Raw genomic sequence first — 56,169 nt, 5'->3', positions numbered from 1 at the left:
GCTCTCCCGCGTCCGCGCCGATCACGGCCTGGATTGCGAGAGGTTGCGGCTGGTCCCGGCAGCGGTCCGGCGGCGCGTGCTGCGGGACTGGCTCCGATCCGAGGGGGTGCCCGAAATGACTGATGCGCACCTGCGCTCCGCCGACGCGCTCATCGCCGAGTGGCGGGGTCAAGGCGGCCCTGCGCTGCCGGGCGACTTTGTGCTGCGCCGGGCGCATGGCAGGCTGCGGGTGGAGACGGCGGACCGCAAGCCGCCGAATGGCTGAGGGTGCACCGGCACGATCGTCGGGGCGGGTCTCCGGCTTGGGGAATTGTTGATCCGACAAGAGGGGAAGCCGAGCCGTGTACGACGGCGATATCGCTTCTGTGCTCATCACCGAGCAGCAGATCAAGGACAAGGTCGCGGAGCTGGCCAAGCAGGTCGACGAGGACTACCAGCGTGGCGGTGATCTGCTGCTGGTCGGAGTGCTCAAGGGCGCGGTGATGTTCATGACCGACTTCGCCCGCGCGCTGCCGCAGCCCGCGCAGCTGGAGTTCATGGCGGTCAGCTCGTACGGCTCGTCGACTTCCTCGTCCGGCGTGGTGCGCATTCTCAAGGACCTCGACCGCGACATCGCGGGCAAGAACGTGCTGATCGTCGAGGACATCATCGACTCCGGCCTGACCCTGTCCTGGCTGCTCAAGAACCTGCGGTCGCGCAACCCCGCGTCGCTGGAGGTCTGCACGCTGCTGCGCAAGCCCGACGCCGTGCAGGTGGACGTGCCCGTGCGCTACGTCGGTTTCGACATCCCGAACGAGTTCGTCGTGGGCTACGGTCTCGACTACGCAGAGCGCTATCGTGATCTGCCTTATATCGGAACGCTCGACCCCAAGGTCTACACCTCAGGCGTGTGAGGCGGGGATTTCGATCGTCCCGCCCGCTTCGGGCGGGGCGATCCTAGTAGGCTGGGCGCCCTGTGCTGGGCGCGGCATGGTCGTGCCCGCGCATCGGCCGGTACGCTGGTCTGAAGGGGTTGACGGCGGGGTGTCCGCATCGGGGCCGTCACCCGAAGTAACAGTCAGGGAGGGTCGAGGCCGCCCGTCGGCCGCAAGTGAATGGACCGAAAGCGCCTGCTCCGCAACCCGCTGCTGTGGATCCTGACAGCGTTTCTGTTGATCTACGCGTTCAGCGTGCTCTTCGACGAGACTCGTGCCTACCGCGAAGTCTCCACCTCGCAGGCCCTGGAACAGATCGCCCAGGGCAAGGTCAAAGAAGCGACCATCGAGGACAAGGAGCAGCGGGTCCGGCTGACCCTCAACGACGGCCAGAACTTCCAGGGCAGCAACCAGCTGATCGCGAACTACCCCGCCGGCGCCACCGAGCAGGTGGTCGGCGAGATTCGCAACTCCCAGGTGCCCACCTGGAACACCAAGGTCACCCAGGATTCGTTCTGGGTGCAGATGCTCTTCTACCTCGTCCCCATCGGCCTGCTCGTGCTGCTGCTGATGTGGATGATGAACAACGTGCAGGGCGGCGGGAACCGCGTCCTGAACTTCGGCAAGTCCAAGGCCAAGCAACTCACCAAGGACATGCCCAAGACGCTGTTCGGCGACGTCGCCGGCGCCGATGAGGCCGTCGAAGAACTGCACGAGATCAAGGACTTCCTGCAGAACCCGGGCCGCTACCAGGCCCTGGGGGCGAAGATCCCCAAGGGCGTGCTGCTCTACGGCCCGCCCGGTACCGGTAAGACGCTGCTGGCCCGCGCGGTCGCAGGTGAGGCCGGGGTGCCGTTCTACTCGATCTCCGGTTCGGACTTCGTCGAGATGTTCGTCGGTGTCGGTGCCTCCCGCGTCCGCGACCTGTTCGAGCAGGCCAAGCAGAACGCGCCGTGCATCATCTTCGTCGACGAGATCGACGCGGTCGGCCGCCAGCGCGGCGCCGGCCTCGGCGGGGGTCACGACGAGCGCGAGCAGACGCTGAACCAGCTCCTCGTCGAGATGGACGGCTTCGACTCGCGCGGCGGCATCATCCTGATCGCCGCCACCAACCGCCCGGACATCCTGGACCCGGCGCTGCTGCGTCCCGGCCGCTTCGACCGGCAGATCCCGGTCTCGGCACCGGACCTGCGGGGCCGCAAGGCCATCCTGGGCGTGCACTCCAAGGGCAAGCCGCTGGCCCAGGACGTCGACATGGACGGACTCGCCAAGCGCACGGTCGGCTTCTCCGGTGCGGACCTGGAGAACGTGGTCAACGAGGCCGCGCTGCTCACCGCCCGCGAGAACGGCCAGCTGATCAACGCCGCCGCGATGGAAGAGGCGGTGGACCGCGTCGTCGGCGGTCCGCGCCGCAAGAGCAAGATCATCTCGGAGCGGGACAAGAAGATCACCGCCTACCACGAGGGCGGACACGCCCTGGCCGCGTGGGCGATGCCCGACCTGGAGCCGGTCTACAAGCTCACGATCCTGCCGCGCGGCCGCACCGGTGGTCACGCGCTCGTCGTCCCCGAGGACGACAAGGACATGATGACCCGCTCGGAGATGATCGGTCGCCTGGTGTTCGCGCTCGGTGGCCGCTCGGCCGAGGAGCTGATCTTCCACGAGCCGACCACCGGCGCCTCCAGCGACATCGAGCAGGCGACCAAGATCGCCCGCGCGATGGTCACCGAGTACGGCATGACCGCCCGGCTGGGCGCGGTCAAGTACGGCAAGGAGGAGGGCGACCCGTTCCTGGGTCGCACCGCCGGCCAGCAGCCGAACTACTCGCTGGAGGTCGCGCACGAGATCGACGAGGAGGTGCGCCGGCTGATCGAGGCCGCGCACACCGAGGCGTGGGAGGTGCTCAGCACCTACCGCGACGTGCTCGACGAACTCGTGCTGGAGCTCATCGACAAGGAGACGCTCAACCGCAAGGATCTGGAGCGGATCTTCTCCCGGGTCGAGAAGCGGCCGCGGATCACCGCGTTCAACGACTTCGGCGGGCGCACCCCGTCGGAGAAGCCGCCGATCAAGACCCCCGGTGAGCTGGCCAAGGAGCGCGGCGAGCCGTGGCCCCCGGTCGTGGAGGAGCCGACCCCGGCACCCTCGCAGAACGCCCAGAACGGGACCCCCGCTCCGGCTCAGGAGCAGACCCCGGCGGGCGCGGGCGCCAACCAGGGCACGGTGCAGATCCAGCAGCCGCAGTCGGGTCAGCAGGTTCCCTCCGCGGTGCCGCCGAACTACGGTGCACCACCTGGATGGACCCCGGCGACCAACCCGTCCGGTTCGAACTACAACTGGACGCCCTCCTGGGAGCGCGGCGGTCAGCAGTCGTCCGAGCAGCAGGGTGAATCGCAGTCCGAGCGGCCCGAGGGCCAGGACTCGGGCAGGGAGAACGGCAGCGGCAACAACGGCCGCTGATACTGGCGGGCGCAGCGCCCGCCAGGGCGCTGCCAAAGCCAGTGGAGGAAAGCAACAGTGACCAGTGCGGTCGACGAGCCGATCGGGGCGGGGGACTCCCGCCCCGACGGCTCTTCCCACCTTCCACAGTTCGACCAGGCGCGCGCCGAGGCCGCGATCCGGGAACTGCTCATCGCAGCCGGTGAGGACCCCGAGCGCGACGGCCTGAGGGAGACGCCGCAGCGCGTCGCCCGCGCCTACCAGGAACTGTTCGCGGGGCTCTACACCGATCCGGACGAGGTCTTGGACAAGACCTTCGACGAGGCCCACGAAGAGCTCGTCCTGGTGCGCGACATCCCGGTGTACTCGCAGTGCGAGCACCACCTGCTGCCGTTCCACGGCACCGCGCACATCGGCTACATCCCCAACTCGCAGGGCCGGGTGACCGGGCTGTCCAAGCTGGCCCGCCTGGTCGACCTCTACGCCAAGCGCCCGCAGGTGCAGGAGCGGCTGACCTCGCAGGTCGCCGACGCCCTGGTGCGCAGGCTGGAGCCGCGCGGCGTGATCGTGGTGATCGACGCCGAGCACCTGTGCATGGGCATGCGCGGGGTGCGCAAGGCCGGTTCTACGACCACGACGTCGGCGGTGCGCGGCATCTTCCGCAGTTCGGCTTCGTCTCGCTCCGAGGCGTTGTCGCTGATCAGGGGGCGTTGATGCACCCGAAGCTGCCGAACCCGGCGCGCTGCGCGGTGATGGGCATCCTCAACGTCACGCCCGACTCGTTCTCCGACGGCGGGCGCTACCTGGACCGCGCGGCGGCGGTGGCGCACGGCGTGGAGATGCACCGGCTGGGCGCGGACATCATCGACGTGGGCGGTGAGTCCACCCGGCCCGGTTCGGAGCGCGTGGACGCCGCCACCGAGATCGAGCGGGTGCTGCCCGTCGTGCGCGAGCTGGTCGCGGCGGGCGTGCCGGTCAGCGTGGACACCACGCGCGCCAAGGTCGCCGAGGCGACCGCGGGAGCGGGTGCCGCGGTGATCAATGACGTCTCCGGCGGCCTCGCCGATCCGGAGATGGCCCACGTCGCAGCCGACACCGGGCTGCCGTGGGTGCTGATGCACTGGCGGGGTCACAGCAAGAACATGAACGCCCTCGCCGAGTACGGCGACGTGGTCGCCGACGTGCGCGAGGAGCTGCTGCGCCAGGTCGACGTGGCGGTGCGCGCGGGTGTCGCCGAGGAGGCGATCGTGCTGGACCCGGGCTTGGGCTTCGCCAAGACCGGCAGGCACGACTGGCAGCTGCTGCAGAACCTCGAAGGCCTCGTCGACGTGGGCTTCCCGGTCCTGGTGGGCGCTTCCCGCAAGCGGTTCCTGGGCGCGCTGCTGGCCGATGACGACGGCACGCCGCGCCCGCCGGAAGGCCGCGAGACGGCCACGGCCGTGGTCTCGGCGCTGTCCGCCGACAGGGGAGCGTGGGGTGTGCGGGTGCACGACGTGCGGCGCTCGCTGGACGCGGTGGCGGTGACCGCCGCTTGGCGGAGCGGAGGCGAGTGCGTTGGCTGACCGGATCGCGTTGACGGGCCTGCAGGTCCGCGGCAACCACGGCGTGTTCGACCACGAGAAGCGGGACGGCCAGGACTTCCTGGTCGACATCACCGTCTGGCTCGACCTGGGCGACGCCGCGGCGACCGACGACCTCACCAAGACGCTGCACTACGGCGAGCTCGCCGAGATGGCCGCCGGGATCGTCGGCGGCGAGCCGCGCGACCTGATCGAGACGGTGGCCGCCGAGATCGCCGACGAGGTGATGAAGGACGAGCGCACCTACGCCGTCGAGGTCACGCTGCACAAACCGCACGCGCCGATCCCGCTGTCCTTCGCCGACGTCGCGGTCACGATCCGCCGCTCGCGCCGCGGCGGCCGCGGCACCGTGGTGCCGGCGTGAGCCGAGCGGTCCTGTCCCTCGGGTCGAACCTCGGTGACCGGCTGCGCTACCTGCGGCTGGCCGTCGAGGGCTTCGCCGACGAGCTGGTCGCGGCCTCGCCGGTCTACGAGACCGCGCCGTGGGGCGTCACCGATCAGCCGGACTTCCTCAACGCGGTCCTCATCGTCGAGTCCCCGGACGTCGACGAGTGGGGCTGGCTCCGCCGGGCCCAGGCCCTGGAGCAGCAGGCCGAACGCATCCGGGAGCAGCGCTGGGGCCCGCGCACCCTCGACGTCGACGTGGTCGTGGTCGACGAGGTCCGCAGCGACCACCCGGACCTCCTGCTCCCGCACCCGGGAACCCCCGCCCGAGCCACGGTCCTCATCCCTTGGCTCGCGCTGGACCCGGAAGCCCACCTCCCAGGCCACGGCCCCGTGTCCGACCTCCTCGCCGCCCTCCCGGACTCGGACCGCAACGACGTCCACCTGAGAGAGGACCTCACCCTCCACTAGGGACGCCCCTCCCGCAGCACCACGCCCGCTCCACAGAGGCCCGACCACAGCCCACCGTCCTGCCCCCACGTGCAGTCCCAGATTTCAATGGAAATCCGGTCCCCGATTTCAGTGGAAGTCCGGTCGCCGGTCTCCGTGGGCGTCCGACCCCCGATTTCAGTGGAAGTTCGGTCCCCGGCTTCAGCGGAAGTTCGGTCCCTGGTTTCAGTGGAAATCGGGTTCCGACTTCCACTGAATCCGGGTCCTGGGGAGGCGAACGCCGGGTTGGGGGAGGTGGGATGCTGGTGGGGTGTCTCCGCGAAGCACTGAGCAGATGACGTTCACCAAGCCCGGGCAGTTGGTGGCCGCGGGGTTGGTGGCGGCCGTGGTGATCTTCCTGCTCTGCCAGCTGATGTACGGGGAGCTGCCGCCGCTGCCGCTGCTGGCGGGGGCGACGCTGTTGCTGATCGCCGCGGTGGACGTGGTGCTGGCGGCGGTGTTGCGGCCTCGCGTGCAGCGCAAGCCCGGGGTCGAGCCGGTCGAGGCGCTGACCGCGGCGCGGGCCGTGGCGCTGGCGAAGGCGTCGTCGCTGGCCGGGGCGATCATGGCCGGTGTCTGGATCGGACTCCTGGCGCACCTGCTGCCGATGATGAGCTCGGTGGACGCCGCGCGGTCGGACACCTTCGCCGCCGTCGTCGGGTTGGTCAGCGCCGGGGCGCTGATCGGCGCGGGACTGTGGCTGGAGCACTGCCTGCGCAATCCCGATGAGCCGGATGATCCTCACGAGGACGAGTGAAACTGCCCACCCGATGGGCTGTTCGGAGCAGTCACCGTTCCGCTGCTGCGAGCAATGTGCGAACGGTTCGGCACACCTTCAGATCTCGAACTGATAACCGCCTTGTACGGTGGGCGCCATGTCCGAGCGCGGCACTACCGAGACCGACCCCGGCAACGGGCGATCCACCCTCCTGTGGGGCGGTGCGCTCGTGCTCGCGGCGGCTGCCACGTCGCTGCTGGTCCTCAGCAACGACGCCCGGATGCTCCGCCTCGGGTTGATCGCCGCGCTGTGGGCCGCGCTGCTGGGCGCGTTCGCGGTGGCGCGGTTGCGGCACCGGGTCCTGGAGAGCGAGCAGGCCGCCGCCGATCGGCAGCGGATCTACGAGCTGGAGCTGGAGCGCGAGATCGCCGCGCGGCGCGAGTACGAGCTGGAAGCCCAGGCGGAGGCCCGGCGCCAGGCGTCGGAGGAGTCCGACGGTCAGATCCGCGCGTTGCAGGCCGAACTGGCGAGGTTGCGGACGACGTTGGAGCAGGTGATCGGCGGTGACGTGCTCTTCGAGCGGGTCGCGCTGCGCGCCGAGTCCACTCGGGTGCGCTCGCTGGGCGAGCGCCCCCAGGGCGAGACGCAGCTCGTCCAGCACCGCCCGCAGCGGCCGAAGCCGATCCAGCAGCCGGTCCAGCAGCAGCCCGCGCCGGCTCCGGCCGCGGCCAAGACGGACGTGATGGCCCGGCTGTCCGGCGAGGTCCCGCTCGAGCAGCCGAAGCCGCAGGCCCCGAAACCGCAGATGTCCCAGGCCTTCCCGAGCCGCCCGGGGCCGCAGCGCCCGGATCGCACGGCCTACGAGAAGCCGAGCCCCGATCCGGCGGGCGCGCACACCGCGGGCACGTCGGTCAACGACCTCCTCGCCGCGTACGGCGGCAGCGCCGACGGCCAGCCCCGCCGCCGTCGCCGCTCGTGAGTTCCCCGGCGGACAACGGTCAGGGGAACAAAAGCAGAACCATTCGGTCAGTCGCGGATCGGGTTCTCTAGGGTCTGGGGCGTGTCGAGTCATGATCACGCGGAGCCGGTCGCTGACGTCTCCCGCGCGCGCCGGTTGCAGAGCCGCAAGCACCACGCCGTCGGCTGGCCGATCGCCGGCTTGATCCTGCTCGGGATGATCGGGCTGATCATGCTGGGGATCACGACGTCCAAGGTCGGTGCGCTGCCCGCCGTGTTCGGCGCCGTCGCCGCGTTGCTGCCGGTCGGTGTCGTGGTGGCCGCGACGGTCTGGATCGACCGCTGGGAGCCCGAGCCGCCGATGCTGATGGTCGGCGCGTTCCTGTGGGGCGCGGGTGGTGCGACGGCCTGCTCGCTGCTGCTCAACAACACCTCGCAGTCGGTGGCGAACCTGTTGCTGGGCCAGGCCGATCACAAGTTCTTCCTGACCGCGGTGATCGGGCCGCTGGTGGAGGAGGCCGCCAAGGCCGTGTTCGTGGTGGGCCTGTGGATGCGCCGCCGCGCCGAGTTCAACGGTCTGGTCGACGGCATCGTCTACGCGTCGCTGACCGCCGCCGGTTTCGCCTTCACCGAGAACATCCTGTACTTCGGCAAGGCCTTCGCCGACGGCGGCGTGACCGGGGGAGCGGTCGTGGCGCTGTTCGTGCTGCGCGGGGTGCTGGCGCCGTTCTCGCACCCGCTGTTCACCGCGATGTTCGGCATCGCCGTCGGTTTCGCGTGGGGCGCTCGCACCCGGTTCAAGCAGCTGGGCTGGCTGATCGCCGGCTACCTGGTGGCGGTGCTGCTGCACGCGGTGTGGAACTCGGCGACGTTCCTCGGCGGGGCCGGTTTCATCAACGTCTACTTCTTGATCATGGTGCCGGTCTTCCTCGGCACGTTCGCGCTGATCGTGTGGCAGCGCAAGCGGGAGCAGCGCATCGTCATCGCGCAGCTGCCGAAGCTGGAGCGGGCAGGGCTCGTCGCGCGCAGTGAGATCGACCTGCTGGCGAGCCTGACCGGCAGGCAGGGCTGGCTGCGCAAGGTCAAGCGGCACGCGGGGAGCCAGGCCGCGAAGTCGGTGCGCGACTACCAGATCGCGGTCACCGAGCTGGCGTTCCTGCAGCACCGCTCGGAGGCGGGCCGCACCACCAGCGCCGCCCGCCGCGCCCGCCGGGAGAAGCTGATCGCCGACCTCAAGCAGGCCCGCCGCTCGGCCGCAGGGCGCCAGGAAGCCATCCAGACCGCGAGGATCAACATCGACGAGCTGACCCGCCGAGTCCCGAAGCCGCGCGGGTGAGCGGGCTCGTTCGCGTGGTTCTCGCCACCTTTGACGGTCGTGGAGTAGCCCGGGCCCCGGGTGTTGGGGCTACTCTCGCGGCGCTGTCTGGTACCCGGTAGCGGGACTGGAACGGTATTGGAGGGAACACGTGGCGATGTCTGCTGAACCCACGGGCCCACGGCTGCGCGTTGGAGTGATCTCCGCTGGTCGGGTGGGTGCCGTGCTGGGCGCCGCACTGCAGCGGGTCGGGCACGAGGTCGTCGCGGTCTCCGCCGTCTCGGACGCCTCGCTGCGTCGCGCGGAGGAGCTGCTGCCCGGTGTGCCGGTCGAGCCGCCGGACGCGGTCGCGGGCAAGGCCGAGCTGCTGGTCCTGGCGATCCCGGACGACGCGATCCCGGGCATGGTGCAGGGCCTGGTCACCGCCGACGCGCTGCACGGCTCGCAGCTGATCATGCACACCTCGGGCTCGCAGGGCGTGACCGCGCTGGAGCCGGCCGCCGCCATCGGCGCGTTGCCGATGGCCATGCACCCCGCGATGACCTTCACCGGCCGCGCCGAGGACGTCCAGCGCCTGTCCGACGCCTGCATGGTCATCACCGCCAACGAGCTCACCGGCTGGAGCGTCGCGGAGAGCATCGCGATCGAGCTGGGCATGGAGCCGGTGCGCCTGCCCGAAGAGGCCCGCCCGCTGTACCACGCGGCCCTCACCCACGGCGCGAACCACCTGATCACGCTGGTCAACGAGTGCCAGCAGCTGCTTCGCGACGCCGGGGTGGAGGTCCCGGGCCGGGTGATGGCGCCGCTGCTGTCGGCGTCGCTGGACAACGCGCTGCGCCTCGGCGACCGGGCCTACACGGGTCCGGTGGTGCGCGGCGATTCGGGAACCGTGCGCGGGCACCTGCGCGCGCTGTCCGACGCCGACCCGGACGTCGTTCCCGGCTACCGGGAACTGGCCCGCCGCACGGCGGTCCGGGCCGAGCGGAGCGGCCTGCTGCGCGGGGACGTCGCCGCGCGCGTGCACGAGGCTCTCGACGAGGAACAGGCTTGATCCGCGATCTTCGCGGCGGAGACATGGAGTCGACGATGACCAACAACCCCGGCTACCAGCGCGGTGAGCTGACCGTGCACGCCGACCCGGCGGAGCTCGCGCGCGTCACCCGCGCCCTGCGGGCGACCGGCCGCAGGGTGCACCTGGTGCCCACGATGGGCGCGCTGCACCGCGGTCACCTGGAGCTGATCAAGCGGGCGAAGCAGGACATCAACGCCGTCGTGGTGGTGTCGATCTTCGTCAACCCGCTCCAGTTCGGCCCGAACGAGGACTTCGACCGCTACCCGCGCACCTTCGACGCCGACGTCGAGGCGTGCCGCGAGGCCGGCGTGGGCCTGGTCTTCGCGCCGACCGTGGACGCGATGTACGGCGGCGGACGCGAGCTGTCGGTGCACGCCGGGCCGCTGGGCGAGGAGCTGGAGGGCGCGACCCGCAAGGGGCACTTCGACGGGATGCTGACCGTGGTGCTCAAGCTGCTCAACATCGTGCGCCCTGACCTGGCGTTCTTCGGCGAGAAGGACTACCAGCAGCTGGTCCTGATCCGGAAGATGGCGCGGCAGTTCGACCTGGACTCCCAGATCCAGGGCATCCCCACCGTCCGCGAGTCCGACGGCCTGGCCCTGTCCAGCCGCAACGTCTACCTGGACTCCGACCAGCGGCGTGCCGCCCTGGCGATCTCGGCGTCGCTGACCGCGGGTGCGCACGCTGCCGTCGGCGGCCCGGAAGCGGTGCTCAAGGCCGCGCACGAGGTGCTGGCCACCGAGCCCCTGGTGCAGCCGGACTACCTGGAGCTGCGGGATCCCGAGCTGGGCCCGGCTCCGGCCTCGGGTGAAGCACGACTGCTGGTGGCGGCGAAGGTCGGCGCCACCAGGCTGATCGACAACGCGATGGTCCTGCTCGGCGAGTGAACCGGCCCCTAGGAGGTCAGCGATGTTCCGCACGATGTTGAAGTCCAAGATCCACCGGGCCACCGTCACCCAGGCAGACCTGCACTACGTCGGCTCGGTGACTGTCGACAAGGACCTGATGGAGGCCGCGGACCTGCTCGAGGGGGAGCAGGTCGCGATCGTCGACGTCACCAACGGCGCCCGGCTGGAGACCTACGTGATCACCGGCGAGCGGGGTTCCGGGGTGATCGGGATCAACGGTGCCGCCGCGCACCTGATCGAGCCCGGTGACATCGTCATCCTCATCGCCTACGGCGTGATGGACGAGCTCGAAGCCCGCAACTTCAAGCCCAAGGTGATCTTCGTCGACGCCGACAACAAGCCGGTTGAGCTCGGGGTCAATCCCGGTCATGCGCCGGAGGGGTCCGGTCTTCTTTCTTCCCAAGCCGACGCGGAGACCGATGACGCCGCCAAGCTCGACGCCCTGCTCCAGCAGCCGGAGAACTGATCAAGAGTCCGTGGTTGTTCTGCTCAGCGGTGCGGGTGGCGGAACCTCAGACGCCGTCTGGCTCCGGGATCCGAGACTTGAGTATGAACGGATACGCGGCGCTACGGCTGTCCTCACCAGACGACGTCGGAGAACCCGCCGCGGTGCCGGTTGCTCAGGTGGGGTGAGGAGAAAGCACCTCCGGCGCTTGCCTGACGTGTGTTGTTGTGAAGGGATCGCTCGTGCTGCTGGCCATTGACGTCGGGAACACCAACATCGTCCTCGGGCTCTACGACGACGTCGATGACCCGCCGGATCTCGCCGCGACGCTGGTCCGGGACTGGCGGATGCGCACCGAGCCCCGGATGACGGCCGACGAGATGGCGCTGACCATGCGGGGCCTCATCGGGGACTACGCCGAGCGGATCACCGGCATCGCCGCGCTGTCCACGGTTCCGGCGCTGCTGCGCGAGCTGCGGGTGATGCTGGAGCGCTACTGGACCGACGTGCCGCGCGTGGTGGTCGAGCCGGGCGTGCGCACGGGCGTTCCGCTGCTCGTGGACAACCCGAAGGAGGTCGGCGCGGACCGGGTGATCAACACCTTGGCCGCGCACCACCTGCACGCCACGAACTGCGTGGTCGTGGACTTCGGCACCTCGACGAACATCGACGTCATCTCCGCCAAGGGCGAATTCCTCGGTGGCGCCTTCGCACCCGGCGTGGAGATCTCGCTCGACGCCTTGGCCTCGCGGGCGGCGCAGCTGCGCAAGGTGGAGTTGGTCCGGCCGCGCTCGGTCATCGGAAAGAACACCGTTGAATGCCTTCAATCCGGAATTCTTTTCGGATTCGCGGGGCAAGTCGACGGACTCGTCCGCCGAATCGTGGATGAACTCGAAGCCACCCACGGAGGCCCCACCACGGTGCTGGCCACCGGGGGCCTGGCCCCGCTGGTCTTCTCCGAATCCACGACGATCACCCACCACGTCCCGGACCTCACCCTCCTGGGCCTGCGCCTCGTCTACGACCGCAACTTCCGCTGACCCCACCGTCAGGCAAGCGACGAAGTCGCTTTCTCCTTGCCCCACCTGAGCAGCCTGCACCGCCGGGGGTTCTGGGCGGCTTCGTGGCGAGCACGCCGCGACGCCGCGTATTCGAATACTCAAGGAGTGGCGCGCGGAGTCCACGGAGCCGCCCAGGTACCCCCACCCGCACCGCTAAGCAGGCCGCCGGAAACAGAAAGCACACCACTACGTACCCTGTTTCGCGTGACTGACCAGGACACTTCCAATCCCCCGGCAAGCGCTGACGGCGTCGAAGACCTGCCGGAACAGATGCGGATCCGGCGGGAGAAGCGGGAGCGCCTGCTCGACGCCGGAGTCGACCCGTACCCGGTGACGCTGCCCATCACGCACGGGCTGGCCGAAATCCGCTCCGCCCACGAGGGCCTGGAGCCGGACACCGCGACCGGCGAGCAGGTCGGCGTGGCAGGCCGCGTGATGTTCCTGCGCAACACCGGCAAGCTCTGCTTCGCCACGCTGCGCGCCGGCGACGGGACCGAACTGCAGGCGATGCTGAGCCTCAAGCAGGTCGGTGAGGAGTCGCTGACGTCCTGGAAGGGCGAAGTGGACCTCGGCGACCACGTCTTCGTGCACGGTGAGGTCATCACCTCCCGGCGCGGTGAACTTTCGGTGATGGCCGATGAATGGCGGATGGCGGCGAAGTCGCTTCGTCCGCTTCCGGTCATGCACAAGGAACTCGGCGAGGAAATGCGAGTCCGCCAGCGCTACGTCGACCTGATCGTGCGCAAGCAGGCCGCGGAAACCGTGCGCACCCGGGCCGCGGTGCAGCGCTCGCTGCGTGATTCCTTCGAACAGCGCGGATACATCGAGGTGGAAACCCCGATGCTGCAGACGTTGCAGGGCGGTGCCGCCGCTCGCCCGTTCACCACGCATTCCAACGCCTTCGACATCGACCTGTTCCTGCGCATCGCGCCGGAGTTGTATCTGAAGCGCTGCGTTGTCGGTGGGATCGAGAAGGTTTTCGAGATCAACCGAAACTTCCGGAACGAAGGCAGTGATTCTTCCCACTCGCCCGAGTTCGCAATGCTGGAGTTCTACCAGGCCTACGCCGATTACAACGACATGGCCGATCTGACCAGGTCGCTCATCCAGGAAGCGGCGGAACGGGTCTCCGGTTCTCAGGTCGTCACGTGGTTCGACGGAACCGAGTACGACCTCTCCGGTGAGTGGGCGACGCTGACGATGTACGAGTCGTTGTCGGAAGCGCTGGAATCCGAGGTGACCCCGGAAACTCCGGTGGAAGCGCTGCGCAAGCACGCGGACGCGCTCGGTGTGCTGGTCGATCCGAAGATGGGTCACGGCAAGCTGGTGGAAGAGCTGTGGGAGCACACCGTCGGTGACCATTTGACGGCTCCCACCTTCGTCCGCGACTTCCCGGTGGAGACCTCCCCGTTGACCCGTCAGCACCGCGAGAAGGCGGGTGTTGCGGAAAAGTGGGATCTCTACGTTCGCGGGTTCGAGCTGGCGACCGGTTACTCGGAACTCGTGGATCCGGTTGTGGAACGGCAGCGGCTGGAGGAGCAGGCCCTGCTCGCGGCGGCCGGAGATGACGAGGCCATGCCGGTCGACGAGGACTTTTTGCGCGCCCTGGAGTACGGAATGCCTCCCAGCGGTGGCGTGGGAATGGGTATCGACAGGTTGTTGATGGCGTTGACCGGTCTCGGTATCCGGGAGACGATCCTGTTCCCGTTGGTCCGCCCGGAATGACCCGATCAGGGTGGCTCAACAGAATTTTGTGGACCGGATGAGTGCATTATCGGAGTCCCTGCGCTAACCTGACCCCAGAATGTGTCGGCGACGGCTTTTGGCGTACTTGCCCAAGTGCGGCTGGCGTTCTGGCGAGGGGGTTTCCGCTCCCGGCAGATGGTTGCTGTCCCGCTAAAGCACAATTTTTTGCTCGGGGAGGACTTCGAAGATGGCGCAGAAGGTCACTGTCACCCTTGTCGACGATCTGGATGGTGGGCAGGCCGACGAAACCGTTGAGTTCGGATTGGACGGCGTGTCGTACCAGATCGACCTTTCCGCCGACAATGCCGGAGATCTGCGGGAGGCGCTGGCCAACTACGTCTCCAACGCGCGGCGTGCCGGTGGACGCAAGAAGCCGGGTCCGCGTCCGGGTGCGGCCGCGCGTTCCACTGGTGGTTCCACCAGTGCGGACCGCGAGCAGAACCAGGCCATTCGGGAATGGGCGCGCAAGCGCGGCCTGAAGGTGTCGGACCGCGGTCGTATCCCGGCCGACATCGTGGAGCAGTACCACCAGGCGAACTGAAACTCGCGTTCAAGAGGCGTTTGCCGGGTCGTCGGGGCCCGGTGAACGCCTTTTGTTGCGTTCGGATAACTCATTTACGCGGTTTCCCCGCGATTGATCAACTCTCCCCGGAAAACCGCTGGCATAACGGCCCGGGTGGCACGTCCGCAACAGCTCTTCAACTATCCGTCCGAGGCGTCGAACAACTCCCGCCGCTCGCGGCTGTGATGGCGAACATCCGAACCCGCTCTGTCGGTGCGGCTTAGGTTGTCCTAACCTGGGCAACGTCCGGGTGAACACCGAAGGGGAGTGGGACGTGGCTCGAACGGAGGCTCTCACCGAGCCGCCCACGTCGGAAACCGCGTCCGTCGCACCTGGTGAGCGCCTGAAGCGCAGACGCTCCCGCCGCCTCACCGGCATCGGGATCCTGCTGCTCGTGCTGCTGGCCAGCGTCGTGCTGAGCATCGCGGTCGGCGCCAAGACGATTCCGCTCTCCGAGGTCTGGAGCGGCCTGGTCGCGCCCGGCGCCACCGAGAACGACCTGATCATCCAGGAGCTGCGGATCCCGCGCACCGTCGCCGGCGTGCTGGCCGGTGCCGCGCTCGGTCTGGCCGGTGCGCTGATGCAGGGCCACACGCGCAACCCGCTCGCCGACCCCGGCATCCTCGGCATCACCCAGGGCGCGGGGCTCGGCGTCGTGCTGGCCGTCTACACCTTCGGCATCACCACGCTGTTCGGCTTCATCTGGTTCGGCTTCGCAGGCTCGCTGATCGGCGCGCTGGCGGTGTTCGCGATCGGCTCGATGGGCCGCGGCGGCGCCACTCCGGTGACGCTGGCGCTGGCGGGCATGGCGATCAGCTCGCTGCTGCACGCGATCACCTCTGCCCTGGTGCTCACCGACCAGCAGACGATGGACACCTACCGCTTCTGGAAGGTCGGCTCGATCGCGATCACCGATCCTTCGGTGTTGCCGCAGGTCGCGCCCTTCCTGGTGGTCGGGCTCGTGCTGGGCCTGGCCAACGCGACCAGCCTCAACGCGCTGTCGCTGGGCGAGGACGTGGCCAGCTCGCTGGGCCACCGGGTGGTCTGGGCGCGCCGCGCCGGGATCGCCGCGGTGAGCGTGCTGGTCGGCGGGGCCGTCGCGATCTGCGGGCCGATCGGCTTCGTCGGCCTGGTCGTGCCGCACGTCGCCCGCTACTTCACCGGTGCCGACTACCGCTGGCTGCTGCCCTTCGCCGCGCTGCTCGGCTCCTCGCTGGTGCTGCTGGCCGACGTGCTCGGCCGCATCGTCGCCCGGCCGGCCGAGGTGCAGGTGGGCGTGATGCTGGCGATGGTCGGCGCCCCGTTCTTCATCGCTCTCGTGCGACGCCGGAAGTTGGTGCGGCTATGACGGCGACCGTTCAGGACCGGCCGGTCGAGGAGGTCACCGGGCGGCGGCCGCTGCGCGCGGGCCCGTTCTCCGGCGTGTTCCGGCTCCGTCCGCTGCTGGCGCTGGTCGGCGGGCTCGTGGTGCTGCTGGCGGTGTTCGTCCTCGACGTCGGGATCGGCGAGTACCAGATCAGCCCGGCCGAGGTGCTCAGCACGCTGTTCGGCGGCGGCGACCGCGCGCAGTCGATCATCATCTGGGAGCTGCGGATGCCGCGCGGCCTGACCGCGCTGCTCGTGGGTGCCGCGCTGGGTCTGGCAGGCGCGATCATGCAGGCGCTGGCGCGCAACCCGCTGGCCAGCCCGGACATGCTCGGCATCACCTGGGGCGCCGGGTGCGCGGCCGTCGGGGTGATCGTCTTCGCCGGGACGGCGGGCAGCCTGTCCGGTGCGCTGTCCGACTACGGGCTGCCGGTGGTGGCGCTGGTCGGCGGCCTGGTCACCGGCGTCGCCGTGTACTTGCTGGCCTATCGGCGAGGGGTGGACTCCTACCGGTTGGTGCTGGTCGGCGTGGGTGTCAGCGCGCTGGCGGGCAACGCCGTCTACTGGCTGCTGACCGTCGGCGACGTCAACGACGCCGGTCGCGCCATGGTGTGGCTGACCGGCAGCCTCAACGCGCGCGGCTGGGAGCACGTGGTGCCGACCGCCATCGCGCTGGCCGTGCTGGTCCCGCTCGCCCTCGTCGGCGCGCACGTGCTGGGCGCGCTGCAGTTCGACGACGACACGGTGCGCGGCCTCGGCGTGCGGATGGACCTCGCGCGCGGCTTCCTGCTGTTCGCCTCGGTGGTGCTGGCCTCCATCGCCACCGCGGCGGCCGGCCCGATCCAGTTCGTCGCGCTGGCCACCCCGCAGATCGCGCTGCGGGTCTCGCGCACCTCGCGCCCGCCGCTGCTGACCTCGGCCGTGCTCGGCGCGGCGCTGGTGGTCGGTTCGGACGTGATCGCCCGGACCGCGTTCGGCACCCTGGAGCTGCCGGTCGGCATCGTGACCGCGATCTTGGGCGCCCCGTACCTGATCTACCTGCTCATCCGTCGGTACCGGGAGGTCCGAGCATGACCGCGTCCGCCTCTACCCGCCCCGAGCAGGACCAGGCCCGGGCGGTCACCGACCGCCTCCGGGCCCGGGACCTGAAGCTGGCCTACGGCGAGCGCGTCGTCGTCGACGGCCTCGACTTCGAGGTCGCCAGCGGCACGATCACGGCGGTGATCGGACCCAACGGCTGCGGCAAGTCGACGCTGCTGCGCGCCCTGGGCCGCCTGCTGGCGCCGCAGCGCGGCGAGGTGCTGCTGGACGGCAAGAAGATCCACAAGATGTCGACCAAGGAGGTCGCCCGGGTCCTCGGCGTGCTGCCGCAGTCGCCCGCGGCTCCCGAGGGCCTGACGGTCGCCGACCTGGTCGCGCGCGGACGGCACCCGCACCAGTCCTGGTACCGGCAGTGGTCCAGCGACGACGAGTCGGCGGTGGCCGAGGCGCTGGCCATGACGGGCATCGGTGACCTGGCCGAACGCACCCTCGACGAGCTCTCCGGCGGTCAGCGGCAGCGCGCCTGGCTGTCCATGGCGCTGGCGCAGGGCACCGACCTGCTGCTGCTCGACGAGCCCACGACCTACCTCGACCTCTCGCACCAGGTGGACGTGCTGGAGCTGGTCGGCAGGCTGCACGACGAGAGCGGCCGGACCGTGGTGATGGTGCTGCACGACCTCAACCTGGCCGCCCGCTACGCCGACCGGCTGGTCGCGATGAAGGACGGCGCCGTGGTCGCGTCGGGCGAGCCGGGCGAGGTGCTCACCGAGGAGCTCCTGGCCGACGTCTTCGACCTCCGGGCCCGTGTGATTCCCGATCCCGTTGCGGGTACTCCCATGGTGGTCCCGATCGGGGGACGGCGGGCCGGAGAAGGGTCCGGCGCTCAGGCGTGAACACGGTGCGTCACGATCCGACGCGCGCTGTTCGCGCTCAGCGGAACGGCGCCGAGATCAGGAATCCTGCAGGCCAACGCGCCGTTGGGCACAGTGCCGGGCAAGAATGTGGCGTAGCGGGCACGGACCGCGACCGGGGTTGGCTACTACAGTGGTCCCCAAGAGTGCTGAACCCGTCGTGGATCGCGGCGTAGCGCTAAAGCCGTGTCCCGGAACTAGACCGCCGGCGCAGCAGTCAGGGAGTGCGAATGTTCGAGAGGTTCACCGACCGCGCGAGGCGGGTGGTTGTCCTGGCCCAAGAAGAGGCCCGGATGCTCAACCACAACTACATCGGCACCGAGCACATTCTCCTGGGCTTGATCCACGAGGGTGAGGGTGTCGCCGCCAAGGCGCTGGAGTCGCTGGGTATCGCGCTTGAGGGCGTGCGCCAGCAGGTCGAGGAGATCATCGGCCAGGGGCAGCAGGCCCCCAGCGGACACATCCCGTTCACCCCACGGGCCAAGAAGGTGCTGGAGCTGTCGCTGCGGGAGGCGCTGCAGCTCGGCCACAACTACATCGGCACCGAGCACATCCTGCTCGGGCTGATCCGCGAGGGCGAGGGCGTCGCCGCCCAGGTGCTCGTCAAGCTCGGTGCGGACCTCAACCGGGTGCGCCAGCAGGTGCTGCAGCTGCTGTCCGGTTACCAGGGCAAGGAGCCGGCGGAGGCCGGCGGCCGCGGCGAGGGAACGCCGTCGTCGTCGCTGGTGCTGGACCAGTTCGGCCGCAACCTCACCCAGGCAGCGCGCGAGGGCAAGCTCGACCCGGTCATCGGCCGGGACAAGGAGATCGAGCGGATCATGCAGGTCCTCTCGCGCCGCACCAAGAACAACCCGGTGCTCATCGGCGAAGCCGGTGTCGGCAAGACCGCGGTCGTGGAGGGCCTCGCTTCGCAGGTCGTCAAGGGCGAGGTGCCCGAGACGCTCAAGGACAAGCAGCTCTACACCCTCGACCTGGGTTCGCTGGTCGCCGGTTCCCGCTACCGCGGTGACTTCGAGGAGCGCCTGAAGAAGGTGCTCAAGGAGATCAAGACCCGCGGCGACATCATCCTGTTCATCGACGAGATCCACACGCTGGTCGGTGCCGGTGCCGCCGAGGGCGCGATCGACGCCGCCAGCATCCTCAAGCCGATGCTGGCCCGTGGTGAGCTGCAGACCATCGGTGCCACCACGCTGGAGGAGTACCGCAAGTACGTCGAGAAGGACCCGGCTCTGGAGCGCCGCTTCCAGCCGATCCAGGTCGGCGAGCCGTCGCTGGAGCACACCGTCGAGATCCTCAAGGGTCTGCGGGACCGCTACGAGGCGCACCACCGCGTGTCGATCACCGATGGCGCCCTGGTGTCGGCGGCGAACCTGGCCGACCGCTACATCAACGACCGGTACCTGCCGGACAAGGCGATCGACCTGATCGACGAGGCCGGCGCGCGGATGCGCATCCGCCGCATGACCGCTCCGCCGGACCTGCGCGAGTTCGACGAGAAGATCGCCGAGGTCCGTCGCGAGAAGGAGTCCGCGATCGACGCGCAGGACTTCGAGCGGGCCGCTCGCCTGCGGGACGAGGAGAAGCAGCTCCTCGGCCAGAAGGAGGAGCGCGAGAAGCAGTGGAAGGCCGGTGACCTGGACGTCGTCGCGGAGGTCGACGACGAGCAGATCGCCGAGGTGCTGGCCAACTGGACCGGCATCCCCGTCTTCAAGCTCACCGAGGAGGAGACCACCCGTCTGCTCCGCATGGAGGACGAGCTGCACAAGCGGATCATCGGCCAGAACGACGCGGTCAAGGCCGTGTCCCAGGCGATCCGCCGCACTCGCGCCGGTCTGAAGGACCCGAAGCGCCCGTCCGGTTCGTTCATCTTCGCCGGTCCGTCCGGTGTCGGTAAGACCGAGCTGTCCAAGGCGCTCGCGGAGTTCCTCTTCGGCGACGACGACGCGCTCGTGCAGATCGACATGGGTGAGTTCCACGACCGCTACACCGCCTCGCGGCTGTTCGGCGCCCCGCCCGGGTACGTCGGCTACGAGGAGGGCGGCCAGCTCACCGAGAAGGTCCGCCGCAAGCCGTTCTCCGTGGTCCTGTTCGACGAGATCGAGAAGGCCCACCAGGAGATCTACAACACCCTGCTGCAGGTGTTGGAGGACGGTCGTCTCACCGACGGCCAGGGCCGCACGGTGGACTTCAAGAACACGGTGCTGATCTTCACCTCCAACCTCGGAACGCAGGACATCTCCAAGGCCGTCGGCCTGGGCTTCTCCAGTGGTCAGGGCGCTGAGTCCAACTACGAGCGGATGAAGTCCAAGGTCAACGAGGAGATGAAGAAGCACTTCCGGCCGGAGTTCCTCAACCGGATCGACGACGTGATCGTCTTCCACCAGCTCACGGAGACCGAGATCGTCCAGATGGTCGACCTGCTCTCTAACCGCGTGGAGAAGGCGCTCAAGGGCAAGGACATGGCCCTGGAGCTCACGGACACGGCGAAGAAGCTGCTGGCCAAGCGCGGGTTCGACCCGGTGCTGGGTGCGCGGCCGCTGCGCCGGACGATCCAGCGGGAGATCGAGGACAAGCTGTCCGAGAAGATCCTGTTCGGCGAGGTCGAGCCGGGTCAGATCGTCATCGTCGACGTCGAGGGCTGGGAAGGCGAGGGGCCGGACGACAAGGCCACCTTCACCTTCCGCGGTGAGCCCAAGCCGTCCGCGGTGCCGGACGCCCCGCCGGTCGGCGTCTCCGCCCACGGCGAGGACAAGCAGGACAACGGCAACACCGAGTCCTGATCCACCGACGCGAAACGGCCCCCGCACCCACTCGGTGCGGGGGCCGTTCGCCGTTCTGGCCCGGGGCCTCGGCAGCGGGCGGTTCTGAGCCGAACTGCCCGGGCACGAGGGACATCGATCACGGGCGGTTCGGGCCAAGAACCGCCCCCGCGCAGATCAGCGGATCCGGTGGATCTCCTCGGTGGGGTGGTCGGCCTGGACGCGGGCGAACTGGACCGTGGGCGCCTCCGCGATCGCCTGGTCCCGGCGGTTGTTGCGGATCCGCAGGGCCACGAACACCACGACGGTCAGCACCGAGGTGATCACCACGGCCCGGGACAGCAGTCCCGCGTACTGCTCGACGAGGTACCAGTGCTGGCCGAGCAGGTAGCCGGCGAGCACGAAGATCGTGTTCCAGACCAGGCTGCCCAGCGTCGTGAACAGCGCGAACGTGCTCAGCCGCATCTGCTCGACCCCGGCGGGCAGCGAGATGAAGCTGCGGAACAGCGGGATCATCCGGCCGAAGAACACGGCCTTCACGCCGTGCTTGGCGAACCACGCCTCGGTCTTGTCGACGTCGGAGAGCTTCACCAGCGGCAGCTTCGCCGCGATCGCGCGCGTCCGCTCCCGGCCCAGCTTCGCGCCGAGCCAGTAGAGCGCGAGGGCGCCGACCAGCGAGCCCAGCGTGGTCCACAGGATCGCCCCGAGCAGCGACATGTCGCCGCGGCTCGCGGTGAACCCGGCCAGCGGCAGGATCAGCTCGGACGGGATCGGCGGGAAGAGGTTCTCCAGGGCGATGATCATGCCCGCGCCGGGACCGCCGAGGGTTTCCATCACCCCGATCACCCAGGCCGTGAAGCCGGTGGGCTGGGCGGACGTGGCGGCTGTCGTCGTCAGATCCATGCGGGGCGAACTCCGGGGGTCGTTTGTCCGTTTATTCCATGATTCCAGCGGATTTCGATGTTTCGCCCCGAGCGCGTGTGACCTGTGGCACTCCTCGGCGTGTCCGGTGATCTTTGGCAGGCTGGGACGCAACCATTCGGGGGCGCCGAACGTCCGGATGGCCGGGGGCTGGGGAGCAGACGGAGGCAGGGATGACGCGCACGGCGCACGAGGTGGCCGACGAGCCGGTGGACGACGACATCGCCCGCAAACCCGGCGGTGGCTGCATGACGGCTCTGCTGTCGCTGCTCACGCTGGGCTTCCTGGGCTGGGCGGCGCTGCCGATCGTCGAGCTCGACGTCGAGCGCTACGCCGTGGCGCTGACCGCGCTGACGCCGTACGCGGTGGTCGCCGGGGCGGTCCTCGTGCTGCTGGGGCTGATGCTGAGGCGCTGGCTGAACGTGCTCTTCGCGCTGCTGGCGACGGCCGCGCTGATCTACACCGTCGTCCCGCGCGTGCTGCCGGACCAGGTGGCCGCTGAGGGCGAGCCGCTGCGGGTGCTGTCGGTCAACACCTACTTCGGCGCCGCCGACGCCGCCAAGATCGTCGAGGAGGTCCGGGGCAGGCGGGTGGACGTGCTCAGCCTCCAGGAGCTCACCCCGGAGATGGTCGCCGAGCTCGATCGGGCGGGCCTGTTCGCGGAGCTGCCGAACCGGGTCGTGCAGCCGGGACCGAAGGCCGACGGCACCGGGATCGTCTCCCGCTATCCGCTGCGCGAGCTCGCGCTGGTGCCTCCGACGACGCTGGCGCAACCGTCAGCGCTGGTGGACATGCCGGTGGGTCGGGACGTGGAGTTCGTGGCGGTCCACCCGCTCTACCCGATGGGGGCCGACACCGCGACGGTCTGGGCGCGCGACCTGGTCGCGCTGCCCGAGCCCTCGCTGACCGGGCAGCCGCGGGTGATGGCGGGCGACTTCAACGCCACCCTCGACCACACCCGGCTCAAGGACCTCATCGGCCGCGGTTACCTCGACGCCGCAGCCGCGGTGGGCGCGGGTCTGACGCCGACGTGGCCCGCGGACTGGACCGCGCCACCGGTGACCATCGACCACGTGCTGTCCTCGGGTGGCGTTCGCGCGGAGGACTACGAGGTCATCGACATCCCAGGCAGCGACCACAGGGCCGTGTTCACGACCCTGCGCGTCGCCGGCTGATTCACTTCTCCGGGTGCGAGCCGAGCACGACCTCGAACTCCAGCAGGCTGGAGCCGGAGGCGACGGGGTTCTTCCGCTCGCCCGCGTGGGCTTCCTTGGCCGGGCCGTTGGCCCAGTTCTGGAAGTCCTCCTCGGTCTCCCACTTCGTGTAGACGAAGTACCGGTCGTCGCCCTTGACCGGGCGCAGCAGCTCGAATCCCAGGAAGCCGGGTGCGTCGTCGACCGAGCCGTGGCGGGAGGCGAAGCGCTTCTCCAGCTCCGGGCCGGCACCTTCGGGGACCTCGATCGCATTGATCTTCACAACAGCCATGGTTCAACCCTACGAGCGTTTCCCGCCGAGCACCGTGTCTGGTCGATCTCACTCCCGCTGCGCCGTCACAGCTCGATCTGCGGGTGCAGGCGCCCCAGCGTCCACGTGCGCTGCCGGTGCACCACGAGCGTCGTCAGCAGCACCACCACCAGCAGCACGCCGCCCAGCACCGCGACGTCGCGGTACAGGTGCATCGCCAGGCCGCCCGAGATCGTCACCCGCAACCCGTCGACCAGGTAGGTCATCGGCAGGAACGGGTGGATCGCCTGGAACGGGCCCGGTGCCGTCTCCATCGGGTACAGGCCGCCGCAGGCGGTGAGCTGCACGATCAGCAGCACCAGCGACAGCAGGTCGCCGATCGCGCCGAGCGCGGTGCGCAGCAGGTGGTCGATGGCCACGAACGTCACCGCCGCCAGCGACAGGATCCCGAGCGTCCAGGGCACGTGCACCGGGTCGAGGCCGAGCCCGAAGTTGACCACCGCGAACAGCACCAGACCGCCGATCACGCCGAGCGCCGCGGCGGGCAGCAACCCGGCGACGGCGATCGAGAACGGGTTGATCCTGTCCGCCAGCGCCCGCAGGTTCACCGGCTTGAGCAGCAGGTACGCGAACAGCCCGAACACCCACAGCGCGATCGCGAAGAAGAACGGCGCCAGACCGCGTCCGTAGACGTGCGCGGGGTTGAGGTTGGCGGTGCGGATCTCGGTCGGCGAGCCCAGGACCTCGGCGGCGCGCGCGACCTGGGTCGGGTTGGTCGGCGGGATCCGGTGCAGCGTGTCGTTGATCATCTTCTGCAGGTCCCTCGAGCCGTCGTTGAGCTGACCCGCGCCCGTCTGCAGCACGTTGCTGCCCGCCACCAGCGAGTTCAGACCGCCGGTGATGCCCTGCGAGCCTGCCGCCACCTGCGTCGTCCCGGAGTGCAGGGTGTCCACCGGCGCGGTGATCGACCGAACCCGCTCCTGCAGCGGCCCCATGCTGGCCTGCAGCGCCCGCGCCCTGCGGCTGGCCTCCTCCGCGGTCCGCAGCGACTCCCGCGCCCGGGAATCGGCCGCCGCCGCGCCACCGGCGAGTCGGCGGGAGGTGTCCAGGGCCTGCTGGTAGGCCGGATCACCGCGCAGCTCGGGATGCGCGGAACCGAGCCGCTCCACCGCGGAGAGCCCGTCGGCCGCCTGCTGCTCCAGCATCCCCGTCGCGGTGGAGATCGACGTCAGCCCGCTGACCGCGACACCGCTGGCGTGGACCAGCGAGTTGACCGCGCCGGGAAGCTGATCGGCGGTGAAGTCGGCGATGCTGTTGAGCTGCCCGTCCAGCTGGCCCGTCGCCTGCGAGATGTCCCGCACGCCGTTGGAGACCAGGCTCGTGCCGTCCCGCACCCCGCCGAGCCCCCGGGTCAGCGCGGCCGTGCCCTGCTGGCTCAGCGCGGTTCCATCGACGAGCCGCTTCGACGCCTCCGACGCGGCTTGCAGCTTCTCCCGCATGTGGCCGAGCTCGCCGTAGAGGGCGCGGGCGTAGCTGGCGTGCGCGGCGGCGTTGATCTGGTTCTGCAGCTCGGTCTTGACGGTGTCGGCCATGATCCCGGCGATGTAGCCGTTGGCGTCGTTCTTCGTCAGCCGCACCGCCGCCCGCCTCGGGTCGCCGTCGGCGGCCGCCGCCAGCTTGGCGCTGAAATCGGACGGGACCTCGATGACGAAGTAGTAGTGCCCCTCGGCGAGCCCGCGCCGAGCCTCGGTGCCGCGCACGAAGCGCCAGTCGAAGACGTCGTTGACCTTGAGCTGCCTGATGAACTGCACGCCCGCGTCGAGGTGCTCGCCGTTGCGGTCCACCGCCCGGTCGTTGTTGACCACCGCCACCGGAACCCGGTTGAGCTTGCCGTAGGGGTCCCAGTTCGACCACAGGTACAGCGCCCCGTACAGCAGCGGCACCAGGATCAGGACCAGCGGGACCAGCCGGAGCAGCGGACCGCGGAAGCGCCGCAACTCCAGCCAGGCGAGCCGGACGGCCCTCACCTGCCGGCCTTTCCCGCCAGCTCGATCTCCGCGGTCGGCTCGTAGAAACGGCCCGCGGGCAGGCGCACCACGTTGACGTCCCCGGGCGGGCGGTCGGTGGAGCTGGCGATCACCGTCATCCCGATCCGGGTGACCTCGTGCAGCGCCGCCCACACCCGCGCCCGGCCGGACTGGGTGAGGCCCGCGTCGACGTCGTCCACCACGATCCCGGCGGGCGCCGGGGCGGCGGCGAGGGCGACGGCGAGCAGCAGCTGCTCCTCCGCGGGCAGCTCGCTGATCAGCAGCGATCGGTCCACGTCGAGCCCGACGAGCTCCAGGCCCAGTTCGATGGAGGCCTTGTTGGTGCCGCTGATGAGCCTGCGCTCGGTGAGCGCCTCCCGAACCCGGTGCCGAGGCTCCAGCTCGCAGCCCGGCCGCAGCCGGGCCGGCCGGATCAGCTTGCGCACCTTGCGGGCCTTGCGCGGCAGCGGGAACCCGTCGACGTCCAGCTCGCCGGTGATGATCCGCAGCCGCCCGCACAGCACCAGCAGCAGCGACGTGCGCCCGGAACCGCTCGGCCCGGTCACCACGGTCAGCGAACCGGGCTCGACGCGAAGATCCAGGTTGGCGAACACGACGCCTTCCGGCCCCTTCGCGGCGATCCCGTGCGCGAGGATTCCCGCGCCGAGGACGTACATGACCCCTCCTCCTGCGGTAGTGGAGGTCGTGCACGTCCAAAGTGGCCGTTCAACCCAAGGTCGGCAACTTCAGCGGAAAGATCGTGATCGGCTTGCGTGGCGGTGCGGGTTGCTCAGGTGGTGAAGGCAAAGCGATTTCGTCGATTGCCCGACGGCTACCCGGTCGTCAGAAGGGTTTCCGCGTCTCCGGTGCCGGTGTCGACCACGCTGATCTCGCGCACTGCCGCTCGCACCGGCTCGGGTGGGAGCAGGGTGCTGAAGGCGGCGGCCAGCTGATCGGTGTCGAGGCCCTTGGCGAGCACGCAGCAGGGGATCCAGGCGCCCGGGAAGTAGTAGGCCGACGGGTTCTTCACCTTGCCCGCGAGCACGTCGTGCACGGCCGAGTGCACCGCCAGCAGCTCGGTGTCGACGACCGCGCCCAGCAGCATCATCCGCTCGTCACCGGGCAGCGTGCCCAGCGTGTGCAGCCACAGATCGGGGATCGACAGCAGCTCCAGCTCGCCGCGCAGCGCCTTGCGCGCCGGGGGAGGGATGCTGCCCGCGACGGCGAGCGTCACCCTCGGGCGGTCGCCGGCGCCGGGGATTCCGGCTTCGCCGAGGCGTTTCCAGAGGTCGCGGATCCGCGCCTCGGTCTCGTCGTCGAAGTGGAACACCAGCGCGTCGGCCATCAGCGCTCTCCGGGGAGGGCGAAGCGGCCGTCGTCGGTCTGCTCGACGAGCCCGTCCACCAGCAGGGAGTCCAGGCAGCGATCGCGCTGACCGGCCTCGTTCCACGCCGCGTCGAGCTGATCGCGGGTGACCGGGCCGGTCGCACCGCGCAGCACGTCCAGCAGCCTGCCGCGCACCTGCCGGTCGGTGCCCGCGAACTTCTGCACCTTCTTCGGCGGGCCCGCGTAGGCCGGTCGGCCGTTGTGCTGCCAGGCGCAGTCGGCGGCGATCGGGCACCGCTCGCAGCTCGGCGAGCGGACCGTGCACACGACCTGCCCGAGCTCCATCAACGCCGCCGACAGCGTCGCCGCGGGCGCGTCCTCGGCGGGCAGCAGGGCGTCCACGTCGGCGAGGTCGCGGTTGGTCGACGGCGGTCCCGCGTCGCCGGCGCCGTGCACCGCGCGGGCCACGACCCGGCGGACGTTGGTGTCGACGACCGGAGCGCGCCTGCCGTAGGCGAAGGCCGCGACGGCGCGGGCCGTGTAGGCGCCGATGCCGGGCAGCGCGAGCAGGGTGTCCACATCGGAGGGCACCACGTCGTCGTGCTCGGCGGCGATCCGTCCGGCGGCCTCGTGCAGGCGCAGCGCGCGACGCGGGTAGCCGAGCTTGCCCCACGCGCGCAGCACCTCGCCCTGCGATTCGGCGGCGAGGTCGGAGGGACGCGGCCAGCGGCGCATCCACTCATCCCAGATCGGCTGCACGCGGTTGACCGGCGTCTGCTGCAGCATCGTCTCGCTGACCAGCACGCCCCAACCCGTCACGCCCGCGGCGCGCCAGGGCAGCGGGCGGGCGGTGGCGGTGAACCAGTCGGCCAGGGCGTCGAGGTCGAGCCGGGTGTCGGCTCCGGTGGTGGGAGTGTTCATGGCGTCTTCAGATACTGCCAGGCGGTCGGTGATCGCCCGAAAGAAGCCCGTTGATCACGTTCCGCAGCAGCGGATACGCCCCATCGGGCGATCACCGAGAGGCCCATTCAGCGTAGTCGGCGGGTTACGGTCGGTTCGTGCTTGATCCGAACGGTCCGTTGCCTCCCGCGGTGTACTGGCGTCGCCGCGCCGTGGCGATCTCCGTCTCCGCATTGGTCGTGGCACTGCTCGGATGGGGCGTCGTCGCCCTGATCACCGGTACCGGTGAACCGTCCGCCACCACCCAGCAGCACGTGGCCAGACCGCCGGAGCAGCCCGTGGCGGTGGCCGCCGATCACGGGCCGGAAGCGTGCCCGGACCAGATCCTGCGGGTGGCCTCCGAAGTCGGGCAGCCGGCGTTCCGGGCGGGCGAGCGCATCGGGCTCGCCGTCGTCGTCACCAACACCGGTCCTCGCCCCTGCGTGCGCGACCTCAACCGGATGCTCCGCGAGATCGAGGTGACCACCCCGGCCGGACGCCACGTGTGGTCCAGCAACGACTGCTACGCGGAATCGACCAACGAGCGGCCGGTGCTCGAACCCGGCGAACCCGTTCGCAACGACGTGCTGTGGCAGGGCCTGACCTCGGCTCCGGGCTGCGCCGCCCGCCAGGAACGGGTGCCGCCCGGCGACTACCTGGCGGTCGCCCGGCTCACCTCGATCGCCAGCGCGCCCACGCCGTTCCGGGTGGTTCCCTAGTCCGAGTCCTGCTTGCGGCGGCGGACCAGCTTCAGGGCGTCCTTGATGGTCGCGACCTCGGTGACCTTGATGCCCTTGGGCAGCGGACCCGGATCCGGCGGCACCAGCGCGCGGTCGAACCCGAGCCGCGCGGCCTCCGCCAAGCGCCGTCCCACGCCGTTGACCCGGCGGATCTCACCCGCGAGCCCGACCTCGCCGATCACCACCAGGTTCGGCGGCAGCGGCCGTCCCGTCTGGGAGGACGCGACGGCCATCGCGATCGCCAGATCGGCGGCCGGCTCACCGATCTTGGTGCCGCCGACCGTCGCGGCGAACACGTCGTGCGAGCCGGTCGGGATGTGCCCGTGCTTGCCCAGCACCGCCAGCATCATCGACACCCGCGCCGAGTCCAGCCCGCTCACCGACCGGCGCGGCATGGCCATCTCGGTCTTCATCAGCAGCGCCTGGATCTCCACCAGCAGCGGGCGCTTGCCCTCGACCATGACGGTCACCGCCGTCCCGTCCACGGCCGCTTCTTGCCGGTTGATGAACAGACCCGACGGGTCCAGCACCTCGGCGATGCCGTCGTCGCGCTGCTCGAAGCAGCCGACCTCGTCCGACGGGCCGAACCGGTTCTTCACACCGCGCAGCATCCGCAGCGAGGAGTGCCGGTCGCCCTCGAACTGCAGCACCACGTCCACCAGGTGCTCCAGCACGCGAGGCCCGGCGACCGCGCCGTCCTTGGTGACGTGCCCGACCAGCACGACCGGGAGCCCGCGCTCCTTGGCCAGCGCCACCAGCGCCGTGGTCACCGCGCGCACCTGCGTCACGCCGCCGGGGCTGCCGTCGGCGTCGGGTGACTGGACGGTCTGCACCGAGTCGACGATCAGCAGGCCGGGCTCGACCGCGTCGACGTGCCCCAGCACGGCCGACAGGTCGCTCTCGGCGCCCAGGAACAGCTCGGGGTGCACCGAGTCGGTCCGCTCGGCGCGGAGCCGGACCTGGCCCGCTGATTCCTCGCCGGTGACGTACAGGGACGCGCCGGGAGAGGACCCGGAGGCCCACCGGTGCGCGACCTCCAGCAGAAGTGTGCTCTTCCCCACACCCGGCTCTCCGGCGAGCAGCACGACGGCTCCGGGCACGATCCCGCCGCCCAGCACCCGGTCCAGCTCGCCGATGCCGGTCGACACCGACCGCGCCGAGTCCAGGTCGACCTCGGCGATCGGCCGCGCCGGGGTGCTCGGCGCACCGGCCGAGACCTTCGCCAGCGCAGGCCGGGCGGGCGCGGCCTCCTCGATGGTTCCCCACGCCTGGCACCCGGGGCACCGACCGACCCACTTGGCGACCTCATGGCCGCAATCGGCGCAGCGGAACGCAGGACGGGGAGAACGAGTCTTGGGCGGCACGCGCCGAGGCTATCCACCCACCCCGACGATCACCCCACCCGACTCGCGCACACCAACCTCCACCGAGCGATGGCCCCGACCACCCCAGCGATCCACCCGGACCACGGCCGTAATCCGGTCCCGGAATACGGCGGTAATCGGGTTCCTGAATACGGCGGTAATCCGTCCCCTGAATACGGCAGTAATCCGGATCCCGAAACGGCAGTAATCCGGGGCCGTCGACACCGAGGACCCGCTATCCCCGCCCACACCACCGGACCACGGCGCTAACCACGTCCCGCGTCCCGGGGGCAGGTTGGGTGGGACCGTCCAGACGCGTGGTGGTCACCCGACCTCCCGGATTCCAGTGGAAATCCGGGTTCCGATTTCCACTGAAATCCGACGGAGGGTTTCCACTGAAATCGGGAAACCCGGCTCGGGACGGGACGGGACCGCTGGGGCCGAGAGCCCGACGCTCCCGGGTTGGTCGACGGTGGGGGAACCGTGGGCCAACCCGGGAGCGTCGGATTGCGGCGGTATTCGGGTGCCTGATTGCTGCGGCAATCCGGGCGGGGCCGGTGGGGCTGATCGCTTCTGGGGTTCGGGTTTCGGTGGGTTGGGTGCCCGGGTGCTCTGGGGCCGGTCGTCGGTGGGGTTACCGGGTTTTCCAGGCCTTCTTGCGGAGGAGGCGCAGGCCGTTGAGGGCGACCAGGACGGTGGAGCCCTCGTGGCCCGCCACGCCGAGGGGGAGGGGGAGGTGGCCGACGAGGTCCCAGGTGGCGAGGACCGCGATGAACGTGCCCGCGATGACCAGGTTGGCGGTGACGACGCGACGGGCTCGCCGGGAGAGGTCGATGACCGCCGGGATCGCGTTGAGGTCGTCGCGGACGATGATCGTGTCGGCGGTCTGCAGGGTGAGATCGGAGGCAGCGCCGCCCATGGCGATCCCGGCGTGGGCGGTGGCCATGGCGGGGGCGTCGTTGATGCCGTCGCCGACGAACGCCACCCGGTGACCTGCCGACTGCATCCCGTCGACCTCGTCGAGCTTCTGCTCCGGGAGCAGCCCGGCCCGCACGTCGCTGATGCCGACGTGCGCGGCGAGCTCGCCCGCTCCGGCCGCGGTGTCGCCGGTGAGCAGGACCGGCTCGCTGGTCAGTTGGCGCGTGGCCGACACGGCCTCGGGGGCCTCCGGACGGGGCTGGTCGGTGATCGCCAGCAGCCCGATCGGCTCACCGTCGCGCCGCACGAGCACCGGCGTGTGCCCCGGCTGCACCTCGAACTCCGCAGGGGCGGCACCGATCTCGACGCGGTGGCCCTCGACCCGGGCGGTGACTCCGCGACCGGGCAGCGCGGCGAATTCGTCGGTCGGCGGCAGCGACAGCTCCTCCCGTTCGGCGGCGCGCACCACGGCGGTGGCCAGCGGGTGCTCGCTGGGGCGCTCCGCTGCGGCGGCCACGCGCAGCAGCTCGTCGCGGCTCCACGCGTCGCGGAGCACCCGGACCTCGGCGACCTCCGGGGTTCCGCGGGTGAGCGTGCCGGTCTTGTCGAAGGCGACCTTCGTGGTCGTGCCCAGCCGCTCCATCACCACCGCGGACTTGACCAGCACGCCGTGGCGGCCGGCGTTGGCGATCGCGGCCAGCAGCGGCGGCATCGTCGCCAGCACCACCGCGCACGGCGAGGCGACGATCATGAACGTCATCGCCCGCAGCAGCGATTCGCGCAGGTCGGAGCCGAACAGCAGGGGAATCGTGAACAGCGCCACGGTCGCGGCGACCATGCCGATCGAGTACCGCTGCTCGACCTTCTCGATGAACAGCTGGGTGCGCGCCTTCGTCTGCCCGGCCTCCTCGACCAGCGCCGCGATGCGCGCGACGACCGAGTTCTCCGCGCGGCGGCCCACCCACACGCGCAGCGAGCCGGTGCCGTTGAGGGTGCCCGCGAACACCTCGGATCCGGCCGAGACGTCCACCGGCAGCGGCTCACCGGTGATGGTCGCCTGGTCGACGTCGCTGGCACCGGACAGCACCGTGCCGTCGGCGGGAACGCGCTCGCCGGGCCTGATCAGCACCTCGTCGCCGACCTCCAGCTCGGCGGCCGGGCGCACTTGCTCGACGCCGTCGGCGGTGACGACCGTGGCGGTGTCGGGGGCGAGGTTCAGCAGGCCGCGCACGGAGTCCTCGGTGCGTGCGGTGGCCAGCGCCTCCAGCGCGCCCGAGGTGGCGAAGATGACGATGAGCAGCGCGCCGTCGGTGATCTCGCCGATGGAGGCCGCCCCGATCGCGGCCAGCACCATCAGCAGGTCGACGTCGAGGGTCTTCTCCCGCAGCGCCTGCAGCCCGGCCAGCCCCGGTTCCCACCCGCCGGTGACGTAGCAGGCCAGGTACAGCGCCCACCAGGACCACGCCGGGGCACCGGCCAGCTGCAGGCCGAGCCCGGCCAGGAACAGGCCGAGCGCGGCGGCTGCCCAGCGCATCTCGGGCAGCGCGAACAGCCGCGTCCGCGCTGGTGGCGCGAGGCGTGGGGGAGCAGTGGTGGACGTGGCCACGGTGAAACCTCCGCAGAGCTGAGCTAGACCCGCACAGCAGAACACATGAACATGCGTTCATGCAAATGCGGGTCTAGACTGCAGCGCATGGGACACGGAGTGGATCGGGAGGCGACCAGGCTCGACGCGGAGTCGGCCGCGCACGTGGCGAACACGCTGCAGGCGTTGGCCACGCCGAGCCGGCTGCTGATCCTCACCGAGCTGCGGCAGGGGCCGCGCCCGGTCACCGAGCTCGCCGAAGCCGTCGGCATGGAGCAGTCCGCGGTGTCCCACCAGCTGCGGCTGCTGCGCAACCTCGGCCTGGTCGTCGGCGCCCGCTCGGGGCGCAGCATCGTCTACAGCCTCTACGACAACCACGTCGCCCAGCTGCTCGACGAGGCGGTCTACCACAGCGAACACCTGCGGCTCGGTCTCGTGGACCGCTCCGGCGCGGTCAGCTGACGCGCAACCCCAGCGAGGCCAGCCGCATCCCGGCCAGCTGCGCGATGACCTCGGTGTCGCCCGCGCGCCACGCCGCCGCAGGTTCGGTGCCGATCCGCGTGAGCCTGCGGTGCGGCAGCTCGGTCAGCGCGCGCAGCGCCAGCAGGTCGACGCCGTGGGCGCGCATCGCCACGGCCTGCCCGGCCGCGCGGGCGTAGCGGACCCGGCGCGGCAACCACACCGCCAGCACCGGGATCAGCGAGAACGCCACGATCACGACCGCGACGCCGGTGGCCGCCAGCCCGACCGCCTCCAGCAGCCGCACGCCCGCGTCGACGAGCACGTCCCCGGCCGATCCGCCGCGTCCCAGCGCGCCGGCGAGGTCGTCGCCGACGAACGGGACTCCTGAGGCGGTGCCGGCCGCGTCGGCGAAGGTGCTCCGGAGTTCGCCGCCCGCCTCGATCATGTGATGCCCGGGTGCCTGCAACTCCAGCACCGCGGACTTCGCGAGCCCGGCGAGCCAGCAGAACCCGGCGACCCAGGCGATCGCGAGGGCGTCGAACAACACCTGTGCTGCCAAGCGGATCGGGCGTTCGGCGTAGAAGCGCATGCGCGCTTCCTACCAGAGCCGAGGCGTGCCGTCGATCATCCACTGTAGACTATTAATAGCCGATCGCGGCAGTCCCAATGATTTTCACCCCGACTCCTTGCGCCACACCGAGACGTGCTCGCCGCTGGTGCTGGTGAAAGGGCTGCGCTCCCAATCCTCCCAGCGCTCGACCAAGCGCATCCCCGCCAGCCGGGCCATCAGGTCGAGCTCGGAGGGCCAGACGTAGCGGAACGGCATCGAATCGAGGTTCCACCGGCCGTCGCGCTTCCAGAAGTGGTGCGAGATCAGGCCTTGGTCCACCACGTCGTACTCGTCGACGCCGACGTGGCCGGCGCCGAAGTCGAAGGGCACGTGGGTCTCGCCGAACGGCAGCTTCTGCAGGGCCGGCACGCCGACCTCGATCACGAAGTGCCCGCCCGGTGTCAGGTGCCGCGCGGCGTTGCGGAAGCAGTCGACCTGCTCGTCCTGCGTGGTGAGGTTGTTGATCGTGTTGAACACCAGGTACACCAGGCCGAACTCGCCGGGAGCCCTGGCGCGCGCGAAATCGCCTGTGGTGACGCCGATCCGCTCGCTTCCCGGTTTCGCGCGCAGGCGCGCCAGCATCGCCTCCGACAGGTCGATGCCGTGCACCGGGACGCCGCGCGCGCTCAGCGGCAGGGCCACTCGTCCGGTGCCGATGCCGAGCTCCAGCGCGGCATCGGCACCGGCGAGCTCGGCGAGGAACTCCACCGCGGGCCCGAGTACCGCGGGGGAGAACATGCCGGTCTCGTCGGAGTCGTGCTCCGCCGCGACGTCCTCGCCGAAATGGTCCACAACCACGCGAGAACCATGTCACCGGAGACCGCGGTTCCGCCACCGATTTTCCGGTCGCGAGCACCCGATCGGCCGCGTTGACATCGCTGTTCCGAGGGCGAAACATCCCGTTCGGTCGTGTTGAATCAGCGGGTGAAATCAACATGAGGGGCGTTCGATGACGTTTGATTTCGTGCTCACTCGACGGCAGATGATTGCGCTGGCAGCAGCCGCGACCACCGCGCCCGTGGTGCTCGGCGGAGCACCGCGCGCGGTCGCGGAACCCGGCTCGCAGCGCAGCGTCGACTTCGGCGGTGACTGGCGGTTCTCGCTGCTCAACACCACGGGCGAAGACGCGCAGGCACCCGCGCCGGACGACCCGTCCTGGCGCGCTGTCGAGCTGCCGCACGACTGGAGCATCGAGCTCGACCCCGTCGACGACGAGTTCACCACCGGCGGCACGGGATTCCTGCCCGGCGGGCTCGGCTGGTACCGCAAGACGTTCGCGCTGCCGCCGGAGACCGCCGGCAAGAAGATCTCCGTCGAGTTCGACGGCGTGTACATGGACTCCGAGACCATCTTCAACGGCCAGCGGGTCGGTGCTCATCCGTACGGTTACACGGGTTTCGCGATCGACCTCACCGAGCTTACCCGCACCGACGGCGGCGAGAACGAGCTGCTGGTCAAGGCGCGCAACCAGATCCCCAGCAGCCGCTGGTACTCCGGCAGCGGCATCTACCGCGACGTGCACCTGGTCGTCACCGATCCGGTGCACGTGGTGCGGCACGGCATCACCGTCACCACACCGGGTCTCGCCGAGTCGCTGCCCGGCCGCGCCACCGTGCACGTCGACACCACCGCCGTCGCCGAAAGCGGTGCGACGCGAGCGGAACTGACCGTGGTGCTGCGCGACCCCGAGGGCGCCGAGGTCGCCCGCGCCACCACACCGGTCGACCTCGCACCTCAACCGCGCACCTTCGGCCTCGACCTCCGGGTGGACGATCCGCAGCTGTGGTCGGTGGCGTCCCCGGCGCTGCACACGGCCGAGGTCTCGTTGTCCGCAGGCGGAAGCGCGGTGGACAGCACCGGCACCCCGTTCGGCATCCGCTGGTTCGCCTTCGACCCCGAGCGCGGGTTCTCGCTCAACGGCGAGCCGATGAAGCTCCAGGGCGTCAACCTGCACCACGACCTCGGCGCGCTCGGTGCCGCCACCAGCTACGACGCGATCGTCCGGCAACTCCGGATCATGCGGAGCATGGGCGTCAACGCGGTCCGCACCTCGCACAACCCGCCCTCGCCGCAGCTGCTGCGCGCGGCCGAGCGGGAGGGGGTGCTGCTGCAGGTCGAGGCGTTCGACTGCTGGCGCACCGGCAAGACCGACCACGACTACCACCGCTTCTTCGACGAGCACAGCGACGCCGACCTGACCGAGATGATCGAAGCGGCGAAGAACTGCCCGGCCGTGATCATGTGGTCGATCGGCAACGAGATCCCCGATTCCACCTCGCCGGTCGGGGTTCCCATCGCCAGGCGCCTGGTCGACCGGGTGCGCGCGCTGGACCCGACGAGGCCGGTGGTCATCGGCTCGGACAAGCACCGCAGCGTCCCCGCCGACGGATCACCGCAGGACGAGATCCTGCGGATGCTCGACGGCGTCGGGCTCAACTACAACAACGCGTCCTCGGTCGACGAGCTGCACGCGAAGTACCCGCAGGTGTTCCTCTTCGAGTCCGAGTCGTCGTCGGAGACCTCCACGCGCGGCGTCTACGACAGTCCGCACCAGCTCAACACCGGTGAGAACCACACGCCCGGCAAGCGCGGGACGTCCTCCTACGACAACAACCTGTCCTCGTGGACCTACAGCGGTGAGTACGGGCTGAAGAAGGACCGGGACCGGGCGTTCTTCGCCGGCCAGTTCCTGTGGTCGGGCATCGACTACATCGGCGAACCCACGCCGTACTCGGACGTCTTCCCGGTCAAGGCGTCGTTCTTCGGCGCGGTCGACACCGCCGGGTTCGCCAAGGACCAGTACCACCTGTTCCGCAGCCAGTGGACCCGCGAACCGATGGTGCACCTGGTGCCGATGAACTGGACGGATCACCGGCCGGGCGAGCCGGTGGCGGTGTGGACCCACAGCAACGCGCCGACCGTGGAACTGCTGCTCAACGGGCGGTCGCTGGGGGAGAAGAGCTTCGACCGCAAGACCACCACCGACGGCCGCGAGTACCTGGAGACCACCGAGCCGACGGGTGACGACAAGACGGTCACCGACGGCCCGTTCCCCGGCAGCTACACCAGTCCGAACGGCAGCGCGGGCAAGCTGCACCTGACCTGGGAGGTGCCGTTCGAGCCGGGTGAGCTGGTGGCGGTGGCCAAGCGGGACGGCGCGGAGGTCGCGCGCGACGTGCTGCGCACCGCCGGAGCCGCGGCGGAGGTCCGGTTGAGCCGGGAGGACGTCGGTGCGCTGTCATTCGTGACCGCCGAGGTCGTCGACGCCGACGGCGTGCTGGTGCCCTCGGCGGAGCACGAGCTGACCTTCACCGCCACCGGCGGGCAGGTGCTCGGAACCGACAACGGCAAGCAGGACAGCGCGGAGAACTACGGCTCGGCGACGCGGAAGGCCTTCGGCGGCAAGGCGTTGGCGATCGTCCCCGCCGGTGCGGACGTGCGGGTGACGATGGCGGTTCCCGCGCGCCCGGCGGAGACGACCGCGGACGCGAGCTATTCCGGTTCGGCCGACACCGTCCCCGCCGCCATGATCGACGGGGACCCGGCGACCGGCTGGTCGAACCACTACGCGAAGGAGGCCACCGGTCTCCTGCCCGCCATCAGCGCAGCGCACGCGCGGGACTGGGTGTCGATCGCCTGGCCCGAACCTCGTCAGGTCGACGCCGCCGAGCTGACCTTCACCGTCGACTCCGCGCACGCGGTGCCCGCGTCGATCGAGGTGCGCTACTGGGACGGTTCGCGCTTCGTCCCGGTGCGCGGGCAGAGCGGTGATCCTGCCGCCACCACCCGCATCACCTTCGAACCCGTGACGACCGACCGGCTTCGGATCGAGCTGACCACCGCGAACCCCGATGCCGAGAACGGGTTCCTCGGCATCGGCGAACTACTCGTCTAGCTGCGGCGCCTGGTCGGTGTGCCGGAGCGAGAGCCCGGTCCCCCAGCAGTTGGGGCACAGCCGCTGCGCGGTGACGACCTCGGGCGGAGCTGTCTGGTCGCTGCGCCGCACGTGCACGGCTGAGACCTCGCGCTCGCCGTCGCAGTTCTGGCACCGCTCGCGCGGCAGCTGGTCGGCCGGCACGTCCTGGACCTGCCGCACCACCTGATCCCGCAGCTCGCGGAGCTGCGGAGGTTCTTCGCCGGGGTCGGCGTGCCTGCCGAGCAGGTCGGTCTCGGCGAGTGCCGCCTCGAAGGTGCGCAGCAGCTGCTCCACCTCGCCGCCGAGGTTCTCCTGCGCGGTCATCGCGGGTCCCGCAGGTGCGCGGTGTCGGTGGGCCTGGAGCGCTGTGTGGTGGGTGTCATGAAGCCATCCGAGTTTCTCTGCGGTGCCCTGGATCGGCCGTCGTCCGGGACGGCGGGCAAGCATCGCAGAGCGGACCGGCGCGGAATAGGAGGGAATTCACATCGGAGAAAACGATCCGACGACGCGCGAATCACGTCGCGGCAACCTTGTGTCGTCCGGCAAAGGGGAGTTGTGCTTGCGGAAGGCGGGAGTTGCAGCTCATCGATCTATCCGCGTGGAATTCGCGTTTTCTGGCATGGAGTCGTCCGGATTCCGGTTGCGAAACGCCTGGTAAGCAGGTGCGGACGGACTTCGCGGACGCCCTCGAACCAGCTCTAGCGGATTGGAGAATTCCGCTTGATGCGTTTTCATCACTGGGGCTGGGCGGGATCCCAGGGGGGATTGGGACCCGCCCAGCATTCGGCGAGGGCCGGTGAGGGGGGAGTACCGGTTGCCTCGCGAGGTAGCGGCGTCGGGGATTGGGGGCAGCACCGCTACTAAGGATCATAGTAGATGTGAATCCTATTGTGGGTCAACGGCCTTGCGGGTGTCCTCGGGTCCAAAATGGATCGTGTTTCGCCAAATAACCCGAACTTGATTCACATAGTGCGCGCGACATGCGCATCCGGACGTACGATGTGCCCGGGGAGGAAGGCGATGCGTTGTCTGGGTGAGCTCGAATCCGCGGTGATGCGGGTGCTGTGGGACTCGGTGGAGCCGATCAAGGTGCGCGAGGTGCTGTTGCGGCTCGACACCGGTCGGTCGTTGGCTTACACGACCGTGCTGACGGTGCTCGACAACCTGCACCGGAAGGGCTGGGTGCAGCGGGACCTGGACGGCCGGGCCTACCGCTACCGGCCGACGCGCACCCGCGAGGAAGCCGCGGCCCGCTCGTTGCACCAGGTGCTCGTCGCCTCGGGCGCCCCGGACGTCGTCCTGGCGCACTTCGTCGCCTCGGTCAGCGACGAGCAGGCGGAAGCGCTGCGCACGGCCCTGCGCGAGCGCCAGCGGGACTGATCAGGGCTTGTAGGCGAGGCCGCCGAGGATCAGGCGCTCGACCAGCGAGGTCTCGCGCAGGCGGGGTCCGTCCGGCCACCAGTCGTTGAGCTCGACGAGTCCCGGTTCGACGAGCTCCAGACCCGCGAAGAGCTCGGCGATCTCCGCGCGCGTGCGGTAGCGGCCGGTGCCCATCGACGACTCGCGCCAGCGCTGCTCCAGCTCCCGGGCCATCCGGTGACCCTCGGGCAGCTCGTCACCCGGGTCCCACCAGTGCGAGATCGCCAGGTAGGAGCCCGACGGCAGCGCGTCGACGTAGTGCTTCATGAACCCGGCCGGATCGGCCTCGTCGTCGATGTGGTGCAGCGTCGCGCACTGGATCAGCACGATCGGCCGGTCGAAGTCCAGCTTGGCGACCTGTGGCGTAGCCAGCAGAGCCGCCGGGTCGCGCAGGTCCGAGGTGGCGAAGTGGGTGTGGTCGTTCTCCTCCATCAGCGCCCTCCCGTAGGCGGCCACGGTCGCGTCGTTGTCGACGTAGACCACGGTGGCCTCGGCGTTGGTGCGCTGGGCGACCTCGTGGGTGTTCTCCACGGTCGGCAGACCGGAGCCGATGTCGAGGAACTGGTCGATGCCGACCTCGAACCCCGCCAGGTGCCGCACCACGCGGATCAGCCAGCGGCGGATCGACTTGGCCACCTCGTCGCCCTGCGGGGCGACCGCTTGGATCGTCTCGTAGACCTCGCGATCGGCCGCGAAGTTGTCCTTGCCGCCCAGGAACATGTCGTAGACGCGCGCGATGCTCGCCTTGCTGGTGTCAATGCCGGCCGCCGCCCCGACGCCGGCCTCGCCTTCGATTCCCATCCGCCCCGAACTCCAGTGGACTCGATCACGTTTCGCCGGAGTGTAGCGGCGTTGGCAACCGCGCAGGACCCGGTCGCCGTTCCTGTCCGGACATTCCCGCGCGGTGGATTCGGTTTCCGCCCTCGATGTGAACGAAACCGGTTATCCGGCAACGCAACTCGACGTGCTTCAGGTCAGCCGGCGGAGGGCTTCCCGGGTCAGGTCGGCGATCGAGGGGTAGCCGTCCACGGCCATGATGAGGTCCGCTTCGGCGAGCAGGCTCCGGAGCACGTGCACGACGCCCGGGGTACCGCCGAGCGCGAGTCCGTAGGCGTAGGGGCGTCCGATGCCCACGGCCGTGGCGCCCAGGGACAGGGCCTTGACGACGTCGGCGCCGCTGCGGACGCCGGAGTCGAACAGCACCGGCATGCCGTCGGCCGCGTCGACGACCTCGGGCAGCACCTCCAGGGCGGGAAGACCGCCGTCGGCCTGCCTGCCGCCGTGGGTGGAGCAGTAGATGCCGTCCACGCCTCCGTCCTTGGCGCGGCGGACGTCATCGGGGTGGCAGATGCCCTTGACGATCAGCGGCAGGTCGGTCAGCGACCGCAGCCACGGCAGGTCGTTCCAGGTCAGCGGATTTCCGAAGGTGGAGACCCAGCGCAGCACCGCGGCGCCCGGGTCCTCTTCCGGCGTCTTGTCCAGTCCCGCGCGGAAGACCGGGTCGCTGTAGTAGTTGCTCAGGCAGTGCCCGCGCAGCTGCGGGAAGTTCGAGGTGGCCAGGTCGCGCGGGCGCCACCCGGGGATCCAGGTGTCGAGGGTGACGACGATGCCCTTGTAGCCGGCGTTCTCGGACCGGCGCACGAGGCTTTCCGCCAGATCCCGGTCCTTCGGCGTGTAGAGCTGGAAGAAGCCCGGTGTGTCGCCGAATTCGCCCGCCACGTCCTCCAGCGAATCCGAGGACAGCGTGGAGGCCACCATCGGCACACCGGTCTGCGCCGCCGCGCGGGCGGTGGCCAGGTCGCCGTGCCCGTCCTGCGCGCAGATCCCGAGCACGCCGATCGGCGCCATGAACACCGGTGACGGCAGCGTCAGGCCGAACAGATCCACTTCGAGGTCGCGCTCGGTGGCGCCGACGAACATGCGCGGGACGAGCCCCCAGCGGTCGAAGGCGCTGACGTTGGCGCGCTGCGTGCGCTCCGAGCCGGCGCCGCCGTGGACGTAGGACCAGACGGTCGGCGGCATGGCCGCTTTCGCGCGTTCCTCCAGCTCGTCGAACTCCATGGGGAGGTCGGGCAGCACCCCGCTCAACCCGTTGAGGTAGATCTCCAGCTGGTAGTCGCCGTACGCCATGCCCGCCCCTCCGGCCGTCGATTCCGCTGCGGAATCTAACCGACGGGAGCCCACCCGGCGAAGCGCTCGTCGACCTCTTCGGGCCGCAATCCGAAGTCGGCCAGCGAATACCGGTGCGCGGGCTTGGCGTGACCTGCGGTGCTCTCGGAGTGCAGGCGCCGCATCGCCGCTGCCGCGTCCTCGCTCAGCGGCAGCCCGAAGTGCCCGTAGATCCGCTCGACCACGCCGATCGGGTCGGCGATGAAATCCTCGTAGCGCACGTCGTAGAACTGCTCCGGGTCGTGCCGGGACCGCGCGGCGTTGAACTCGGCGAGTCCGCGCGACCACAGGTCGAGCTGGTCGCGGCCGATCGTGTCGCCTCGGAAGGTCTGCGACCACCCGTCGGTGGCGTGCGCGGCCAGGCTGCACACCGAGGCGATCGCGGTGCGCGGCTCCCGGTGGGTCTGGATCACCAGCGCGTCCGGGTAGACCTCGAGCAGCGCGTCCAGCGCGAACAGGTGGCTGGGGTTCTTCAGCACCCAGCGCCGGTCGTTCTCGGGCAACCCGATCAGCTGCAGGTTGCGCTTGTGCCGGGCGTAGGCCGACGACCAGTCCTGGCCTTCCAGCCAGCGGGAGTAGGTCGGCAGGTGCGCCAGGCACTCGTAGGAGATCGAGCGCATCGACTGCCGCAGCAGCTGCCAGCACTCCTCGACCTGCTCGGCCGACATGTAGTGCACGCCCATGAACTCGGGGTGCTCCACGTGGTGCTGGGTGTAGCCCTGCTGAATTCCCCGGAAGACGGGGTCGTCCTCCCACGTCGAGCGCGGGGGCCGCGGCTGCGGCACCTCGGTCAGCCACAGCTCCAGCCCCTGGTTCGCCGTGTCGGCGGTCAGCAGCCGGTGCAGCGCCGTGGTGCCGGTGCGCGGCAGCCCGGTGACGAAGATGGGCCGCTCGACGGCGACTTCGGCGTGCTGCGGGTGCTGCTTCCACGCCGCTTCGCTGAACAGCCGAGCGGTCAACGCACCCCGCAGGAAGGCCCGCTTGACCTTGTTGCCCAGCGGAGTCAGCTCCGCATCCCGCGCGTAGGACTCCAACAGCACGCCGAGACCGTCGGTGTAGTCATCCACCCCGAAGTCGTCCAACCCGACGAGACGACTCGCCGAAGCGTGCAAATCCTCAACAGTACCAACGCTTTCACGCCCGACGCTCATGGAAAGCTCCTCAGGGATGTCGTCGCTACCAGAGTGCAAGCGGCGGAGCCGCGAGGCGTTCACACCACCCTCGCAACCGGCACCGCCGCGGGTTCTGAGACGTCGTCTGGCGAGGACGCCGCGACGCCGTGTATTGGCATACATCAGGAGTGGCGCCCGGAGTCCAGACGGCGTCTCAGGTTCCGCCACTCGCGCCGCTTCGCAGAAGGAGAGCGACTGAAAGATCAGTGGTGGAATTCTCCTGCGTTTGCGTCCAGGCACTGACCGGTGACGATCCTCGCCAGGTCGGAGATCAGGAACAGCGCGGCGTCCGCGATCTCGTCCGGTTCGGGGAGTGTGCGCAGGTCGGTGGTGGCGGCGATTTCCTCGTAGACCTCCTCGCGGGTGACGCCGCGCTGCTCGGCGAGGTGGCCGAGGTACCACTTGAGCGAGTCCGCCCAGATGTAGCCGGGCGCGATCGAGTTGACCCGCACGCCCTTCGGTCCGAGCTCGGTGGCCAGGCTCTGCGCCAGGGACAGCAGGCTGGACTTGGCCATCTTGTAAGCGCCGTAGTTGCGGCGGGAGTGCCGCAGCACCGCCGAGTTCACCATCAGCACGGCGCCTCGGGTTTCGGCCAGCGCGGGGGTGAACAGCCGGGTCAGCCGCAGCGCGGCGAGCACGGTGGTCTCGAACCCCTGCCGGATCGCGTCGAGGTCGGTGTCGGCGAGGTCGGACAGCGGTGGGATCGCGAACGCGTTGTTGATCAGCGCGTCGACGCGCCCGAACTCCTCCACCGACCTTCTCACCAGCTGGGCGGCGGCGTCTTCGTCGGTGATGTCGGTGGGCACGACCAACGCCCGCCTCCCGAGCTCGGTGACCTCGTCGGCGGAGGCCTTGAGGCGGGATTCGGTCCGCGACGCCAGCACCACGTCGGCGCCGGCCATCGCGGACCTCTGGGCCAGTGCCCGGCCGAGTCCCGGTCCCACTCCGGAGATCACGACGACCTTGTCGCGCAGCAGTCCGTCCAGCATCGGCCTCACCCCAGCATCCGGTTGTGCACGGCTGCTTGCCGCGCGGCGATTCGCTCCCGCCACTCCTGCGGTGTCACGCGGGAGTGCTCGTGGTGCGGAAGTCGTTGCGGCAGTTCGTCGAACCCGACGACCTCCACCTGAGGACCGTCCTCGGGGCCCAGGTCGCGGGAGAGGCGCTGCCAGCGGATCTGGAGGTAGCCGCGGGTGTGCCCGGTCAGCTCCAGCCAGTTCGCCAGCCCCGGGTCGCGCTCGGTGAGGACGAACCGGATCTTGCCGTCGGGGTCGGTGCGCGCCTGCTCCGCGGTGAGGCTCGTCTGATGGTTGATGTAGTCGGTCGAGACGTACCAGGGGCTGCCGAGCTGAAAACCCTGGTAGGGGGCGTCGGACTTCGGGACGGTGACGATCATCGCCTGGTCCTCGGACAGCTCGAAGTGCCCTGCCGAGGAGAACTGGGTGGCCAGGCCGCCCGGTGTGGAGCGCGGGTCGTTCATCGTGTTCACCGGCTGGTTCAGGTAAAACCACTCCGGGAACGCCAGGAACGTCCGCAACCGGCTCAGCAGGATCTTGCCCGCGACGCCGTAGCGCTTGGTCAGCGCGTCCATGGTGCGCGGCGGGGGAGCGGTGCCCGTGGTGTCCTCGCGGCGGATCCGGATCATGCCGCGGCGCTCGGAGTCCCAGTCGCTGTAGACCTCGCGCACCACCAGCATCGCCGAACCCGGAGCGAGCGTGAAGTAGTTCGGACCGGCGGGGCCGGGGCCGAAGCGCACTTCGAAGTCGCCGTTGTCGTCGACGTCGATCCGTCGGTCGTCGAAGGCGGCGAGGCTGTCGGGCACGTCCACCGGTGAGTAGTCGCCGTTGAGCACCTGGAAGCTGAGGTCCGTTGTGCTGCCGCGCTTTCCGGTCACGACGTACTCGGCGTCGTCGCGGATGTAGGAGTGGAAGTACAGCGCGTCGGGGTTGTCCAGGCCCATCTTGGTGTAGGGGCCGGTGGACTGGACGAAGTACGGGAAGTCCCGCTCGTAGGCCCAGGCGAGCATGAGGGAGGCCTGGATGCTGCCCGCGAGGTAGTCGTAACCCTCGATGAGGTCCTGCTCGTCGCGGATGTGCTTGGCGTGCCGGATGACCTCTTCGGCTTCGGAGACGGCTTCGACGAAGGGCTGAGTGAGCATAAGCTCCTCTTTGAGAACTCGTTCTAGTGCTCTGCGGTCGTCTTTGGCGCTCGGGGGCTGGAACCCCCGTGGCGTCTCAGCTCCAGCGGTTCGCGGTGAGCTTGAAGTTCGGGAGGTCGTCGAAGGTGTGCATCAGCTCGTAGGTGCGGGTGTAGCCGGTCTTGCTGATGCGCCACTGGCCGTCGGATTCGCGGCGGTAGGTGTCCTCGTAGAAGGCCGCGCCCTTGATGAAGGTCTTGAACTCGGTCGCGATGACCGTGTCCTCGAAGCTCCAGGTCCCGGTCGCGGTGTCGCCGTCGATGTCGATCTCGGGCTGGCCGGCGGCGTGCGTGGTGATGATGCTCGGGCCGAGGTTGTCCCGCATGAACTTCAGGATCTCCTCACGGCTGGTGAGTTCGAGCTTGGAGCCCGTGGCCTCGGTTCCGTACTCGGCCACGGCGTCCTCGGTGAGCGCCTCGGCGAGGACGTGCCAGAGCTTGAGGTCGACCGCGCGCAGGTAGCGGTACTTCAGTCGTTTGATCTCCTCCAGCGCGACGAGGTCCATGACGCCTCCTTGTGTCTTGCGAGGTTGGCTTCGAGGGGTGGACCCAGCTTTCCGCGCAGCTTGACCGAGCGCAAGAACTTGTTCTACTTTTCTGTGAAACTTGTTCTAGGTTCGGTTTCGATGGAAAGGGCGGGTCCGGCGTGACCACGACCTACGAGCTGACCCACCTGCGCGGCCTGGAAGCCGAGGCGGTGCACGTGTTCCGCGAGGTCGCCGCATCCTTCGAGCGGCCCGCGCTGCTGTTCTCCGGCGGCAAGGACTCCGCGGTGATGCTGCACATCGCCACCAAGGCCTTCTGGCCCGCACCGCTGCCGTTCCCGGTCCTGCACATCGACACCGGCCACAACTTCGACGAGGTCATCGACTTCCGCGACCGCACCGTGCGGCGGCTCGACCTGCGCCTGCTCGTCGGCAGCGTCCAGGACGACATCGACGCGAGCCGCTCCGTCGAGCAGCCCGGAGCCGGCCGCAACCGGCTGCAGACCCGGACCCTGCTGCGCAGCATCGGCGAGCACCGCTTCGACGCGGTCTTCGGCGGTGCCCGCCGCGACGAGGAGAAGGCCCGGGCCAAGGAGCGCGTGTTCAGCTTCCGCGACGAGTTCGGCCAGTGGGATCCGCGCAACCAGCGCCCCGAGCTGTGGCACCTCTACAACGGCAGGCACCGCGAGGGCGAGCACATCCGCGTCTTCCCGCTGTCGGACTGGACCGAGCTCGACATCTGGCAGTACGTCCTCGACGAGGGCATTGAACTCCCGTCGATCTACTACGCCCACCGGCGCACCGTCTTCGAGCGCGACGGCATGCTGCTGGCCACCAACCCGCACCTGACGCCGGGCGAGGACGAGCAGCCCTACGAGGCCACCGTCCGCTTCCGCACCGTGGGCGACACGACCTGCACCGGCTGCGTGCCCTCCACGGCCGGCACCGTCCGCGACGTCGTCGCCGAGGTCGCCGCGGCCCGCGTTACCGAACGCGGAGCCACCCGCGCCGACGACCGCATCTCAGAAGCAGGAATGGAAGACCGCAAACGCGAGGGCTACTTCTGAGGTGACTGTTCGGTGGTCCTCTTGCTCAGCGGTGCGGGTAGCGGAACCTCAGACGCCTTCTGGCTCCGGGAGCCGAGACTTATGTATGACCAATACACGGCGCTTCGGCTGTCCTCCCCAGAAGACGTCTGAGAACCCGCGGCGGTGCGAGTTGCTCGGGTGGGGCAAGGAGAAACGGCTTCGCCGTTGCTAGGCAGGTAGCGGAAGCACGACCGCATGAGGAGTTCTATGACGCAGCTGCTTCGGTTGGTTACTGCTGGCAGCGTTGATGACGGCAAGTCGACGCTGATCGGGCGTTTGCTGTACGACTCCAAGACGATCCTCAGCGACCAGCTGGAGGCCGTGGAGCGCGCCAGTCATGGGACCGACGGCCCCGATCTCGCGCTGCTCACCGACGGGTTGCGGGCCGAGCGCGAGCAGGGCATCACCATCGACGTCGCGCACCGCTACTTCGCCACGCCCCGGCGCAAGTTCATCATCGCCGACACGCCCGGGCACATCCAGTACACCCGCAACATGGTCACCGGCGCCTCCACCGCCGACCTCGCGCTGGTGCTCGTCGACGCGCGCAAGGGCGTGCTCGAGCAGTCCCGCAGGCACGCGTTCCTGGCCAGCCTGCTCGGGATCCCGCACCTGGTGGTGTGCGTGAACAAGATGGACCTCGTGGACCACTCGCAGCAGCGGTTCGAGGAGATCCGCGCCGAGTTCGCCTCCTTCGCGATGAAGCTCGACGCGCCGGACCTGACGTTCATCCCGGTCTCGGCGCTGCGCGGCGACAACATCGTGCACCGCAGCGAGAACATGCCCTGGTACGAGGGGACTTCGCTGCTGCACCACCTCGAAGAGGTCCACGTCGCTTCCGACCGCAACCTCATCGACGCGCGGCTGCCGGTGCAGTACGTCATCCGCGACGGCGACTTCCGCGGCTACGCGGGAACGGTCGCGGGCGGCGTGCTCAAACCCGGTGACGACGTCGTCGTGCTGCCCTCGGGCTTCACCACCGGCATCGAGGAGATCTGGGGGCCTGGCGGGGAAGTCGTCGAGGAGGCGTTCACCCCGCAGGCCGTCACCGTTCGGCTCACCGACGACCTCGACGTCTCGCGCGGCGACATGATCTGCCGCCCGCAGAACCGGCCGCACGCGGGTCAGGACGTCGACGCCCTGGTCTGCTGGCTCACCGAGCAGACCGCGCTGGAACCCGGCGGCCGCTACGCCCTCCAGCACACCACGCGGAGCACGCGCGCCCAGGTGCGGCAGCTGGACTACCGGCTCGACATCAACACCCTGCACCGCGACACGAGCGCGACGTCGTTGTCCCTCAACGAGATCGGGCGGATCCGCTTGCGCGCGCAGCAGCCGCTGCTGTTCGACGCCTACCGCCGCAACCGCACCACCGGCAGCTTCATCCTCGTCGACGAGGCCACCAACAACACCGTGGCCGCGGGCATGATCACCGGCCCGGACACCGCCGAGTCCCACGTCAGCTGGGTCTCCACCGCCGTGCGCAGGGAACAGCGCCGCACCCGGGGAGCGACGGTGTGGCTCACCGGGCTGTCGGGGGCGGGAAAGTCCAGCGTGGCGGTCGAACTGGAACGGCGGCTGGTCGCGGCGGGCAGGCCGGCCTACCTGCTCGACGGCGACAACCTGCGCCACGGGCTCAACTCCGACCTGGGCTTCAGCGCCGAGGACCGAGCCGAGAACGTGCGCCGCGTCGGCGAGGTGGCGCGCCTGTTCGCCGATTCCGGGGTGGTGTCGATCGTGTCGCTGATCAGTCCCTACCGCGCCGACCGCGACCGGGCGCGGCAGGTGCACCAGGACGCGGAGCTGACGTTCGTGGAGGTCTTCGTCGACACCCCGATCGAGCTGTGCGAGGCGCGCGACCCCAAGGGCCTCTACGCCCGGGCGCGGGCGGGGGAGATCACCGGCTTCACCGGTGTCGACGACACCTACGAGCCCCCGCAGGACCCGGAGGTGGTGCTGCGGCCCGACACCGGTGATCCCGGCGTCATGGCGTCGATGATCGCGGACCTGCTCGACTGACCCGGGCCCGCTGCGGGTGAGGGTGTTTCACGATTAATCAGAACTCGATCTGGCTCCGGTACTGCTTCGCCAGCTCCTGCAGGCGGGCCACGGTGTCGTGGCGCTCCAGCGCGGCTCCGCGCAGCCGGTCCCAGGCGTCGTTGAACAGGTTGAAGTCGTCCTCGTCGTCCAGGTACAGCCCGCCCGCGACGTGCTCGACGAAGACGAAGTCCTTGGTGCCGTCGGAGAACCGCATGATCGTGAAGTCGTTGGGCACGTAGGGCAGCCGCACGTCGAACGGCAGGATGTGCACGTAGGCCTTCGGGTACCGGGTCTGCAGGTCCAGCAGGTGCTCGACCTGGTCCAGCGCGACCGACGGGTTCGGTCCGCCCGGCATCCGGTGGAACGCGGCTTCGCTGAGCACGAAGCGGTAGTAGGGCGGGCGCGGCAGGTCGAAGACCCGCCTGCGGTCCAGCCGGTTGCGCACGAGCGCGGTGACGTCGGTGGCGCGGTCCTCGGAGAACTGGGTGAGCATGTAGTGCTCGGACTGCAGCGGGCCCGGGATGCGCTCGCCGTGCCAGCTGAGGATCTCCGCGGCGGCCGGTTCGAGGTCGGTGAAGGTGCGGAACCACTGCGGCACCGCCGAGCGGTAGCCGGCCCACTGGCCGCGCTGCCCGGAGCTGGACTGCGCGAGGTCCAGCATCAGATCGGCTTCGGCCTTGCCGGAGTTGAACGCCTCCAGCATCTTCTGCAGCTCGGCCTTCTTGACCGCGACCGTGCCCGACTCGATCTTGTTGATCTTGCCTTGGCTGCATCCGAGCAGCTCCGCGACGTACTGCTGGGTCATGCCCGCGGCCTGCCGCGCGCGGCGAATCTCGTTCCCGAGCTGCCTGCGTCGCGAAGTTACCGTGCTCGGCACCAGATCTCCGCTCGTATGCTCTGCCGTCACCACGTCTGACAAGCGCAAACGCGTCTGTCAAGAACAACACTGTAATGCACTCGAACGTGGATGCGCGGCAAACGGGTCACCGCCGGTGATCCGCGCCCGGCGGTGATTAATCAGGAAACGGCTGTGAGCTGCGAAGATCTAGTCGATGTCGAAGCTCCCCGCTCTCATGTCGGTGAGAAATCGGTTCCAGCTCGTCGTGTCGAAGTTGAGCAGGACGTCACCGGTGAAGCGTTTGGTGTCGCGGACCCCGACACGCCCGGGGACCGTCAAGTTCACCTCGACGCAGTTTCCCCCGTTCGGCCCGCAGGCGGACGCCGAAGCCCAGCCAGTGGCGCTGAAGGCGGGGATCGCGGTCGGTTCCGGGTGAAGCATCGAGGTGCATCCCTTCCGAATCTCTCGACTCCGTGGTGCGGATGTGATTACGATTAATCGTAGACGATCCGGGGAGGGATCATGCCACTCCACTTGACCGGGAGCATCCGGGGGGCGCGGGCGGAGCAGTCCGGCATGGATTGCGTGTGGGTCTTGCATACCGCCGCACGAGTGACAGTGCGGCAGGCGCACGCGATTTCGCGGCAGGATTGGCAGGTGGGTGTGACGCGTGCGGCGTGCGGGCTCCCCCTGGGGCATGACATAATCGGGAATATTCCTTCTGATGGGGCCCTACCGTGTGGCCGATGCTTGGCGGCGACCGCTGGCATCGTCGGTCTGGAATCCATCTGAACAGCTGATTACCCGGGTTGTGGCCGAGCGGCGATCCGGATCGCGATCAGGCAAGACGACATGACGCGGCGGGACACGGCAGAGAAGGAGAGTGTGCGGATGCATCCGTTCCATTGGGTTCCGGCCCTCGGGGAGCGTCACGCGAGCACCGACCACCGGCCGTCCGGGGGCTACCCGGCGGGCAGCACCATCACCACGCTCTGCGACCGCGAGATGCGCGCCGAGGTGGGCGAGATGGCGTGGCTGTGGAACACGTGCCCGGCGTGCAACGCCGAAGCGCACCGCATGGTCGGCGCAGTACGGCAGACCGCGACCGTCTAGGAGTCTTCGAGTGGAGGGCTGTGCGGTGCGAATTGAGTCCCGCACCCGGAGCAGTCCTGGAGAGGGTCAGCCCTGGGCCTCCTTCGAGGCGCCACCTTCCAAGGCCACCAGCGCAGTCCGGTTTCGCGGGATCCGGTCGGCGACGTCGGTGAGGGGCTGATACCTGGAGGTTCCCGCGCGGGTGGACTTGGCCCGGTACATGGCCTGGTCCGCGGCGGTGACGAGCTGGTGCATACGGTGCGCCGGCAGCACCGCGACCCCCGCGCTGGCGGAGCAGCGGATCGGCATCTCCGACATGACCTCCGCCGAGGCGATGTCAGCGCAGAGCTCGGCGGCCAGCGCATCCGCGTCCTGCGGCGCCTCGCCGCTGAGCAGCACCACGAACTCGTCCCCACCAAGCCGGGCCGCGCACGCCGCGTGCCCGGCTTTTTCGTTGATCCGGTGGGCCACCGCGACCAGGACGCTGTCGCCGAAGTCGTGGCCGTAGAGGTCGTTGGTCTCCTTCAGCCCGTCCAGGTCCAGCAGGATCATGGCGATGTGATCGCTGGGGCGCGTGGAGGCCCGCTGGTGGTCCAGCGCGCGCTGGAGGCCCGCGCGGTTGGCCAGGCCGGTGAGCGGATCGGTGTGCGCGGCGCGATCGGCCACCGCGAGCCGCTTTTCGAGCTCACGACGTTTGCGGCGGGAGTCCAGCAGAGCCGCCGAGAGGATCGCGCAGAGGGCTAACGCGCCGACCGCGACGAGCACGCTCATCGCGTCGCCCGATCGTGGGTCGAAGCCGGGCGAGTCTGATGCACGCGGCGAACCGTCTCCCGCCGCGACAACCGGATCATCCCCTCGGCCTCCTCCCGCGCGCGCCGGGGCCATTTGCCGGGCACCGGATTCCCGCTGACGGATCAAGATCGACGATCGTTCTGCTGCTGCTACTGTCCCGGACTGACCTTGCAGATGCAAGAACGTTTGCAAGAACACCTGCAAGCACGGACGCGATTTCGCCCGAATGTTGGAGGCATCCATGCCGGAGTCCGCAGTGCCGGAGACTCCGCGGTGGGCAGACCTGAGCTGGCGGTCTGACCTGCGCTGGCGCAAGAGCGCGCACAGCAACCCGAGCGGGAACTGCGTCGAGGTGGCCGAGTTGGAGCGCGGCCGGGTCGCCGTCCGCAACTCGCGCTTCGCGGAGGGGCCAGTGCTGGTCTACACGCGAGAAGAAATCGCCGCTTTTCTCGAAGGGGTTAAAGAAGGCGACTTCGATGATCTAATCTGCTGACTGGCTTTGGCGGCGATCGGATGCCGCATTGCTCCCGATGGGGGTATCGACACGATGAGCATCGAGCCGGAGAGACAGGGCAAGCAGCAGAGCGGGTCCACCGCTGGGCCGACCGTGCTGCGCATCGCGCTGGGCGGTCAGCTCCGACGCCTGCGCGAAGAGCGCGGGATCAGCCGCGAGGCCGCCGGTGATGCCATTCGCGGGTCGCACGCGAAGATCAGCCGTCTCGAGCTGGGACGCGTCAGCTTCCGGGAGCGCGACCTCAACGACCTGCTGACCCTCTACGGCGTGCAGGACTCCGGGGAGCGCGCGGCGTTCCTGTCGCTGGCTCGGCAGGCCAACGAACCCGGTTGGTGGCACCAGTACGGTGACCTGCTGCCGTCGTGGTTCGAGACCTACCTCGGCCTGGAGCAGGCCGCCGAGATCATCCGCACCTACGAGGCCCAGTTCGTGCCGGGCCTGCTGCAGACGCCCGACTACGCGCGCGCGGTGATCCTGCTGGGGCACGGGCAGGAACCGTCGGCCGAGGTCGACCGCAGGGTCGCGCTGCGGATGCGCCGCCAGGACATCCTCACCCGACCCGAGCCGCCGACGCTGTGGGCGGTCATCGACGAGGCCGCGCTGCGCCGCCCGATCGGCGGTGAGCGGATCATGCGCGGGCAGATCGAGCACCTGATCCGCATCTCCGAACTCCCCAACGTGACCGTGCAGCTGCTGCCCTACAGCGTCGGCGGGCACGCCGCGGCGGGCGGTCCGTTCACCATCGTGCGGTTCCCCGAGTCGGACCTGCCCGACGTCGTCTACCTGGAACAGCTGACCAGCGCGCTGTACCTGGACAAGCGCAACGACCTGGACCAGTACCAGGCGGTCATGAACCTGCTCAGCGTGCAGGCGGCGACACCGCAGGACACCACGCAGCTGCTGCGCGAGTTGATGACCGAGTACTGATCAATCCGAGGGATGCCGATGAGCGAGCAGGGCGGCCGGCTGCCGGTCGAGATCGACACCACCGTCGCGCACGAGGCCCGGGTCTACGACTACTGGCTGGGCGGCAAGGACAACTTCGCGGCCGACCGCGCGCTGGGCGACGTGATCGCCGAGCACATCCCGACCATCAAGACCATGGCGCGCGCGAACCGGGCGTTCGTCGGGCGCGCGGTGCGGTACCTGGTGCAGGAGTGCGGCATCCGGCAGTTCCTCGACATCGGCACCGGAATCCCCACCAGCGGCAACGTGCACGAGGTCGCGCAGAGCGCCGAACCGGCCAGCCGCGTGGTCTACGTCGACAACGACCCGATCGTCCTCGCGCACGCCCGCGCGCTGATGGCCAGCACAGACGAGGGCGCGACCCGGTTCATCTTCGCCGACCTGCACGACCCGGACTCGATCCTGTCCGACCCGGCGCTGGCCGAGACGCTCGACCTGACGCAGCCGACCGCCGTGATGCTGGTGGCGGTGCTCATGTACTTCCGGGAGAACTCGGAGGTCGAGCAGGTGCTCGGCAAGCTGATGGACGCGGTCCCGTCGGGCAGCTACCTGACGATCACCCACCCCACCGCCGACTTCGACCCGGAAGCGATGGCGGGCGTGGTGGCTTCCGCCGAGCAGTCCGGGATCCCGTTCCAGCCGCGCGATCAGGACGAGGTCGCGGCGCTCTTCGAGGGCATGGACCTGGTCGAGCCCGGGGTCGCGCCGGTGCTGGCGTGGCGGCCCGACCCGGAGCCGGCCGGGATCACCAAGCTCCACCCGCAGCGCGAGGTCGACCCGCGCAGCGCCTATTACTGGGCCGCCATGGCCCGCAAGCGCTAGGCGTCGCGGCGCACCTGCGGCGGTGCGAGCTGAGTCCCACACCTGAGGACAGCTCCTACCCGGCCCGACGGTAGGCGGTCGGGCCGAGCTCGCGCGGTGGCGCCGGTTCGTCGGGATCGTCCGCCGTGATGGTGTTCTCGCCCGGGCGGATGCCGTGGCCCGGGCCGGTTTCTCCGTCCCGGTGGTCGTGGCGGATGACCAGCAGCAGCACCAGCGCCGCCACCAGCGGCAGGTGCGAGACGAGGCGACTCGCGGTGACGACTCCGGTCACCAGGTCCTGGACGCTGACGAAGGTGAGCACGGCGAGGAACGCGCCGAGCACCGGGACCATCCCGGCACCCGCGCGGACCCGCCAGGCCGCCCAGCCGAACCCGGCTCCGAGCGCGAGGTTCCAGGCGGTGCTCTCGTGGAACACGTGCCCGGCCATCGCCTCGTGGCCGCCGGTGCCCAGCAGCTGCGCGACGCCCAGCGCGATCTGCACGACTGCGACGACGCCGAGCAGCACGCGGGGCCAGCGCCGGACCGCGGGCGCCGGCAGCGCCCGCATCACCGACGCGGTCAGGTCGGGGGTGCTCGGCACCGCCCGCACCCGCAACTCCCTGCTCAACGCGACGGCGCGGGATTCCCAGTCCCGGCACTCACCGCACTCGGCGAGATGCCGCTCCACCTCGGCCCAGGCCGCCGGAGGTTCCTCGCCGTCCCACCGCGCCGACAGCGCCTCCCGGCACACGCAACAGTCCACACCACTACTGTCGCTCCCCGCACCCCAGAAGTTCCCACCGGGTCACCCGCACCCCGAAGCCCCGTGAGCGGCCATCGGCTCCGTCCAGTCCAGGCCCGAACCGCCCAAGATCAACGTCCGTCGCCTCGCCCCCAGCCGGGTTCCCGATTTCAGTGGAAATCGAGTCCCGGATTTCCACTGAAATCCGGGACCCTGGGCGACCACCACGCGTCCGGGCGGTCCCACGACCCCGAATACCGCCGTAATCAGGGGCCGGATTACGGCCGTAATCGGGTGTTCTGGGCGGGGACCAGAGGATCATCGGTGCCGCCAGCTGGGCTCCGGATTTCGGTGGAAGTCAGGTCCCGGATTTCCACTGAAAACCGGGAGGTTGGGCGACTACCGCGGGTTTGGGCGGCCCCACGACCCCGATTACCGCCGTAGTCAGGGGCCGGATTACGGCCGTAATCGGGTGTTCTGGGTGGGACCAGGGCATCGTCGGCGTCCTCAGCTGGGTTCCGGGTTTTGGTGGAAGTTGGGTTCCGGATTTCCACTGAAATCTGGGGAGGTTGGGTGACCACCGCGGGTCCGGGTGGTCCTACGACCCTGATTACCGCCGTAATCGGGGGGATGATTACTGCCGTAATCCGGTGTTCTGGACGGGGCCAGAGGATTATCGGTCGACGGGGTTGGCTGGAGCCGCTGTTCGCCGGACAGGCGGTCGAGTGGCCAGGTCAGCCGGTTTCTTCGTCTTGGTGGGTTTGGGTCGCCAGGAGTTGGTCGCGGGCTCGGGCGACTCGGGAGCGGATGGTGCCTATCGGGCAGCCGGTGACGTGGGCGGCTTCGGCGTAGGGGAGGCCCAGGACCTGGGTGAGGACCAGGGCTTCGCGGCGTTCCGGGTCGAGGTCGCTCAGCAGCAGGTTGAGCTCGACGACGTTCTCGAAGCCCGTGTCCGGCGAGGTCGGCTCGGTGGCCGGGGTGGCGTGGGTCGTGCGCGGGCGGGAGCGCTCGTAGCGGATCTGGTCGACGACCACGCGGCGGGCGATCGTCAGCAACCAGGTGCGGGCCGAGGAGCGGGCGTTGAACCGGCGGACGCTGCGGAACGCGCGCAGGAACGTCTCCTGCGCGAGGTCGTCGGCGAGGTGCGGTCCGGCCAGGTGCGCGATGAAGCGCCAGACGTCGTGCTGGCTCTCCCTGATGAAGGACTCCATGGCGTGCGGGTCACCGCGACGCGCCTGCAGCGCGAGCTCGGTCAGCCGCGCGTTCGCGTCCTCGGAACGACTCATAACCGGGCAGGCTAGTCGGCTTCGAACGGCTTGCGATCAGCTGATCGACTGAGCGTGATCGTCCCCACCGGCTGAGGGCTGGGATTTCCCGCTGTCCGGGAAGTTTTCACCGTTCGCGATTCAGCCGCGGGAACGGGCTCCGTGGGCGAACCCGGCGGAGTCGTGACCCCGGGCGGGCTTGGTCTGCGCCTCCAGCATCGGCAGGGCGCGGCGCAGGTCGTCGAGCAGCAGGTCGAGGTCGTGGCTGAACCCGTTGCGCACCACGATCCGCAGCACCGCCAGGTCGGTCCGCTCCTCGGGGAAGGTGTAGGCCGGAACGAGCCAGCCGCTGGTGCGAAGAGCAGCGGAAACGTCGAAAACGGAATAATTCCGGACGTCGTCGCGCAGCGTGAACGCGAAGGCCGGGATGTGGCTGCCGTCGGTGAGCAGCTCGAACGGCCCGAGCGCGGCGATCTCGCGGGCCAATCGCGTCGCCACGTCGCGGCACTCCTGCTGCACCCGCCGGAATCCGTCGAATCCCAGCCGCAGGAAGCTGAAGTACTGCGCGGCCACCTGCGCTCCCGGCCGGGAGAAGTTCAACGCGAAGGTCGGCATCTCGCCGCCGAGGTAGTTCACCCGGAACACCAGCTCGTCGGGCAACGCGTCGGGCGTGCGCCACACGACCCAGCCCACCCCCGGGTAGACCAGCCCGTACTTGTGCCCGGAGGTGTTGATCGAGGCCACCCGCGGCAGCCGGAAGTCCCACACCAGGTCCGGGTCCAGGAACGGCGCGATCATCGCCCCGGAGGCGCCGTCGACGTGCACCGGCACGTCCGGGCCGCCGCGCGCGGCAAGCTCGTCGAGCGCGTGGCAGACCTCGGCGACAGGCTCGTAGGAGCCGTCGAAGGTCGAGCCCATGATGGTCACGACGCCGATGGTGTTCTCGTCGACCCGCCGCAGCGCCTCTTCGGCGGAGAGCGTGAAGCGGTCGCCCTCCATCGGCACGTACCGCGGTTCGACCTCGAAGAAGTTGGCGAACTTCTCCCAGCAGATCTGCACGTTGGCGCCGAGCACGATGTTGGGCGTGCCGGTTCCCCGCCAGCGGCGTTTGAGCGCGAGGCCGGCGAGCATGCACGCCTCGGACGATCCGGTGGTGGAGCAGCCGACGACGTGGTGCGGGTCGGGCGCGTGCCACAGCCCGGCGAGCATCCGCACGCACCGGTCCTCCAGGGCCGCGGTGCGCGGATACTCGTCCTTGTCGATCATGTTCTTGTCGAAGCACTCCGACATCAGCCGGGCGGCCTGCGGTTCCATCCAGGTGGACACGAAGGTCGCCAGGTTCAGCCGCGCGTTGCCGTCGAGCATCAGCTCGTCGTGCACGATCTGGTAGGCGACCTCGGGATCGGTTCCCCGGCTGGGGAGGTCGTAGGTCGGCACGTGCACGGGTTCGCGCGTGAAGATCGGGTTCACCGCGAGTTCGCTGCGGTGCGGGCGAGGCGTGTTGTCCGGATGCGTCAGCGGCACCCGCTCAGGTTGCGCGCGGGAACGGGTCGCGGCAGCGCCGACCTAACCCGATCAGGTGGTGGCGTGGGTGCGGCGGGGGTTGGGCCTGATGGTCATCCTGCGGCGCAGGTGGGCCGGAACCCCGCAGT

Annotated in this window: 54 protein-coding genes (1 of these 54 only partly in view); 31 read left to right on the top strand and 23 right to left on the bottom strand. The window is 69.6% G+C overall.

The annotated features are described in order from the left end of the window. From tilS to E1181_RS13135, 20 genes are all read left to right on the top strand, one after another. A protein-coding gene (gene tilS / locus E1181_RS13230; protein ID WP_132674519.1) for a tRNA lysidine(34) synthetase TilS crosses the window boundary here: on the top strand, positions 1 to 265 show its 3' portion. The gene continues 722 nt to the left of window position 1, outside the view; the window shows 265 of its 987 coding nt (coding positions 723-987); its start codon lies beyond the left edge, outside the window; its stop codon occupies positions 263 to 265. Positions 266 to 341: 76 nt separating this feature from the next. After that, positions 342 to 893, top strand: coding sequence for a hypoxanthine phosphoribosyltransferase (hpt, locus tag E1181_RS13225; RefSeq protein ID WP_132674517.1), 552 nt, complete (start codon positions 342 to 344; stop codon positions 891 to 893). A 201-nt stretch (positions 894 to 1,094) separates the two neighbouring features. Further along, on the top strand, positions 1,095 to 3,374 hold the full coding sequence (gene ftsH, locus E1181_RS13220; RefSeq protein WP_132674515.1) for an ATP-dependent zinc metalloprotease FtsH: 2,280 nt from the start codon (positions 1,095 to 1,097) through the stop codon (positions 3,372 to 3,374). A gap of 81 nt (positions 3,375 to 3,455) precedes the next feature. After that, the gene (gene folE, locus E1181_RS13215; RefSeq protein WP_235876739.1) at positions 3,456 to 4,067 is read left to right on the top strand and encodes a GTP cyclohydrolase I FolE; all 612 of its coding nucleotides are present in this window, start codon (positions 3,456 to 3,458) and stop codon (positions 4,065 to 4,067) included. Further along, on the top strand, positions 4,067 to 4,915 hold the full coding sequence (gene folP / locus E1181_RS13210; RefSeq protein ID WP_132674511.1) for a dihydropteroate synthase: 849 nt from the start codon (positions 4,067 to 4,069) through the stop codon (positions 4,913 to 4,915). Before folE ends, folP begins: the two co-directional genes overlap by 1 nt. Then, positions 4,908 to 5,297, top strand: a complete 390-nt coding sequence (folB, locus tag E1181_RS13205) for a dihydroneopterin aldolase (RefSeq protein ID WP_132674509.1) — start codon at positions 4,908 to 4,910, stop codon at positions 5,295 to 5,297. Before folP ends, folB begins: the two co-directional genes overlap by 8 nt. Beyond that, on the top strand, positions 5,294 to 5,788 hold the full coding sequence (folK, locus tag E1181_RS13200) for a 2-amino-4-hydroxy-6-hydroxymethyldihydropteridine diphosphokinase (RefSeq protein ID WP_132674507.1): 495 nt from the start codon (positions 5,294 to 5,296) through the stop codon (positions 5,786 to 5,788). The genes folB and folK overlap by 4 nt, the downstream gene beginning before the upstream one ends. A gap of 313 nt (positions 5,789 to 6,101) precedes the next feature. Continuing rightward, positions 6,102 to 6,563 carry a DUF3180 domain-containing protein gene (locus E1181_RS13195; RefSeq protein ID WP_132674505.1) on the top strand — a complete coding sequence of 154 codons (462 nt, stop codon included), beginning with the start codon at positions 6,102 to 6,104 and terminating at the stop codon, positions 6,561 to 6,563. A 118-nt stretch (positions 6,564 to 6,681) separates the two neighbouring features. After that, complete coding sequence (locus E1181_RS13190) at positions 6,682 to 7,503, top strand: DUF6779 domain-containing protein (RefSeq protein WP_235876734.1); 822 nt, start codon at positions 6,682 to 6,684, stop codon at positions 7,501 to 7,503. 81 nt (positions 7,504 to 7,584) lie between these two features. Further along, positions 7,585 to 8,817 carry a PrsW family intramembrane metalloprotease gene (locus E1181_RS13185; RefSeq protein WP_235876733.1) on the top strand — a complete coding sequence of 411 codons (1,233 nt, stop codon included), beginning with the start codon at positions 7,585 to 7,587 and terminating at the stop codon, positions 8,815 to 8,817. A gap of 136 nt (positions 8,818 to 8,953) precedes the next feature. Next, on the top strand, positions 8,954 to 9,847 hold the full coding sequence (locus E1181_RS13180; protein WP_132674501.1) for a Rossmann-like and DUF2520 domain-containing protein: 894 nt from the start codon (positions 8,954 to 8,956) through the stop codon (positions 9,845 to 9,847). A 35-nt stretch (positions 9,848 to 9,882) separates the two neighbouring features. Continuing rightward, entirely contained in the window at positions 9,883 to 10,755 is an 873-nt protein-coding gene (gene panC / locus E1181_RS13175; protein WP_132674499.1) for a pantoate--beta-alanine ligase, read from the top strand. 22 nt (positions 10,756 to 10,777) lie between these two features. Continuing rightward, on the top strand, positions 10,778 to 11,242 hold the full coding sequence (panD, locus tag E1181_RS13170) for an aspartate 1-decarboxylase (protein ID WP_132674497.1): 465 nt from the start codon (positions 10,778 to 10,780) through the stop codon (positions 11,240 to 11,242). A gap of 221 nt (positions 11,243 to 11,463) precedes the next feature. Further along, positions 11,464 to 12,261 (top strand): type III pantothenate kinase, encoded by a 798-nt coding sequence (locus tag E1181_RS13165; protein ID WP_132674495.1) that lies wholly within the window; start codon positions 11,464 to 11,466, stop codon positions 12,259 to 12,261. Between the two features lie 291 nt (positions 12,262 to 12,552). Continuing rightward, complete coding sequence (lysS, locus tag E1181_RS13160; protein ID WP_132674565.1) at positions 12,553 to 14,007, top strand: lysine--tRNA ligase; 1,455 nt, start codon at positions 12,553 to 12,555, stop codon at positions 14,005 to 14,007. Between the two features lie 208 nt (positions 14,008 to 14,215). Beyond that, positions 14,216 to 14,569, top strand: coding sequence for a histone-like nucleoid-structuring protein Lsr2 (locus tag E1181_RS13155; RefSeq protein ID WP_132623387.1), 354 nt, complete (start codon positions 14,216 to 14,218; stop codon positions 14,567 to 14,569). Between the two features lie 295 nt (positions 14,570 to 14,864). After that, a complete protein-coding gene (locus E1181_RS13150; RefSeq protein WP_132674493.1) occupies positions 14,865 to 15,938 on the top strand; it encodes a FecCD family ABC transporter permease in 1,074 nt (357 codons plus the stop codon). Continuing rightward, positions 15,935 to 17,029: a FecCD family ABC transporter permease gene (locus E1181_RS13145; protein WP_132674491.1), complete on the top strand. Its 1,095-nt coding sequence runs from the start codon at positions 15,935 to 15,937 to the stop codon at positions 17,027 to 17,029. The genes E1181_RS13150 and E1181_RS13145 overlap by 4 nt, the downstream gene beginning before the upstream one ends. Next, entirely contained in the window at positions 17,026 to 17,889 is an 864-nt protein-coding gene (locus tag E1181_RS13140; RefSeq protein ID WP_132674489.1) for an ABC transporter ATP-binding protein, read from the top strand. The genes E1181_RS13145 and E1181_RS13140 overlap by 4 nt, the downstream gene beginning before the upstream one ends. A gap of 248 nt (positions 17,890 to 18,137) precedes the next feature. Further along, entirely contained in the window at positions 18,138 to 20,687 is a 2,550-nt protein-coding gene (locus E1181_RS13135; RefSeq protein WP_132674487.1) for an ATP-dependent Clp protease ATP-binding subunit, read from the top strand. Positions 20,688 to 20,843: 156 nt separating this feature from the next. Here the strand turns inward: E1181_RS13135 and E1181_RS13130 are convergent, their stop codons facing one another. Continuing rightward, complete coding sequence (locus E1181_RS13130) at positions 20,844 to 21,569, bottom strand: DedA family protein (RefSeq protein ID WP_132674485.1); 726 nt, start codon at positions 21,567 to 21,569, stop codon at positions 20,844 to 20,846. Positions 21,570 to 21,760: 191 nt separating this feature from the next. Here E1181_RS13130 and E1181_RS13125 point away from each other — a divergent pair, with 191 nt between their 5' ends. Continuing rightward, positions 21,761 to 22,762 carry an endonuclease/exonuclease/phosphatase family protein gene (locus E1181_RS13125; protein ID WP_132674483.1) on the top strand — a complete coding sequence of 334 codons (1,002 nt, stop codon included), beginning with the start codon at positions 21,761 to 21,763 and terminating at the stop codon, positions 22,760 to 22,762. Position 22,763: 1 nt separating this feature from the next. Here E1181_RS13125 and E1181_RS13120 read toward each other — a convergent pair whose 3' ends face one another. The 5 genes from E1181_RS13120 to E1181_RS13100 form a co-directional block, all read right to left on the bottom strand. Continuing rightward, positions 22,764 to 23,072 carry an antibiotic biosynthesis monooxygenase family protein gene (locus E1181_RS13120; RefSeq protein ID WP_132674481.1) on the bottom strand — a complete coding sequence of 103 codons (309 nt, stop codon included), beginning with the start codon at positions 23,070 to 23,072 and terminating at the stop codon, positions 22,764 to 22,766. Between the two features lie 65 nt (positions 23,073 to 23,137). Beyond that, positions 23,138 to 25,078 carry a YhgE/Pip family protein gene (locus E1181_RS13115; RefSeq protein ID WP_132674479.1) on the bottom strand — a complete coding sequence of 647 codons (1,941 nt, stop codon included), beginning with the start codon at positions 25,076 to 25,078 and terminating at the stop codon, positions 23,138 to 23,140. Further along, positions 25,075 to 25,755 (bottom strand): ATP-binding cassette domain-containing protein, encoded by a 681-nt coding sequence (locus tag E1181_RS13110; RefSeq protein WP_132674477.1) that lies wholly within the window; start codon positions 25,753 to 25,755, stop codon positions 25,075 to 25,077. The genes E1181_RS13115 and E1181_RS13110 overlap by 4 nt, the downstream gene beginning before the upstream one ends. A 155-nt stretch (positions 25,756 to 25,910) precedes the next feature. Next, positions 25,911 to 26,423, bottom strand: coding sequence for a 2'-5' RNA ligase family protein (locus E1181_RS13105; protein WP_132674475.1), 513 nt, complete (start codon positions 26,421 to 26,423; stop codon positions 25,911 to 25,913). Further along, positions 26,423 to 27,325, bottom strand: coding sequence for an HhH-GPD family protein (locus tag E1181_RS13100; RefSeq protein WP_132674473.1), 903 nt, complete (start codon positions 27,323 to 27,325; stop codon positions 26,423 to 26,425). Before E1181_RS13100 ends, E1181_RS13105 begins: the two co-directional genes overlap by 1 nt. Positions 27,326 to 27,462: 137 nt before the next feature. Between E1181_RS13100 and E1181_RS13095 the strand changes: the two genes are divergently transcribed. After that, positions 27,463 to 28,062: a hypothetical protein gene (locus E1181_RS13095; RefSeq protein ID WP_132674471.1), complete on the top strand. Its 600-nt coding sequence runs from the start codon at positions 27,463 to 27,465 to the stop codon at positions 28,060 to 28,062. Here E1181_RS13095 and radA read toward each other — a convergent pair. Together radA and E1181_RS13085 are read right to left on the bottom strand one after the other, a co-directional pair. Continuing rightward, positions 28,059 to 29,447 carry a DNA repair protein RadA gene (gene radA / locus E1181_RS13090; RefSeq protein ID WP_132674469.1) on the bottom strand — a complete coding sequence of 463 codons (1,389 nt, stop codon included), beginning with the start codon at positions 29,445 to 29,447 and terminating at the stop codon, positions 28,059 to 28,061. The genes E1181_RS13095 and radA overlap by 4 nt on opposite strands. A 634-nt stretch (positions 29,448 to 30,081) precedes the next feature. Then, the gene (locus tag E1181_RS13085) at positions 30,082 to 31,899 is read right to left on the bottom strand and encodes a heavy metal translocating P-type ATPase (protein WP_132674563.1); all 1,818 of its coding nucleotides are present in this window, start codon (positions 31,897 to 31,899) and stop codon (positions 30,082 to 30,084) included. Positions 31,900 to 32,058: 159 nt separating this feature from the next. Here E1181_RS13085 and E1181_RS13080 point away from each other — a divergent pair, with 159 nt between their 5' ends. After that, positions 32,059 to 32,412, top strand: a complete 354-nt coding sequence (locus E1181_RS13080) for an ArsR/SmtB family transcription factor (protein ID WP_132625730.1) — start codon at positions 32,059 to 32,061, stop codon at positions 32,410 to 32,412. On the opposite strand, the gene E1181_RS13075 is transcribed toward E1181_RS13080, so the two are convergent. Beyond that, a complete protein-coding gene (locus tag E1181_RS13075) occupies positions 32,405 to 33,001 on the bottom strand; it encodes a hypothetical protein (RefSeq protein ID WP_132674467.1) in 597 nt (198 codons plus the stop codon). The genes E1181_RS13080 and E1181_RS13075 overlap by 8 nt on opposite strands. Before the next feature lie 84 nt (positions 33,002 to 33,085). After that, positions 33,086 to 33,760 (bottom strand): class I SAM-dependent DNA methyltransferase, encoded by a 675-nt coding sequence (locus E1181_RS13070; RefSeq protein ID WP_132674561.1) that lies wholly within the window; start codon positions 33,758 to 33,760, stop codon positions 33,086 to 33,088. Between the two features lie 211 nt (positions 33,761 to 33,971). Here E1181_RS13070 and E1181_RS13065 point away from each other — a divergent pair, with 211 nt between their 5' ends. Beyond that, a complete protein-coding gene (locus E1181_RS13065; protein WP_207922132.1) occupies positions 33,972 to 36,917 on the top strand; it encodes a glycoside hydrolase family 2 TIM barrel-domain containing protein in 2,946 nt (981 codons plus the stop codon). On the opposite strand, the gene E1181_RS13060 is transcribed toward E1181_RS13065, so the two are convergent. Beyond that, positions 36,906 to 37,262 (bottom strand): hypothetical protein, encoded by a 357-nt coding sequence (locus tag E1181_RS13060; protein WP_132674465.1) that lies wholly within the window; start codon positions 37,260 to 37,262, stop codon positions 36,906 to 36,908. The genes E1181_RS13065 and E1181_RS13060 overlap by 12 nt on opposite strands. A gap of 696 nt (positions 37,263 to 37,958) precedes the next feature. Here E1181_RS13060 and E1181_RS13055 point away from each other — a divergent pair. Further along, positions 37,959 to 38,318, top strand: coding sequence for a BlaI/MecI/CopY family transcriptional regulator (locus tag E1181_RS13055; RefSeq protein ID WP_132674463.1), 360 nt, complete (start codon positions 37,959 to 37,961; stop codon positions 38,316 to 38,318). Here the strand turns inward: E1181_RS13055 and E1181_RS13050 are convergent, their stop codons facing one another. The 6 genes from E1181_RS13050 to E1181_RS13025 form a co-directional block, all read right to left on the bottom strand. Beyond that, positions 38,319 to 39,158 (bottom strand): SAM-dependent methyltransferase, encoded by an 840-nt coding sequence (locus tag E1181_RS13050; protein WP_132674461.1) that lies wholly within the window; start codon positions 39,156 to 39,158, stop codon positions 38,319 to 38,321. A 168-nt stretch (positions 39,159 to 39,326) separates the two neighbouring features. Continuing rightward, a complete protein-coding gene (locus tag E1181_RS13045; protein ID WP_132674459.1) occupies positions 39,327 to 40,487 on the bottom strand; it encodes a lactate 2-monooxygenase in 1,161 nt (386 codons plus the stop codon). A 35-nt stretch (positions 40,488 to 40,522) separates the two neighbouring features. Then, complete coding sequence (locus E1181_RS13040) at positions 40,523 to 41,677, bottom strand: sulfotransferase family protein (protein ID WP_132674457.1); 1,155 nt, start codon at positions 41,675 to 41,677, stop codon at positions 40,523 to 40,525. Between the two features lie 224 nt (positions 41,678 to 41,901). Then, positions 41,902 to 42,687, bottom strand: a complete 786-nt coding sequence (locus E1181_RS13035) for an SDR family oxidoreductase (protein WP_132674455.1) — start codon at positions 42,685 to 42,687, stop codon at positions 41,902 to 41,904. A 5-nt stretch (positions 42,688 to 42,692) separates the two neighbouring features. Next, the gene (locus E1181_RS13030) at positions 42,693 to 43,856 is read right to left on the bottom strand and encodes a hypothetical protein (RefSeq protein WP_132674453.1); all 1,164 of its coding nucleotides are present in this window, start codon (positions 43,854 to 43,856) and stop codon (positions 42,693 to 42,695) included. 76 nt (positions 43,857 to 43,932) lie between these two features. Further along, positions 43,933 to 44,400, bottom strand: coding sequence for a nuclear transport factor 2 family protein (locus E1181_RS13025; protein WP_132674451.1), 468 nt, complete (start codon positions 44,398 to 44,400; stop codon positions 43,933 to 43,935). A gap of 140 nt (positions 44,401 to 44,540) precedes the next feature. On the opposite strand from E1181_RS13025, the gene cysD reads away from it, so the two are divergent. Together cysD and cysC are read left to right on the top strand one after the other, a co-directional pair. Further along, complete coding sequence (cysD, locus tag E1181_RS13020; RefSeq protein WP_132674449.1) at positions 44,541 to 45,446, top strand: sulfate adenylyltransferase subunit CysD; 906 nt, start codon at positions 44,541 to 44,543, stop codon at positions 45,444 to 45,446. Positions 45,447 to 45,674: 228 nt separating this feature from the next. Continuing rightward, a complete protein-coding gene (gene cysC / locus E1181_RS13015) occupies positions 45,675 to 47,486 on the top strand; it encodes an adenylyl-sulfate kinase (RefSeq protein WP_132674447.1) in 1,812 nt (603 codons plus the stop codon). A 37-nt stretch (positions 47,487 to 47,523) separates the two neighbouring features. Here the strand turns inward: cysC and E1181_RS13010 are convergent, their stop codons facing one another. Together E1181_RS13010 and E1181_RS32565 are read right to left on the bottom strand one after the other, a co-directional pair. Next, positions 47,524 to 48,384 carry a helix-turn-helix domain-containing protein gene (locus tag E1181_RS13010; RefSeq protein WP_132674445.1) on the bottom strand — a complete coding sequence of 287 codons (861 nt, stop codon included), beginning with the start codon at positions 48,382 to 48,384 and terminating at the stop codon, positions 47,524 to 47,526. 168 nt (positions 48,385 to 48,552) lie between these two features. Next, positions 48,553 to 48,786, bottom strand: coding sequence for a DUF397 domain-containing protein (locus tag E1181_RS32565; RefSeq protein WP_165944616.1), 234 nt, complete (start codon positions 48,784 to 48,786; stop codon positions 48,553 to 48,555). Between the two features lie 450 nt (positions 48,787 to 49,236). Between E1181_RS32565 and E1181_RS13000 the strand changes: the two genes are divergently transcribed. Continuing rightward, positions 49,237 to 49,458 (top strand): zinc finger protein, encoded by a 222-nt coding sequence (locus E1181_RS13000; RefSeq protein ID WP_235876731.1) that lies wholly within the window; start codon positions 49,237 to 49,239, stop codon positions 49,456 to 49,458. Between the two features lie 66 nt (positions 49,459 to 49,524). Here the strand turns inward: E1181_RS13000 and E1181_RS12995 are convergent, their stop codons facing one another. Beyond that, positions 49,525 to 50,208, bottom strand: coding sequence for a GGDEF domain-containing protein (locus tag E1181_RS12995; RefSeq protein ID WP_165944615.1), 684 nt, complete (start codon positions 50,206 to 50,208; stop codon positions 49,525 to 49,527). 262 nt (positions 50,209 to 50,470) lie between these two features. On the opposite strand from E1181_RS12995, the gene E1181_RS12990 reads away from it, so the two are divergent. The 3 genes from E1181_RS12990 to E1181_RS12980 are packed head-to-tail and all read left to right on the top strand — an operon-like array spanning position 50,471 to position 52,531. Then, a complete protein-coding gene (locus tag E1181_RS12990; protein ID WP_132674437.1) occupies positions 50,471 to 50,722 on the top strand; it encodes a DUF397 domain-containing protein in 252 nt (83 codons plus the stop codon). Between the two features lie 54 nt (positions 50,723 to 50,776). Continuing rightward, positions 50,777 to 51,670, top strand: a complete 894-nt coding sequence (locus E1181_RS12985) for a helix-turn-helix domain-containing protein (RefSeq protein ID WP_132674435.1) — start codon at positions 50,777 to 50,779, stop codon at positions 51,668 to 51,670. A gap of 18 nt (positions 51,671 to 51,688) precedes the next feature. Next, positions 51,689 to 52,531, top strand: a complete 843-nt coding sequence (locus tag E1181_RS12980; protein WP_207922131.1) for an SAM-dependent methyltransferase — start codon at positions 51,689 to 51,691, stop codon at positions 52,529 to 52,531. 55 nt (positions 52,532 to 52,586) lie between these two features. Here E1181_RS12980 and E1181_RS12975 read toward each other — a convergent pair whose 3' ends face one another. The 3 genes from E1181_RS12975 to E1181_RS12965 form a co-directional block, all read right to left on the bottom strand. Further along, a complete protein-coding gene (locus E1181_RS12975; RefSeq protein ID WP_132674431.1) occupies positions 52,587 to 53,273 on the bottom strand; it encodes a zf-HC2 domain-containing protein in 687 nt (228 codons plus the stop codon). Positions 53,274 to 53,986: 713 nt separating this feature from the next. Beyond that, positions 53,987 to 54,538, bottom strand: coding sequence for a sigma-70 family RNA polymerase sigma factor (locus tag E1181_RS12970; RefSeq protein WP_132674429.1), 552 nt, complete (start codon positions 54,536 to 54,538; stop codon positions 53,987 to 53,989). Positions 54,539 to 54,658: 120 nt separating this feature from the next. Next, positions 54,659 to 56,041, bottom strand: a complete 1,383-nt coding sequence (locus tag E1181_RS12965) for a glutamate decarboxylase (protein WP_132674427.1) — start codon at positions 56,039 to 56,041, stop codon at positions 54,659 to 54,661. Positions 56,042 to 56,169: the final 128 nt, after the last annotated feature.

Origin of the sequence: Saccharopolyspora terrae, from assembly GCF_004348435.1 — a bacterium.
GTDB lineage: Bacteria > Actinomycetota > Actinomycetes > Mycobacteriales > Pseudonocardiaceae > Saccharopolyspora > Saccharopolyspora endophytica.
This window is presented reverse-complemented; position numbering and strand designations above follow the sequence as displayed.

What these genes read in the sequence shown, in the direction of transcription:
- E1181_RS13030 (WP_132674453.1), bottom strand. Translation starts at nt 43,856, where the DNA reads ATGCTCACTCAGCCCTTCGTCGAAGCCGTCTCCGAAGCCGAAGAGGTC.
- E1181_RS13055 (WP_132674463.1), top strand. Translation starts at nt 37,959, where the DNA reads ATGCGTTGTCTGGGTGAGCTCGAATCCGCGGTGATGCGGGTGCTGTGG.
- lysS (WP_132674565.1), top strand. Translation starts at nt 12,553, where the DNA reads ATGCGGATCCGGCGGGAGAAGCGGGAGCGCCTGCTCGACGCCGGAGTC.
- E1181_RS13060 (WP_132674465.1), bottom strand. Translation starts at nt 37,262, where the DNA reads ATGACCGCGCAGGAGAACCTCGGCGGCGAGGTGGAGCAGCTGCTGCGC.
- E1181_RS13140 (WP_132674489.1), top strand. Translation starts at nt 17,026, where the DNA reads ATGACCGCGTCCGCCTCTACCCGCCCCGAGCAGGACCAGGCCCGGGCG.
- E1181_RS13195 (WP_132674505.1), top strand. Translation starts at nt 6,102, where the DNA reads ATGACGTTCACCAAGCCCGGGCAGTTGGTGGCCGCGGGGTTGGTGGCG.
- E1181_RS13155 (WP_132623387.1), top strand. Translation starts at nt 14,216, where the DNA reads ATGGCGCAGAAGGTCACTGTCACCCTTGTCGACGATCTGGATGGTGGG.
- E1181_RS13045 (WP_132674459.1), bottom strand. Translation starts at nt 40,487, where the DNA reads ATGGCGTACGGCGACTACCAGCTGGAGATCTACCTCAACGGGTTGAGC.
- E1181_RS13085 (WP_132674563.1), bottom strand. Translation starts at nt 31,899, where the DNA reads ATGCGCTGGGCAGCCGCCGCGCTCGGCCTGTTCCTGGCCGGGCTCGGC.
- E1181_RS32565 (WP_165944616.1), bottom strand. Translation starts at nt 48,786, where the DNA reads ATGCTTCACCCGGAACCGACCGCGATCCCCGCCTTCAGCGCCACTGGC.
- E1181_RS12980 (WP_207922131.1), top strand. Translation starts at nt 51,689, where the DNA reads ATGAGCGAGCAGGGCGGCCGGCTGCCGGTCGAGATCGACACCACCGTC.
- cysC (WP_132674447.1), top strand. Translation starts at nt 45,675, where the DNA reads ATGACGCAGCTGCTTCGGTTGGTTACTGCTGGCAGCGTTGATGACGGC.
- E1181_RS13110 (WP_132674477.1), bottom strand. Translation starts at nt 25,755, where the DNA reads ATGTACGTCCTCGGCGCGGGAATCCTCGCGCACGGGATCGCCGCGAAG.
- E1181_RS13120 (WP_132674481.1), bottom strand. Translation starts at nt 23,072, where the DNA reads ATGGCTGTTGTGAAGATCAATGCGATCGAGGTCCCCGAAGGTGCCGGC.
- E1181_RS13145 (WP_132674491.1), top strand. Translation starts at nt 15,935, where the DNA reads ATGACGGCGACCGTTCAGGACCGGCCGGTCGAGGAGGTCACCGGGCGG.
- E1181_RS12970 (WP_132674429.1), bottom strand. Translation starts at nt 54,538, where the DNA reads ATGAGTCGTTCCGAGGACGCGAACGCGCGGCTGACCGAGCTCGCGCTG.
- panC (WP_132674499.1), top strand. Translation starts at nt 9,883, where the DNA reads ATGACCAACAACCCCGGCTACCAGCGCGGTGAGCTGACCGTGCACGCC.
- panD (WP_132674497.1), top strand. Translation starts at nt 10,778, where the DNA reads ATGTTCCGCACGATGTTGAAGTCCAAGATCCACCGGGCCACCGTCACC.
- E1181_RS13130 (WP_132674485.1), bottom strand. Translation starts at nt 21,569, where the DNA reads ATGGATCTGACGACGACAGCCGCCACGTCCGCCCAGCCCACCGGCTTC.
- E1181_RS13050 (WP_132674461.1), bottom strand. Translation starts at nt 39,158, where the DNA reads ATGGGAATCGAAGGCGAGGCCGGCGTCGGGGCGGCGGCCGGCATTGAC.
- E1181_RS13040 (WP_132674457.1), bottom strand. Translation starts at nt 41,677, where the DNA reads ATGAGCGTCGGGCGTGAAAGCGTTGGTACTGTTGAGGATTTGCACGCT.
- folP (WP_132674511.1), top strand. Translation starts at nt 4,067, where the DNA reads ATGCACCCGAAGCTGCCGAACCCGGCGCGCTGCGCGGTGATGGGCATC.
- E1181_RS13025 (WP_132674451.1), bottom strand. Translation starts at nt 44,400, where the DNA reads ATGGACCTCGTCGCGCTGGAGGAGATCAAACGACTGAAGTACCGCTAC.
- E1181_RS13070 (WP_132674561.1), bottom strand. Translation starts at nt 33,760, where the DNA reads ATGTTCTCCCCCGCGGTACTCGGGCCCGCGGTGGAGTTCCTCGCCGAG.
- E1181_RS13180 (WP_132674501.1), top strand. Translation starts at nt 8,954, where the DNA reads ATGTCTGCTGAACCCACGGGCCCACGGCTGCGCGTTGGAGTGATCTCC.
- E1181_RS13125 (WP_132674483.1), top strand. Translation starts at nt 21,761, where the DNA reads ATGACGCGCACGGCGCACGAGGTGGCCGACGAGCCGGTGGACGACGAC.
- E1181_RS13065 (WP_207922132.1), top strand. Translation starts at nt 33,972, where the DNA reads ATGACGTTTGATTTCGTGCTCACTCGACGGCAGATGATTGCGCTGGCA.
- E1181_RS13075 (WP_132674467.1), bottom strand. Translation starts at nt 33,001, where the DNA reads ATGCGCTTCTACGCCGAACGCCCGATCCGCTTGGCAGCACAGGTGTTG.
- E1181_RS12990 (WP_132674437.1), top strand. Translation starts at nt 50,471, where the DNA reads ATGCCGGAGTCCGCAGTGCCGGAGACTCCGCGGTGGGCAGACCTGAGC.
- ftsH (WP_132674515.1), top strand. Translation starts at nt 1,095, where the DNA reads ATGGACCGAAAGCGCCTGCTCCGCAACCCGCTGCTGTGGATCCTGACA.
- E1181_RS13035 (WP_132674455.1), bottom strand. Translation starts at nt 42,687, where the DNA reads ATGCTGGACGGACTGCTGCGCGACAAGGTCGTCGTGATCTCCGGAGTG.
- E1181_RS13135 (WP_132674487.1), top strand. Translation starts at nt 18,138, where the DNA reads ATGTTCGAGAGGTTCACCGACCGCGCGAGGCGGGTGGTTGTCCTGGCC.
- E1181_RS13105 (WP_132674475.1), bottom strand. Translation starts at nt 26,423, where the DNA reads ATGGCCGACGCGCTGGTGTTCCACTTCGACGACGAGACCGAGGCGCGG.
- E1181_RS13000 (WP_235876731.1), top strand. Translation starts at nt 49,237, where the DNA reads ATGCATCCGTTCCATTGGGTTCCGGCCCTCGGGGAGCGTCACGCGAGC.
- E1181_RS12995 (WP_165944615.1), bottom strand. Translation starts at nt 50,208, where the DNA reads ATGAGCGTGCTCGTCGCGGTCGGCGCGTTAGCCCTCTGCGCGATCCTC.
- E1181_RS13080 (WP_132625730.1), top strand. Translation starts at nt 32,059, where the DNA reads ATGGGACACGGAGTGGATCGGGAGGCGACCAGGCTCGACGCGGAGTCG.
- E1181_RS13100 (WP_132674473.1), bottom strand. Translation starts at nt 27,325, where the DNA reads ATGAACACTCCCACCACCGGAGCCGACACCCGGCTCGACCTCGACGCC.
- E1181_RS12985 (WP_132674435.1), top strand. Translation starts at nt 50,777, where the DNA reads ATGAGCATCGAGCCGGAGAGACAGGGCAAGCAGCAGAGCGGGTCCACC.
- E1181_RS13190 (WP_235876734.1), top strand. Translation starts at nt 6,682, where the DNA reads ATGTCCGAGCGCGGCACTACCGAGACCGACCCCGGCAACGGGCGATCC.